This window comes from Mycobacterium sp. P7213, from assembly GCF_900604305.1.
In the GTDB taxonomy this organism is placed as follows: Bacteria; Actinomycetota; Actinomycetes; order Mycobacteriales; family Mycobacteriaceae; genus Mycobacterium.
Map to the genome: position 1 here is coordinate 1 of NZ_UWOA01000003.1, position 57,671 is coordinate 57,671.

Annotated in this window: 34 protein-coding genes and 1 pseudogene (1 of these 35 running past the window's edge); 20 read left to right on the forward strand and 15 right to left on the reverse strand. The window is 64.8% G+C overall.

Annotated elements, in window-relative coordinates; translation table 11 throughout:
- Positions 1–117: 117 nt before the first annotated feature.
- On the forward strand, positions 118–1,167 hold the full coding sequence (locus EJK91_RS23150) for an ADP-ribosylglycohydrolase family protein (protein WP_444850787.1): 1,050 nt from the start codon (positions 118–120) through the stop codon (positions 1,165–1,167).
- Between the two features lie 79 nt (positions 1,168–1,246).
- Positions 1,247–1,672, forward strand: a complete 426-nt coding sequence (locus EJK91_RS23090) for a hypothetical protein (protein ID WP_346773460.1) — start codon at positions 1,247–1,249, stop codon at positions 1,670–1,672.
- Here the strand turns inward: EJK91_RS23090 and EJK91_RS01900 are convergent.
- The 3 genes from EJK91_RS01900 to EJK91_RS01910 all read right to left on the reverse strand — a co-directional run bounded on the left by EJK91_RS01900 (position 1,669) and on the right by EJK91_RS01910 (position 9,039).
- Positions 1,669–3,510: a DUF262 domain-containing protein gene (locus EJK91_RS01900; protein WP_125078112.1), complete on the reverse strand. Its 1,842-nt coding sequence runs from the start codon at positions 3,508–3,510 to the stop codon at positions 1,669–1,671. The two genes, EJK91_RS23090 and EJK91_RS01900, sit on opposite strands and share 4 nt — an antisense overlap.
- Before the next feature lie 149 nt (positions 3,511–3,659).
- Entirely contained in the window at positions 3,660–5,267 is a 1,608-nt protein-coding gene (locus EJK91_RS01905; RefSeq protein WP_125078113.1) for a GTPase domain-containing protein, read from the reverse strand.
- The gene (locus EJK91_RS01910) at positions 5,260–9,039 is read right to left on the reverse strand and encodes a GTPase (protein WP_164517856.1); all 3,780 of its coding nucleotides are present in this window, start codon (positions 9,037–9,039) and stop codon (positions 5,260–5,262) included. Before EJK91_RS01910 ends, EJK91_RS01905 begins: the two co-directional genes overlap by 8 nt.
- Before the next feature lie 286 nt (positions 9,040–9,325).
- On the opposite strand from EJK91_RS01910, the gene EJK91_RS01915 reads away from it, so the two are divergent.
- The 7 genes from EJK91_RS01915 (at position 9,326) to EJK91_RS01945 (ending at position 34,881) form a co-directional block, all read left to right on the forward strand.
- A complete protein-coding gene (locus tag EJK91_RS01915; RefSeq protein WP_241178605.1) occupies positions 9,326–12,640 on the forward strand; it encodes a helicase-related protein in 3,315 nt (1,104 codons plus the stop codon).
- Positions 12,641–12,643: 3 nt separating this feature from the next.
- Positions 12,644–17,236: a class I SAM-dependent DNA methyltransferase gene (locus EJK91_RS01920; protein WP_125078115.1), complete on the forward strand. Its 4,593-nt coding sequence runs from the start codon at positions 12,644–12,646 to the stop codon at positions 17,234–17,236.
- Between the two features lie 119 nt (positions 17,237–17,355).
- The gene (locus EJK91_RS01925) at positions 17,356–18,000 is read left to right on the forward strand and encodes a hypothetical protein (RefSeq protein WP_125078116.1); all 645 of its coding nucleotides are present in this window, start codon (positions 17,356–17,358) and stop codon (positions 17,998–18,000) included.
- Entirely contained in the window at positions 18,000–24,272 is a 6,273-nt protein-coding gene (locus tag EJK91_RS01930; protein ID WP_125078117.1) for a DEAD/DEAH box helicase, read from the forward strand. The genes EJK91_RS01925 and EJK91_RS01930 overlap by 1 nt, the downstream gene beginning before the upstream one ends.
- Positions 24,273–26,477 carry a 3'-5' exonuclease gene (locus EJK91_RS01935; protein WP_125078118.1) on the forward strand — a complete coding sequence of 735 codons (2,205 nt, stop codon included), beginning with the start codon at positions 24,273–24,275 and terminating at the stop codon, positions 26,475–26,477. It abuts the gene before it with no gap.
- Between the two features lie 83 nt (positions 26,478–26,560).
- Complete coding sequence (locus tag EJK91_RS01940) at positions 26,561–29,959, forward strand: hypothetical protein (protein WP_125078119.1); 3,399 nt, start codon at positions 26,561–26,563, stop codon at positions 29,957–29,959.
- Positions 29,956–34,881 (forward strand): DEAD/DEAH box helicase, encoded by a 4,926-nt coding sequence (locus EJK91_RS01945; protein ID WP_125078120.1) that lies wholly within the window; start codon positions 29,956–29,958, stop codon positions 34,879–34,881. The genes EJK91_RS01940 and EJK91_RS01945 overlap by 4 nt, the downstream gene beginning before the upstream one ends.
- A gap of 393 nt (positions 34,882–35,274) precedes the next feature.
- On the opposite strand, the gene EJK91_RS01950 is transcribed toward EJK91_RS01945, so the two are convergent.
- Positions 35,275–36,099 carry an A1S_2505 family phage non-structural protein gene (locus EJK91_RS01950; protein ID WP_125078121.1) on the reverse strand — a complete coding sequence of 275 codons (825 nt, stop codon included), beginning with the start codon at positions 36,097–36,099 and terminating at the stop codon, positions 35,275–35,277.
- 113 nt (positions 36,100–36,212) lie between these two features.
- Here EJK91_RS01950 and EJK91_RS01955 point away from each other — a divergent pair, with 113 nt between their 5' ends.
- The 3 genes from EJK91_RS01955 to EJK91_RS01965 all read left to right on the forward strand — a co-directional run bounded on the left by EJK91_RS01955 (position 36,213) and on the right by EJK91_RS01965 (position 40,086).
- Complete coding sequence (locus tag EJK91_RS01955) at positions 36,213–37,151, forward strand: ARPP-1 family domain-containing protein (protein ID WP_125078122.1); 939 nt, start codon at positions 36,213–36,215, stop codon at positions 37,149–37,151.
- Positions 37,152–37,298: 147 nt separating this feature from the next.
- Positions 37,299–38,315: a hypothetical protein gene (locus tag EJK91_RS01960; protein ID WP_125078123.1), complete on the forward strand. Its 1,017-nt coding sequence runs from the start codon at positions 37,299–37,301 to the stop codon at positions 38,313–38,315.
- Positions 38,316–38,421: 106 nt separating this feature from the next.
- The gene (locus EJK91_RS01965; protein ID WP_125078124.1) at positions 38,422–40,086 is read left to right on the forward strand and encodes an ABC-F family ATP-binding cassette domain-containing protein; all 1,665 of its coding nucleotides are present in this window, start codon (positions 38,422–38,424) and stop codon (positions 40,084–40,086) included.
- A gap of 272 nt (positions 40,087–40,358) precedes the next feature.
- On the opposite strand, the gene EJK91_RS01970 is transcribed toward EJK91_RS01965, so the two are convergent.
- The 4 genes from EJK91_RS01970 to EJK91_RS01985 form a co-directional block, all read right to left on the reverse strand.
- The gene (locus EJK91_RS01970) at positions 40,359–40,832 is read right to left on the reverse strand and encodes a hypothetical protein (protein WP_125078125.1); all 474 of its coding nucleotides are present in this window, start codon (positions 40,830–40,832) and stop codon (positions 40,359–40,361) included.
- Between the two features lie 106 nt (positions 40,833–40,938).
- Positions 40,939–41,238 carry a permease gene (locus EJK91_RS01975; protein WP_125078126.1) on the reverse strand — a complete coding sequence of 100 codons (300 nt, stop codon included), beginning with the start codon at positions 41,236–41,238 and terminating at the stop codon, positions 40,939–40,941.
- A 36-nt stretch (positions 41,239–41,274) separates the two neighbouring features.
- On the reverse strand, positions 41,275–43,824 hold the full coding sequence (locus tag EJK91_RS01980; RefSeq protein ID WP_444850788.1) for an SEC-C metal-binding domain-containing protein: 2,550 nt from the start codon (positions 43,822–43,824) through the stop codon (positions 41,275–41,277).
- A 26-nt stretch (positions 43,825–43,850) separates the two neighbouring features.
- Positions 43,851–44,177, reverse strand: a complete 327-nt coding sequence (locus tag EJK91_RS01985; protein ID WP_024440942.1) for a hypothetical protein — start codon at positions 44,175–44,177, stop codon at positions 43,851–43,853.
- Between the two features lie 36 nt (positions 44,178–44,213).
- Here EJK91_RS01985 and EJK91_RS01990 point away from each other — a divergent pair.
- The 4 genes and pseudogenes from EJK91_RS01990 to EJK91_RS02000 all read left to right on the forward strand — a co-directional run.
- A pseudogene (locus EJK91_RS01990) lies at positions 44,214–44,489 on the forward strand (type II toxin-antitoxin system VapC family toxin); the annotation flags it as partial.
- A 201-nt stretch (positions 44,490–44,690) separates the two neighbouring features.
- Positions 44,691–44,825: a hypothetical protein gene (locus EJK91_RS22885; RefSeq protein ID WP_255341876.1), complete on the forward strand. Its 135-nt coding sequence runs from the start codon at positions 44,691–44,693 to the stop codon at positions 44,823–44,825.
- A 110-nt stretch (positions 44,826–44,935) separates the two neighbouring features.
- Positions 44,936–45,409 carry a nuclear transport factor 2 family protein gene (locus tag EJK91_RS01995; protein WP_125078127.1) on the forward strand — a complete coding sequence of 158 codons (474 nt, stop codon included), beginning with the start codon at positions 44,936–44,938 and terminating at the stop codon, positions 45,407–45,409.
- A 1-nt stretch (position 45,410) separates the two neighbouring features.
- Complete coding sequence (locus EJK91_RS02000; RefSeq protein WP_125078128.1) at positions 45,411–46,247, forward strand: SDR family NAD(P)-dependent oxidoreductase; 837 nt, start codon at positions 45,411–45,413, stop codon at positions 46,245–46,247.
- Between the two features lie 4 nt (positions 46,248–46,251).
- Here the strand turns inward: EJK91_RS02000 and EJK91_RS02005 are convergent, their stop codons facing one another.
- Entirely contained in the window at positions 46,252–47,670 is a 1,419-nt protein-coding gene (locus EJK91_RS02005) for an SDR family NAD(P)-dependent oxidoreductase (protein ID WP_125078129.1), read from the reverse strand.
- Positions 47,671–47,905: 235 nt separating this feature from the next.
- Between EJK91_RS02005 and EJK91_RS02010 the strand changes: the two genes are divergently transcribed.
- Genes EJK91_RS02010 through EJK91_RS02025 form a run of 4 tightly spaced genes read left to right on the forward strand, consistent with a single transcriptional unit; the run spans position 47,906 to position 53,464 of the window.
- The gene (locus EJK91_RS02010; RefSeq protein WP_046301525.1) at positions 47,906–48,337 is read left to right on the forward strand and encodes an MmpS family transport accessory protein; all 432 of its coding nucleotides are present in this window, start codon (positions 47,906–47,908) and stop codon (positions 48,335–48,337) included.
- The gene (locus EJK91_RS02015; protein WP_125078130.1) at positions 48,334–51,207 is read left to right on the forward strand and encodes an MMPL/RND family transporter; all 2,874 of its coding nucleotides are present in this window, start codon (positions 48,334–48,336) and stop codon (positions 51,205–51,207) included. The genes EJK91_RS02010 and EJK91_RS02015 overlap by 4 nt, the downstream gene beginning before the upstream one ends.
- 6 nt (positions 51,208–51,213) lie before the next feature.
- A complete protein-coding gene (locus tag EJK91_RS02020) occupies positions 51,214–51,834 on the forward strand; it encodes a TetR/AcrR family transcriptional regulator (RefSeq protein ID WP_024440950.1) in 621 nt (206 codons plus the stop codon).
- 37 nt (positions 51,835–51,871) lie between these two features.
- Positions 51,872–53,464 (forward strand): peptide chain release factor 3, encoded by a 1,593-nt coding sequence (locus EJK91_RS02025; protein WP_164517858.1) that lies wholly within the window; start codon positions 51,872–51,874, stop codon positions 53,462–53,464.
- 8 nt (positions 53,465–53,472) lie between these two features.
- Here the strand turns inward: EJK91_RS02025 and EJK91_RS02030 are convergent, their stop codons facing one another.
- The 6 genes from EJK91_RS02030 to recB form a co-directional block, all read right to left on the reverse strand.
- Positions 53,473–54,351, reverse strand: a complete 879-nt coding sequence (locus tag EJK91_RS02030) for an NYN domain-containing protein (protein WP_125078131.1) — start codon at positions 54,349–54,351, stop codon at positions 53,473–53,475.
- Positions 54,352–54,573: 222 nt separating this feature from the next.
- Positions 54,574–54,882: a hypothetical protein gene (locus EJK91_RS02035; protein WP_125078132.1), complete on the reverse strand. Its 309-nt coding sequence runs from the start codon at positions 54,880–54,882 to the stop codon at positions 54,574–54,576.
- A gap of 40 nt (positions 54,883–54,922) precedes the next feature.
- The gene (locus EJK91_RS02040; RefSeq protein ID WP_046301529.1) at positions 54,923–55,321 is read right to left on the reverse strand and encodes a type II toxin-antitoxin system VapC family toxin; all 399 of its coding nucleotides are present in this window, start codon (positions 55,319–55,321) and stop codon (positions 54,923–54,925) included.
- Positions 55,321–55,593 (reverse strand): type II toxin-antitoxin system Phd/YefM family antitoxin, encoded by a 273-nt coding sequence (locus tag EJK91_RS02045; protein WP_046301530.1) that lies wholly within the window; start codon positions 55,591–55,593, stop codon positions 55,321–55,323. Before EJK91_RS02045 ends, EJK91_RS02040 begins: the two co-directional genes overlap by 1 nt.
- 37 nt (positions 55,594–55,630) lie before the next feature.
- Positions 55,631–57,379: an exodeoxyribonuclease V subunit alpha gene (recD, locus tag EJK91_RS02050; RefSeq protein WP_125078133.1), complete on the reverse strand. Its 1,749-nt coding sequence runs from the start codon at positions 57,377–57,379 to the stop codon at positions 55,631–55,633.
- Positions 57,376–57,671, reverse strand: partial view of an exodeoxyribonuclease V subunit beta gene (gene recB, locus EJK91_RS02055; protein ID WP_125078134.1) — the final stretch only. The gene runs 3,007 nt beyond the window's last position; only the last 296 of its 3,303 coding nucleotides appear in the window; its start codon lies off the right edge, out of view; its stop codon occupies positions 57,376–57,378. Before recB ends, recD begins: the two co-directional genes overlap by 4 nt.

The following is a 57,671-nucleotide window of genomic DNA, read 5'->3' on the forward strand; positions in this document are numbered from 1 at the left end:
GGGTGAAACGGGGGGCCTCACGTTGACGTGCGCAGCCGCAACTCCCTCGTTAGAAGCAAATTCTGTTGGAGCCGGTCGATAGCCTGCCGGCAGTTTTCCAGCAGARAGGCGGATGCCATGCGGTTGGCAACGGCACAGCACGACCGTGCCTGCGGGACGCTGCTGGCCACCGCTGCCGGTGACGCGCTGGGCGCCGGATATGAATTCGACCCACCGCGCAAGCCTGACGAGCCGGTCGGCATGATCGGCGGCGGCCTGGGGCCGTTTCAGCCGGGTGAATGGACCGACGACACCTCGATGGCCATCGCGATCGCCGAGGTAGCTGCCACGGGTGCCGACCTGGAATCCGAGGTTGCGCTGGACGCGGTGGTCACGCGCTGGCATGAGTGGTTGAAGACCGCGAAGGACGTCGGCGTGCAGACCCGCGCGGTGCTCGCGGCGGCGGGCCGGCGTGGCATCGGCGCACACAGCGCCTTGCAGGAGTCCGCCGCGCTGCACCAGCGCAGTGGCCGGACCGCCGGCAACGGATCGCTGATGCGCACCGCGCCGGTGGAACTGGCCTACGTCGATGACGAGGTCGGGTTGGTCGCTGCCTCGCGCAAGGTCAGCCAACTGACCCACTACGACCTCGATGCCGGGGATGCCTGCGTGCCGTGGTGCACCGCAATCCGCCGCGCCGTGCTGACCGGGCAGCTCGATGCGTGGATTGGGTTGGGGCACCTCGACGCCGACCGTCGGGAGCTGTGGGACCGGCGACTGGCGGAGGCTGAAAGCGCTGCCCCGAGCGCTTTTCGCACAACAACGGCTGGGTGGTGGCCGCGCTGCAGGGAGCGTAGGCGGCGATCTCCACGACCGCAGCGCCCAACGATGCCCCGGCTGCGGGAGTCTTTCGCGCCGATCACCTGCGACTGGCATTGGAGGCCGCGGTGCGAGGTGGCGGGGACACCGACACCGTCGCCGCGATTGCCGGTGGACTGCTCGGCGCCGTCTACGGTGCTCGGCGGTGCCATCGCAGTGGCGGCTGCAACTCGGTGGCTGGCCGGTTCTGCGGACCCGCGGTTTGATTCAGCTGGTAGATGCGACCATCAACAAGGGCGCGCCCGACGAGTTCGACTACACCTACCGTGGTTACCCGGAGGCCCGCCCGATGGTGGCGCATCCGCATGACGACAAGGTGTGGATCGGCGGATTCGCTGGGTTGCGAAGGCTTCCCGCTGACGTGGACTCGGTGGTCTCGTTATGCCGGATGGCCGACGACGATCTGCCGGACGGGGTGCAGCGCCTTGATGTGCGGCTGATCGACGCGGTGGGGAAGAACCCGAACTTGGACTTCGTCCTGCACGACACGGTGCGGGCGGTCGAGCAGTTGCGAGCCGAGGCGCGCACCGTGTTCCTGTGCGTGCAGGCTGCCAGCCGCACTCCGCCTGTCGCGGCGCTCTACGGTGCTCGACGGCAGGGCATCGACATCGACAGGCGTTGGCCGATGTGTGTGCGGCGCTGCCGGGGGCCAGGCCGAATGGTGATTTTCGTGAGGCGTTGCGGCGGTTGGCTCCGGGGGTCGGTTGATCCAGACAGCATGCGAGCGACCGCAGATCGTCGATTCTCACGCGGCTACGAATCGTCTACCTTCGCCCGGTCCTCGGCAGTATCGGTATTCCCTGCGCCTTTCTAGCTTTCGGATCCGGTGGTTGAATCGGTAGGCCCGGGCCAAAGCTGAAGAATGGCCTCGACGAGTTGCGCGCCGCGGTGGTCGACGGCGTGTTCGTCGAAGACTTCCGAGTAGTCGCGTACCACGGTCGTGTTCAGTTTTAGCAGACTGTGCTGAACGAGACTGCGGCGTTTGTCTTTTGATCCGTGGGGGTCATGCCAAGGCAGGTTCGAGAGGCTTGAGTTGAGCGCGCCCGTGGTGAGGGTAAGGTTGCCGAGCCTGTGCAGGTGCATGGTGCGCCATGCGATCGGGTCGTCGTGGCCTTCATTGAGTGGCCAGTGCGCATCCCAGGCTTGCGGGATGATGTGTTCGAGCGTGAGTTTGCTCGGCGCTGGGAGCCCTTGTTCGCCTTTGTTGTCGGTAGCCTGCAGGTATTCCTCGATCCGCCAGAGCACCATCACGAGCCTGTCCTGCCGGCGTTGTCCATATAGGTCCTTGTTGAGAACAGCCTGGCGGAGCTCGTTGTCGCGTGGCCACCGGTTTGCAGGAGCGGTCTCCGCGGCAAGCCGGTTAGTAAGGACATCGTCAGCGTGCGTCAGGTCCTTCTTGATTTCAGCGACTAAGGCTGCCGCCAATCGGTTGTAGTTCTTGGTGGTCCAGCCGCACAGCATTCTTCGGACAAGGAAACTTTCAAGGACCCGGAAGGCGTTCGCGCGCCGCTCCGCGGAGATTTCATCTGAGCGAAGGAACAGCAGAACGACTGGCATGAACGTCGTCGTGTCAAGCAGTTCGAGGAGGTCAGAGAAGCGCCTATCGGGACTTCCTGCGGCGGCCTCTTGGAAACGCCGTAGGGCGGCCGCATCGCGGGTAAGGGCGGGAATGAGTTCAGCCATCGGTGGGCACGTCTGGGGTTGGAGAACTCGCGTACGAAACTTTTCGAACAATTCCGTAGCGGGTATGAGCTCAGCTAGCTCGGCGACCAACCAGTACTGCAGGAACAGATCGCCGTTCTTCGTGAACAAACGCCCCGCGCGGCGGTCCTTGCGCCAATACTCGCGATCAAGCTCGGGGAGCCAGTGCTCGCTGTAGAGATGGTCGCTGTCGACTGCTTCGCCAGCTGCCTTCAGGAATACCGCGTTCTTGAGTAGATCTAACGCGATCAAGGGTGTGCCGCGCCCGTTGAGCGTCTCGAAGATGACCTGCGGGTTGTCGCCGTCCTCCAGCCGGATGGCGACGAGCTTCAAAAGGTCGCTAAGGCTGACCCGAAGTGCTTTGAATGCCTTAGCGGCGAATTCAGGCCCATCATCTCCGGTGTCAGTAACCCACGACTGAATCTGGAGGCAGAAGAACGCATAGGCCTCTTGGATTTCGTTCCCCGGGTCATCAGGTGCCTCCTCTGGTGACCCGTCGGGGTTCATGACGGTTTCGAACGACGCTCTATTCGCGTTGGTCGGCCAAACCTTGAACAGCTCTTCACCCTTGGCCAGTAAGTGATTGTTCAGGGTAAGTCGCCGCAACAGTTCAGCTTCGTCGGGGCAGCCTGCCGCATCGGCGGTACGGGCGGCCGCCGCCAGCAAAATCTGAAGGGTCGTCAGGCGCTGCTGCCCATCAATAACGAGAAAACGCTGCGGCGAGCCAGGAAAGTTTTCCTGCTGCTCGATGACGATCGCCCCGAGAAAGTGCGACGGTGATTTTCCGCTCAACCCCTCGCCCAGAACGTGTTCGGCGACGGTCTTGATGTCATCCCACAAAGGTTCCCACTGCTGATCCTTGTTCCAGACGTAAGGCCGTTGATACAGGGGAATGACATATCGCACATCTAACTGAAATAGGTGCGTCAGAGTCTTTGTCTCAGCCTGCATTGGCGAAACATTACGCGAGCGCAGTACTGGCAGCTACGCCTTCCGAGCTATGAGCCCAGCACGGCCCTTGACGGCCATTTCGGCGGCCTCGGCACGCGCGGACCTGGAAGCTGGGAAACCAACGCAGGCCAGCCAAGAAAAGAGATAGTTCAGCTGACGAGAAGGGCCTCACCTGAGGTGATTAGGTCGCGTAGTTGATCGACCAGGCGATGCAAGCTGTCACGTAGTTCGGCCGGGCCGGCGGTGGCGTCCATGATCCGTTGTCTAGCGTCGTCGGTCAGGCGAGTGAGCGCGTCGAGCGCCAGTCCCTTGGCTTGATCACCGGCGTCGTCAAGGGCCGACTGCAGATTCTTGCGCTGCACTGCGGCTGCCTCGGCCGTGCGTTGCCGGTTGACATATTGAGCTGCGATACCGGCCAGGTCTGCAACAAGCTTTACGCCCGCGGTCGCCGCGGCAATCCGGTTCGCTCCTTGCGTCCCTCCGGTCGCAGCGGCTGTCGGAGCTGGTTGCTTCAACCCGCGATCCTGCTCGAAATAACGCAGGGCGTTCAGAACCGCGTCGCCAACTTCGCGGACTGCATTGGCATAGATGATCGCATCAGGCTGTGAGTCGTCGGGGGCGATTGGCTCACGACGCAACGTGGCGGCCAGAGTCTCGAACTGCTGCCAGTCGGGGCGTGCTCGGGCGGAAGCGATACTCTCGCTAACGTTGTGCAGCAGCTTGTCGATGTCACGTTCACACGCGTCGTACCACGCTCCGATGGATGCTTTCAGCGCCTCCGGAAACCGCTGCTCGGAATCTAAGCGATCGACCGCATCGCCGATGGCCGCAGATAACCTGCCCCGCAAACCAGCTTCGGCCGCGCGGCTCAGGGTATCCAGCTGTGCCAGCCAGGACGTACGCCGTTGCTCGCCTTCATCGCTGACGACGATGTTGTCGAGGTGCGTGGCGAGTTCTTCGTTCAGCTGCGACAGGGTTTGTTGTACGGCTCGACGCCAAAACCGTTGCGCCGCGGCATCCCGCAAATGGCCGAAGGGTGAAGCGCCAAGATCACGGACGGCCGCGAGTAGTCCCACGATCCCGTCCCATTCCCGGGAGTCGTCCCAGACGGCTGGATTCGGGTTCCGCTCGGCGCCGGCCATCTGTGCAAAGTCTTGGCACACCACGTGGACCGGTACCGTTTCGTCAAGGTCGAGTGCGGTTCGAAGTTCCAGGGCCTTTCGTTCGCCCAGTGCCCGGTAACCATCAAGGTCCTCGTCCGGCTCCACCCCAGCTTCATCGAATCGCGAAATCACCACCCAGAGCGAGCCAGGTATCCAATCCTGCTTTATTAGCTCACGTAAGACCGGGAACTCAGCGGTGGCCAACTGTGGGGGCACAGTTATGATAGCGACGTCGGTCGCGGCAATTGCTTCTGAGGCGATCGCCGAATTCTGCTCCGAGCGTGCATCAGATCCCTCGGGAACGAACCCCGGGGTATCGCGCAGGACGCATCCAGCAGCGCGAATTTCGTTGGCCTCAAAGGTCTCATGTCGCGCACTGACCGTTAGCCACGACGGTACTGCTTGCCCGGACTCAATAAGCAGTCGGCGCAGGAGTGAACTCTTGCCGGTGTCATAGGACCCGTAGAGTGTGACGACAGGCTCGTCGATCGCCGCGAGCCGCTGCCATCGTTGCTCGAACGTCGCGCCGATCTCGCCACCCGGAACGGCGTCCAGCCACATTTTTGCTGCTTCGACATCGATGCGTTCACTCATCACGCTCCGCTTTCCGTAATGCCTGTGCTGCAAGCACCAGTTCGTCGGTCACAACCAGACGTTGCTGCAATCGGTCAGCTTCTTGCTGCGCAGCAATCTGTTGATCTCGGTATTGGTCACGCAGGGTTCGGACTTGTGCGGTTCGTTCGTCCAGGTATGCCCACGGTCCCTCTGGTTCGACTATCAGCTGCTTAATCGCCTCGCGGCATTCCGTTTCAACCTGTTCAACGGCACTGTCCCGTATGGATTCCCAATCCCGTTTCGTTTGAACTTGTTTTACCCAAAGTGTTGCATCGATAGCGACAGCGGCGACCCCAAACACAACACCAACTCGTCCGACCGCTTTACCGGCCTTGATAGCGCCCCACGGCCTAAATTTGTGCCCGAAACGGTGTCCAATGTGTAGCGCGGCCTGGCGGTTGCCGAGCGCCCTACCTAGTTGAGCTCCGAGATTTGCTACCCAACCCGCCGCTCCGGCTACTTCCTTGACTGTATCAGCGGAGCCTCCAGCTGATACCTCAGCCGACAGGTTGAGGTTGGCGTTGAATCCGGCTGCGGCTTCCTCTCGGCTGATTGCCGAGAGGTGGGTAGCCGACCAGTCATTGACCTTGTCGGTAGCAGTTTGCATGAATCGTTCGATTTCGGCCTGGGATTCGGAGCTGCGCCAGGAATAAATCGCGTCGGCCAGGCCCTGGCCGTCGCCCACGCCAACTGCTCGAATACGGGCTATAGCCTGCGCTAGCGGCAGCGCAAGCACATCGGCCAGTTCATGCTCCAGCGACTGGTGCAGGGACATTGCGTCTTTTAGGCAGATGCCCATTGCTGCAAGCAGCGAGTCATGTTTGCTGGTCTCCTCGCGGTAGGTAACGACACTGCGGTAGGTGTACTCACGCAGCGTAAGTAATTGCGTTTCCGCGACGTCGAACGCCGCGAGGACCGTGGCGGGTTCCAGATCGTTCCTCGCCCAGCCGCGTAGTACGCCGACTAGCGCAGCGATTCCATCCCAAGCTCGGTGTGCGACGTAATCGGCTGCCGTAACCGAAGGCTGCGAACCGACTCCGACGAATGGGTCTGCAGCGACACCGTGAATATACGCCGGTGGTGCCGCAATGCCACGGGAGTGCAGTGCGGCGGCGAGTTCGGCCTGCTTGCGGTGTCGACGGTTAAAGTACTCTTCGGGCGAGTCGACTGGGTCGACGCCTAGCCCATCGCAACGGTTGATGATGAACAATATGCGGGGCCACTTGCCCACGGTGGTTGACGTGCCGTTGATGATTGCCTCTAGCGCTGCCGTGTCGCCGATGAGCAGGTTCACGTGCAGTACGACGATCACTAGTGCCGCGTCACGGACGCTGGTCAACGCCAATTCATCGTCGCCGGTTCGACGGCTCTGGAATCCCGGAGTGTCGACAATGTCGAAACACTCCAGAGGATAGCGACGTACTTGGTCGGTGCTGGGGCCAGCCCGGACGTGTAGTGAGTCGGGTGTGTTGCCGTCGAATTCAGCGATCAAGCGCTTGATGAATGACGATTTGCCGGTGCTGTAGTCCCCGGCCACAACAACCGCGGGGCGGGGGAGAGCAAGAGCCGCCGTGGCGATCGGTCTAAACGCCTCATCGGATTCAGCCGCCCGCGCAACGCGTTGTTGCCAGGAATATACAGCCGCAGCATTTGGACGGGAAAACATTTCCTGAAATATTCGGCGTAGGGCGGCTAGGTCGCGGTCATGGTGCGGTTGGCAGATGAGTTGCAAATCTGCAGCGCTGGAGCGGAGTTGGTAGTTATCGCCGTGGTCGCACCAGTCCTCACCGAGCAGAATCTCGCGGGAGCGGCGCTCACTGACATCGTCTTGGGCACTGCTCTGTAGCAGCTGGTCTGTCACATCCAGCAGGTGGAACGGTGTGGTCTGGGCAATCGCAGTTGCTTCGGTGCGCAGACCGTTGCGGAGAGCCTCAACGTCGACGCGCAGCGCCGCTAGGGTCACAAGTTCGATGAGGATTGGGCGAACTAGAGCAGCGGCAGCCGTCCATGCTGCTTCGGAAGCCTCGGCCGCGAATTGGGTCTCGATGGCGTTGAGCGTGTCGTGGACGGCCTTACGCCCTAGGTGAGCCGCCTTTGCGCGTGCCCGGGCTTTGTTGTGTGTAGCGGAGCGGTTTACTTTCTCCCCGACCCACTGCAAGGCGGTCGCGGCCGCGCCGATCCCGACCGCTACGGCGGCTGCAGCCCACCCTAGCGGGTTCGACATCAGAACAGGTACTGCGACGGCAGCGACTCCTCCTACCGCTCCGCCACCGCGCAGAATATTTGCGAAGCGGTTCGCCGTATCGCCGGCGCCGCCATCAAAGCTGACCTTCTCGAATTGGGTCGACTCGCTTCGACGCAACTCCACCGCGGCCAGGGACAGCTCCCTTTCCAGGAACTCCGAGGCTTCGGCACTCACTCGTTGGAGTGCGTCCGTGACCTCCGCGTCCCTGAACACCCGGCGCGGGAAGGTGTCAGCGTCGATCGTCTTACCTTTGTTGAACGCCTCATGCTCTAGATCCTTGAAGCGACGTAACGCCTTGCTACGGGCCTCGGCGAGATGCCGTTTCAGGAGGTTACGTACCTGCCGTACCAAGGTCCCGTCCTGCGGCGCGCGATAGGGCGCGCGTCGGGCACTCTCTGCCAGGTGAAGTAGATCCGCGTGCCAGACGTCGTCATGCAAGTAAGGCGTGCGAGCAGCAACTTCGAGGTAGCCGAGCACCTCCAGATACTGCCGGGTCACGCGATCGAGCTCATCAATACGCTCACCGAGGCGCGTATGTAGGTCATCAAGCGACGATGCTTCGTCGTGGAGACGCGTCCGCACACCTTCTCGCAGGGACTTCAGTCGAAGTTGAGCGCCACCGGCGGCAATGCAGGCCGATAGCACCTCCTCCAGGGCTGCGAAATTCGACCAGCGGGCCAGATAGTCGATTCCAAATTTGTCACGGTCGTCGTGGAAGTTCTGTTCGGCCGGTCCACGGTAGGGAGTTGCCGCCCGGGCGAACAACGCGCGCCGGCTAGAAATGGCGACCACTGGCACATCGTTAAGGTCGATATTGGCCAGCTCCGTGCGGATGTTCTCGGCATGCTGGGCGACGGGCTCGGACATGTTGTGTCGTGCGTTCTGACTGGGCACTCGTGCCGGGTGACGCCAGCGCGGGTTCCGTACATTAAGAACGGCAATGACGGGTTTGCCGAAGTGCTTCACCCAATCTGCGACCTTCGTGAACTCAGTCGCCTGCTGACTCTGGGTATCGAAGCACAGCAGCACGACGTCGGCGACCTCAACCGCCCGGCGGGCGGTGGCCTCCAGCTCGTCGCGGCTTCTACGGCCGCCCCAGCCGTTGATCCCGGGTGTGTCGTATAGGCGGCAGCTGCGCCACGGGATGGATTCGACCGTCGTCGTCCAGTCGGACTCGCCGGGTGATACTGCCGAACCGTCCAACTCGCCGAATGCTGATAGCAGCGTGCTTTTGCCTGCGCCGGTACGGCCGAAGAATACGATGTTGAACGATGACAGGACGTTGGACTGCTCGGTCAGATGACCAGTGACGCGGCCGGCGAAGCGTGACCTCATATTGGCAAACTCGGCGGACAGGTAATCCTGCTCACCGCCTCTGGCTAGCGTGGCGCCGGCAGTGCGATAGGCGTCGATTGCCCGCGCGGTTACTGATTCCAGTACTGCCAGCTCCCGCTGCCCCGCCTGCAAGGCATCAACTAGACATTCATCGAAGGATGCGCCGGGCAATCTGGTACTCGTCATTTGGTTGGCCCCGCCGTTCTCAAGCTCAGCAGCAATTGCTAGAAGGTTGTCTGCGCAATCGGGTCCTTAACGCCTCCATGATGGATTTTGCAGAGTGTAAGCAGGGCCGCCGACACCTGAGGTCACAACATCGATCTTTCAGCACGATAAGGCCCGATTGCCTGAAGTCACGCCTAGCATTGGCGCCGAAGCAGGCCGCGGATGTGATGGGGCGAAATGGGTACGGGCTGGATCGGCGGATCAGGCTGGCCGTCGGCCGGGTGGCGCTGCCATGCCTAGATACAGGTTCCGCTGGTCGAATCTGCCGCGGCAGGTACTCAGTGCACTGAGCCAGGCCCTGATCGCCGACGCGTATGCCTACGACCCCGCCGAGGCACTCCAAGACGTCTACGGCGCCCGGCCGAAGGACGATTTCGTCTGCGAGGCCTGGCCTACCCTCCGGGAGACGTGGCTCAAAGACGACAACTCATCGCGCGACTGGATTGTCACCATGCTGCGGCAGACTCGCCACGAGGACGGCACGCTGACCAAGCGCCGCGACCAGCTGGAGTATCTACGGGAACTGCGTAACGCCAAGAACTTGCGGGCTATCGTCCTGACAGCGTTCATTGCTGCAGGCGAGGTCGCGCCGACCGACACCGGACGCAAGCCGCTACCGGCGGCCCAGCAACCACCGCCCCCTGGAGAAGATGTGACCACAACGGCCGAGACGCCGACCGCCACGCCGAAAGAACAGCCCCTCAACGTCGCCCCCGGATCCATCGTGGTCATCCGCGACGAACAGTGGCTGGTCACCTCCGCCGAACAGGGCGCCGACGGCTGGCTGGTCCGAGTCCGCGGCCTGTCTGAACTGGTCGCCGATACCACCGCCGCCTTCTACTCAAGCCTCGACAAGATCGAGCCGCAGGACCCCAAGGAGGCGAGAGTTGTCGCCGACGGATCATCCGGATACCGCAACGCTCGGCTCTGGTTGGAAGCTCTGCTGCGTAAGACCCCGGTTCCGTACGGCGACCAGGCGATCACCGTTTCCACCCACATGCTCGTCGATACCCTCGAGTACCAGAAAGCAGCGATCACCGCCGCGCTGGATCCCGCCCACATCCGCCCGCGCATCCTGATCGCCGACGCCGTCGGCCTGGGTAAGACCATCGAGATCGGGATGATCCTCTCCGAGCTGGTGCGACGCGGCCGCGGCGAGCGCATCTTGATCGTCACCCCGAAGCATGTGCTCGAACAGATGCAGCACGAGCTGTGGTGCCGCTTTGCGCTGCCCTTCGTGCGGCTGGATTCGGCCGGCATCCAAAAGGTGCGCCAGAAGCTGCCGGCCACCCGCAACCCGTTCACCTACTACAAACGGGCCATCATCTCAATCGACACACTCAAAAGCCCCCGTTACAAGGCACACCTGGATCGTCAACTGTGGGATGCGGTGGTCATCGACGAATCGCACAATCTCACCAACGTCGGTGCCCAGCGCAACGAACTGGCTCGGGTCCTGGCACCCAACACCGAAGCCTTGATCTTGGCTTCGGCCACTCCGCACAACGGTCGAGACGAATCGTTCGCCGAGCTGCTCCGGTTGCTAGACCCGACCATCGTCAAACCTGACGGCTCGTTCACCAAGCAGGACGTGGAGTCGCTGCTGATCCGCCGGCACCGCTACAGCCCCGACGTCGCGAAAGAAGTCGGCGCCGACTGGGCCGAACGCCCCGAACCGGTACACCAGCTGGTCACCCCGTCGCCCGCCGAGGATGCGGTCGCCGAGGAGTTGTCCCGCACCTGGCTATACCCGCCCACCGGAAGCTCCCCCTACTCCGGGGACACCAAAGCCCTGTTCCCGTGGACGTTGGCCAAGGCGTTCCTGTCTTCGCCGGCGGCGCTGGCCGAATCGATCAAAGCCCGCCACAGCAAACTGAACAGCCAAGACCCCGCGCAGAACAGGGAACTCGAAGCACTCAATGCCCTCGACGAGCTCAACGCCAAGGCTCTGAGCACACCGGCTGGCAAGTTCACCGCGCTCACCGACCGGCTCCGAGAGATAGGCGTCGGCAAAGACAAGCCGATGCGGGCGGTTGTGTTTGCCGAACGGGTCGCCACCCTGACCTGGCTGCGCGACCACCTGCCCAAGGCGACCGGGCTCGAACCGGAGAACGTCGCGATGTTGCACGGCGGGCTCTCCGACGTCGAGCAGCAAGAGATCGTAGACAGATTCAAACTGGAGACCTCCCCGATCCGGGTGCTGGTCACAGGCGACGTGGCCTCCGAAGGGGTCAACCTGCATGCCCAGTGCCACCATCTGATCCACTACGACATCCCGTGGAGCCTGATCCGCATCGAGCAACGCAACGGCCGCATCGACCGTTACGGCCAGAAACATCCGCCGGTGATCTCCTCACTGATCCTAGCCCCCGCCGACGAGAAGTTCTCCGGTGATCTGAGGGTGCTGTCCCGGTTGCTGGAACGCGAAACCCAGGCGCACACCACCCTCGGCGATGTCGCTTCGCTGATGGGCAAGCACAGCGTCACCGAGGAAGAAAACGTCATCCGCGACGTGCTCGCTAAAGGCCGCAACATCGACGATGCAGTGCGCACCGCCCAGCAGGTCGCCGACGGCGACGACCTCGATGCGTTGTTCGCCCAATTCGACGGGGTCGACGACACTCCCGCACCGTTGCCCCAAGCCCCCCGGCAAAGCCTCTACGTCGACGATCTGACCTTCCTCAACGAAGCCCTACACGCCGCCTTCCATGACGTGCCACATACTCCACCCAACAACGGTGGAGTCGGCTGGAAGGTCAGCCCCGCCCACGGGATCGCGGAGCTAACCCCGCCGAAAGACCTGCGGCAGCGGCTCGGCCAGCTCCCGCAGAACTACCTACTGCATGGTCGCGTCCTGGAACGGCTCAAGCTAGCCACCACCACCGCTGTGGGGGAGGCGCACCTGCGCGCGGCCCGCGGCGGCAAGGGCGTCAACAACACCACCTGGCCTGAAGCGCTCTACCTGGGCCCGCTGCACCCGGTGCTGGACTGGGCCAGCGACCGCGCCCTGGCAGCACTCGGGCGCAACCAGGTGTTTGCCATCCGCGGCGACGTCGACGCGCCCACCGTGCTGCTAATGGGCACGTTGACCAACAAACGCGGGCAACTGATTTCACGAGTGTTCTCCACCGCCACCTTTCCCAACCCAGGCAACCCCAGCTTCTGCCTGGTCGAGGCGCTAGAAGACCTGACCTTCCTCACCGCCGACACCGGACTCAGGCCCGGCTCGTCTAACCCCGGCCCGATCACCGATGCCGAACGCTACCGGGCGCTGATCCCGATCGCGGTCGATAACGCCCACCGCGAGATGCGCCGGGTCCTCGATGCCCAAGAACAGGCCACCAACGCGCGACTCAAAGCGTGGCGGCAACGCGCCGCCCGCTGGCACGACGAAGTCGAAAAGTTGGAACTGTTCGGCGCGCAGCGTTCCCGGGTCACCAAACTGAGCCGACGCATCACCGAAGAACAACAGCTGGCGGATCTGCTGGCTCCCACCCAGCAGCTGGTGCGCCCGCTGCTGGTGATCGTTTCCGGAAAGGACCGATAGACCGTGGCCTCCTACGATTCGATCGTCGTCGGCGAGGACTGGATCAGCGAGCACTACTTCACCACCGACTCGACTCGGGAATCCTTCCAAGGCAAGGTGATCGAGCTGCGCAAGCAGTGGGATGCCGAAGCCAAGGAAGGCCGCGACACCATCCGCCACCGGCTGCTGGCTGCGACCCGCGATCTACAAACCGCCCTGTCGGCGCTGGCTGAGAACCCTGATGCCGCCCGCGACGCACACACCCTGGTGCGCTGCACCCTCGGCTACTCGAAGACCCTCGCTGAGTTCACTGGCGAACGCGCTGGAACCGAACTGCGGCTACCCAACGCCCAACCACCCGGCGTCACCAGTGTCCTGCTGCTGCAAGCCCACCCGGTCGCATCGATCGACGACCTGCTCGACCCACAAACCAGCCGGCTGCTGGAAGCCGGCGAAGAAGACGGCAAACCAATCGAGGCGGTCTCCAAGGCGATCTCGGCAGCATTCCGCGCCGACGAACCACCGGCGTTCGTGTTGGTGCAAGCGGGGCAATGGGTGCTGCTCGCCGAAGCCGAACGCTGGGCTGAAGGCCGCTACCTTGCGGTCGATCTGCTGGTGGTGGCCGAGCGGCGCGACGACACCAGGGGTGGTGAGATCGACCGGGTCGCCGCCATCCTCGGCAGCCAAGCCCTGTTGCCCGATGCCGACGGAAATATCTGGTGGGCAGGCGTTCTCGACGACTCGATCAAACACACCGTCGGAGTGTCGAAGGATCTGCGGGAAGGCATTCGGCTCTCGATTGAGATCATCGCCAACGACGTCGTCGCTCGGCGCGCCGAGCGTGGCTTGCCGCTGCACGACATCGATCCTCAACAGCTCGCCAAGCACGCGCTGCGGTTCCTCTATCGCATCCTGTTCCTACTGTATGCCGAAGCATCCCCCGAGCTGCGAGTACTGCCCTCGGGCGCTCCCGAATACGGCGAAGGCTACGGCCTGGACCGACTGCGGGAGCTGACGCTGACCGAACTGGTCTCGCCGGCGGCGAAATCCGGCACCCACCTGTATGAGTCGTTGGCGACGCTGTTTCGGCTGGTCGATTCCGGCCACACCCCACCCAAGACCCACCTCATCGACGATCCAGCCCCCGGGCTGGAGTTCAATGCGCTGCGCGCCGACCTGTTCGCCAAGGAAGCAACCGCGCTGATCGATCAGGTCGGGTTGAGTAACGAAGCCACCCAGCAGGTGCTGGAACATCTGCTGCTGTCTAAGGAATCCAAGGGCCGCAAGGGCGCCGACCGCGGCTTCATCTCCTACGCCGAACTCGGCATCAACCAGCTCGGCGCGGTGTATGAGGGCCTGATGTCCTATACCGGCTTCTTCGCCGACGAAGACCTCTACGAAGTTGCGAAGAACGGTGACCCGGAGAAAGGTTCCTGGGTGGTGCCGGTGTCCCGGTCGGATCACCTGGCGAAATCCGACTTCGTGATGACGACCGATGAAACCACCGGCGAATCGGTTCCGGTGTTGCATCCGGCCGAGACCTTCGTGTTCCGATTGGCGGGGCGGGAACGTCAGCAGTCGGCGTCGTACTACACGCCTGAGGTGCTGACGAAATTCGTGGTGTCCCAGGCACTGGCCGAGCTGCTCGATCAGGACGGGCAGCGCACCACGCCCGAGCAGATCCTGACACTGACCATCTGCGAGCCGGCACTGGGATCGGGCGCCTTCGCGATCGAAGCGGTGCGCCAGCTGGCCGCCGAGTACCTCAAACGCGCCCAGGAAGACCGCGGCGAAGTCATCGACGCCGACCAATACCAGGTCGAGCTACAGAAGGTGAAAGCCTATCTCGCACTGCACCAGGTCTACGGAGTGGACCTCAACGCGACTGCCGTCGAACTCGCCGAAATCTCGCTCTGGCTCGATACCATGGTCGCCGGGCTGGGTGCCCCATGGTTCGGCCTGCACCTGCGCCGCGGCAATTCGCTGATCGGAGCCCGCCGTGCGGTGTACCCACCAACATCGTTGGCCAAGAAGGCGTGGCTCAAAGAAGTACCCAAAGATGTGCCGCTGGGGAGGGAAATCGGTGGGGGCATCCACCACTTTCTGCTGCCCGCCCAAGGCTGGGGCGCGGTCATCGACACCCCGGAAGCCAAAACCTACGCACCCGACAATCGTGAAGAGCTGCGGCTGTGGCGCAACAGCATTCGCGGCACCCCGAGTGCCGGCATCAAGAAGCGGCTGGCCGCGTTGGCCCAGCGGGTGGAAACCCTGTGGGAGTTCACCCAGCGCCGGCTGACCATCGCCGAATCCGAAATTCGCCGCGACATCCATCTGTGGGGCCAGCCACCCCTCGACCAGCCGCAGGCCGTGGTCACCCGCGAACAGATCGAAGCCGTGCTGCACGACGACAACGGAGCCTACCGACGGCTGCGTCGAGTCATGGATTCCTGGTGCGCGCTGTGGTCCTGGTCGCTGACCACCGACATCGACCCACCGGACTGGGATCAGTGGATTGGCGGGCTGGAAGCGATCCTGGGAGTACCGCCCAAGGCAGGGAAGTTCGAGAAATACGGACAGACCAGCCTCGCCGGCGATCTGAGCTGGCAAGAGCTTGATTTAGCCGAAGACACCGATCGCACTTTCGCTCAAGCCCTGTCGATCGGCAAAGCGCTGGATGCGTTCCCCTGGCTGCGGGTGTGCGACAGCATCGCCCAGATGCAAGGCTTCTTCCACTGGGAGTTGGACTTCGCGCCGGTGTTCGCTCGTGGTGGCTTCGACCTGCAAGTGGGTAACCCGCCCTGGGTGCGGCCAGACTGGGACGAAGCCGGGGTGCTTGCGGAGTTCGACCCGTGGTGGGCGCTGACCGATAAGCCCGCCGAGACGGTCAAGGTTAGTAAGCGGCAGGAAATGCTGGCGCAGCCGGCGGCACTTGGCGAGTTTCTCGATGAGCGTGCGGAACAGGCTGGGGCAAACGAACACCTCGGATCGAGGGTTGATCGACCGGTGCTGGGTGGACTTCGAACGGATCTGTACCGCTGCTTTATGGAACGCGCGTGGCGATCGATGGCGCCGGACGGGATTGTCGGGCTGATCCATCCAGAAAGTCACTTCACGGAGTTGCGAGCGAAAGGCCTACGGCGAGTCGCTTACCGGCGTCTGCGTCGGCACTTTAAGTTCCACAACAACACCTACCAGTTCCCGGAGATAGGCCACAAGAAGACGTTCGGCATACACATATACGGACGCACCGACGCCGTGGGGTTCCTGCAGGCGTCATGGATCTTCGCGCCGGCCGTTATCGAGCGTTCCTTGGTGCACGATGGATCAGGGCCAGCGCCAGGCATGAAGGACATGGACGATAACTGGGATCTGAGACCACATCGCGAGCGCATCGTCCGCGTCGATGAATCAGTATTGGCAGGTTGGGCCGCTCTGATTGACGAACCCGGCACACCGCCGGAAGAAGCCCGGATGTTGTACCCGGTGAACCGCGCCAGCGCTGAAGTCCTCGACAAGATCGCGGATGCACCTCGCCTCGGCGACATCGGTTTCGAGTGGACGTTCGGCTGGAATGAGACGACCGACCGCAAGCTGGGGTTCTTCGAGTCCGAGTCCGCGGTCCCCGAGCGGTGGGAGGACGCGATCCTCCAAGGGCCGCACCTGACTGTCGCGACACCGCTGTTTAAGCAGCCAAATCCCACTGCCAAGCATCAGCAGGATTACACGGAGTTGGACCTGGATTCGATCGACGTAAATTTTGTCCCCCGTACTAACTACCAGGTCGCGAAGCCGTACACGGAGTACATCGCCGCTTACCCGAAGTGGCACGGCGAACCTAGCTCAAGCTACTTCCGACTGGCGTGGCGACGTATGGCGGACTCGGCCACCGTTCGTACCCTGCACTCCGCGATCGTTCCGCCGGGGCCATGTCACGTTCATCCTGTTCTGTCAGCAACAACAACCGACAACGTGGACATCGCAGTAGCAGCCGGGATTTGGGCATCGTTGCCAGTGGACTTCCTTGTCAAAACTTCGGGGGCAGCCGAGCTGAGTCAGAATGTTATCCGGCGTTTCCCGCATATTCGCAACCACCTCTTCGAATCTCAACTCCTGCTGCGTACGCTCCGCCTGAACTGTCTTGTCCAACCGTACGAGCTACTTTGGGAAGAGCTCTACGACAAGGCGTGGCAACAAGATTCGTGGGTGCCGCACGTCGGCGTGGACTATGCCGGACGTGCTGCACTGGGTGATGTTGGACCGAACTGGGAGTGGGCAACCCCGCTGCGCCGCGCCGCCGATCGTCGGCAAGCGCTGGTGGAGATCGACGCAATCGTCGCAATCATGCTCGGCATCACCGCCGAGGAGCTGACCACGATCTACCGCACCCAGTTCCCGGTGCTGCAGAAATACGAGCGCGACGCCCTCTACGACGCCACCGGGCGCCAACTGCCCGGCAAACTCGCGGCGCAGTACCGCAAGAACGGCGCACTGAAGGCCGACGATTTGACCGTCGACGGTGTCACCTACGTCGAACCCTTCGTCGGAGTCGACCGCGAACGCGATATGGAACTGGCGCACAAGCACTTCACCGCTATCGCGAACCAGCACGACAAGTGACGGAGGAAGGTTCTGACGATATGGACCCTATGGCACACCTAAATCCGGCGACCCTGAACCGTCTCGCGGACGCTGTCGTCGCGCTCGACCCACAGCCACGCGAGAGACGGTGGACCAGCTTGAGCCTGTGCATCGTCGATGCGGTGTGGAGTATCGGCGCCGACTACGACAGTGTGGTTGTCCCCGTGGTGCGCACACTGGCCGGCAAGCTCGGCGTTGGCCAGCCGACTGTTCCCGCCACTGAGCCCATTGGCGCTGACCCGCTACCGGTAACCCGGATCGCCGAAGTCAGCGTCGATGAGATGACTGCGCTCACCAACCGGCAACGGACCTCCACCCGCAATGGGATTCTGAAATCTGATGCAGTGCTGCGTCATGCGCGCATATTCGCTGAGCATCAAGTCGGCACGATGGCCGAGGCGGTCGCTCTGTTCGCGGATGCTGCCCGATTCGACACGCTCGACGCGGCGCTACGTCCGATCCCCGGCGAAGGCGGCGACGGCATCCGCCGAGGGTATCTGTGGATGCTGATCGGGCAGGACGATCTGATCAAGCCCGACAGGATGGTGCTGCGGTGGCTAGACCACGTCGGCGTGAGCGTCGATCCCGAAGGGGCTCGAAATATCATCACGCAGCTCATTCCGGTGCTCGCTGCGCGACTTGGCCGTGACGTCACGGCGTGGGAAGTCGACCACGCGATGTGGAAAGCGGGCCGAGCGTTGGGACGCGGCCGAGGCCGACGGTTTGCCAAGGGCGACATCTGATGGGTGCGCTGCTCCCGAGCCTGCAAGCCGAGCACCTGCGCGAGGGCCTGACCGACTACCTGGCCACCACCTTCGCGCTGACCGATCCGGACGCCCAGGCCGCGCTCACCGACTTCATCAGCAACCCCGCCACCGGCATGTTCAAAGGCCCCTACGTTCGGTTGCGGCTGCCATTCGCCCCCGCCGGTGATGACTGGAGCGATCACCTGGACTGGTGGCCCGCCAGCTTCACGCCCTACGGCCATCAAGCGGCTGCGTTCGAGCGGCTATCCACCAAGTATCAGGGCCGTCCGCAGCCCACGTTGGTCACCACTGGCACCGGCTCGGGTAAGACCGAGGCGTTTCTGATTCCCATTCTCGACCATGTGCTGCGCGCCAAGAAGGCCGGCGTCACCGGGATGAAGGCGCTGATCCTGTACCCGATGAACGCGCTGGCCAACGACCAGGAGCAGCGCCTGGCCAAACTGATCACCGGGGACCCGCGACTGGGAGCGGTCACCGCAGGGCTCTACACCGGTGAACAGGCCAGCGGTGGGCGCACCCAGGTCTCGGAGCACGGGCTGATCACCGATCGGGCGCTTATGCACGACGCACCGCCGGATATCTTGCTGACCAACTACAAGATGCTCGATCACCTGCTGCTGCACCCGGGCCGCGCCGAGATGTGGCGGCGCTCCGCGGACTCACTGTGCTACCTGGTGCTCGATGAATTCCACACCTACGACGGCGCGCAGGGCACCGACGTGGCGATGCTGCTGCGTCGCCTCGGCCTCACCCTCAAAGCTCACTGGACTTCCGCGTCGAAGGTGACCGAAGCTGACCGGCGCCGCCCACTGGGCAAGATCACCCCGGTCGCTACCTCCGCGACGCTAGGCTCGGGGGGCGCGCCGACCGCGATGGTCGACTTCGCCCACACCGTGTTCGGCGAGAAATTCGGTGATGACGCGGTGATCGGGGAGACCCGCCTGGACGCTGACGAATGGCTTTCTGCCCGAACCGGGATGCGTGACAACGAGTTCACTCCGCTGACCCCGGTGCTGCCCGAAGCCCTGGAACCGATAGAACAGGCTCGGGCGGCCAGCGGCGACAACGCCGATATCGCCGAAGCGGTGTTTGCCGTGCTGTTCGGTTCAACTGGGGTAGCGGTCGGTACCGCCGAAATGCTCGATCAGATCAAACGCCACGAGCTCATCAAGGCTGTTCTGCGCAATGCTGTCGATGCGGTCTCGATCGCGGATCTGGCCGCACGGGTGTTTCCGCCGGGGGTCGGTGGAGTTGATGTGGCGCGTATCCAAGCTGCTCGGGTGCGGCTCTTGCAGTACGTACTCGCGCTGCTGTCCCACATCCGCGCCGAAGTCGGTCGCACCGCACTTGGTGTTGACGTGCACCTGTGGATTCGGGAACTTAGCCGTGTTGACCGTGCTGTGCGAGCCACTGCTGCCTATCGCTGGTCCGACGATGGCACCGCCGCAGAGGAATCTGAGCTGTATCTGCCGGCGGTGTTCTGTCGGCACTGCGGACGCTCGGGCTGGGGAGCCCGCCTGGCACCGACCGGTAACGCCCTCGACGTCACCGACGAAGCCATCCGCTCCGACCACGCCGCCGGTGCATCCCGGTTCCGTGCGCTGATCTCCGCGCCCGCCGAAGCTCATATTGCCGAGCCAGTGGAGGGACTGGTCTGGTTTCATCTTGATCACCGCGAACTGCAGACTGCCGCACCTGATCCCGACGATCCCGACCGGGTCAACGGCCGAGTCCTGCCGGTGCTCACGCTGGTCGGCCCAGATGCTGACGACGAATCGATTAAAGACGTTTGCCCGGCGTGCAGAGGTGTCGACGGCATCCGCTTCCTCGGCAGCGCGGTTGCCACCCAACTGTCGGTCACACTGTCCAACCTATTCGGCGACAAGAACCTCGACAACGCCGAAAAAAAGGCGTTGATGTTCACCGATAGCGTTCAAGACGCCGCACACCGGGCTGGGTTCGTGCAGGCACGCTCGCACAGCTTGAGCTTGCGTACCGCGCTACGCGGCGCACTCGGGAACGGAGAGCTCAACCTCACCGAACTTGCTCAAGCTGTGGTGGGCCGTGCAGGTGCGGACCCGGTGCTGCGGTACCAACTGCTGCCGCCCGACATCGTCGATCAGGAAGCGTTCGTAGCGTTCTGGCAGGCCGGTTCCCATCCCAACACGCGCCGTGCCGCGGAGAACCGGGCCAAGCAGCGGCTGCAGTTCGACATCGACCTGGAATTCGGGCTGCAATCCCGCATCGGCCGCACCCTGGAGCTCACCGGCAGCGTCGCTGCCGAGGTCTACTTGGGCGCTCCCGGGCGGGCGGCTCTGATCGGCAACCGCGCAGTCGAAAGCGTCGCCGTTCAGATTTCGTTGACCGGCGTCGATGATGCGGCCCTGGCCCGCTGGGTGCGCGGGACCGTAGAACGTATCCGCACCCAAGGCGGCATCCACCACGACTGGCTGCGTCGCTACGTCGAGAAGAACGCCAACCGCTACCACATCTGGGGTGGCCGCCCCCGCGGGAAGGGCATGCCCGCCTTCCCGAAAGGCCGCCCCGCCCCGGCATTCCCAGCAGTCAAATCCGGCAACCAGGCCCTGCCTGAAGGCTTCGACGCGATCACCCCAACCACATCGTGGTACGCGAAATGGGCGTCGCAATGCCTGGGCGTCAGCCCCCACGATGGAGCCTTCCTAACCAAAGCCCTGTTCAATGAACTGGCCAGCGAGCTGGTGCTCAGCACCATCACCACCGAGACCGGCACCGTCGCCTACGGTTTGGCGCCGACCACCATCATGGTGAGCGCACCGACCCTCGATGCGCTACGCGCCGGCCAGCACCTGCTGAGCTGCGATGTCTGCCAAACCCCGGTGCCGGGCAGCACCACCACCATCGACGAACTCGACGGTGCACCCTGCCTGCTGGTCCGCTGCCCCGGCCACGTGCACCGCGCCGAGCGGTCCGACAACTTCTACCGGCGGCTCTACAACGCCGGCGAAATGAAACGCGTGGTGGCCCGCGAACACACCTCCCTGCTCGACCCTAAGATCCGCCTCGGCTACGAAAAGGCGTTCAAAACCGGTGGCACCGATCCGCAGGCGCCCAACGTCCTGGTCGCCACCCCGACCTTGGAGATGGGGATCGACATCGGTGACCTGTCCACGGTGATGCTCGGATCGCTGCCCCGCTCCGTGGCGTCGTATCTGCAGCGCGTCGGTCGAGCCGGGCGACGCACCGGCAACTCGTTGGCGCTGGCCTACGTGCGCGGCCGCGGCGAGCACCTGCCGAAGCTCTTCGAACCGCTCTCGGTGATCCAGGGCGATGTGCGCCCACCGGCGACCCTGCTCAACGCCGAGGAGATTTTGCAGCGCCAATACATCGCCCACATCATCGACCGGCTGGCACGCGACCCGAACACCGTCGTACCCAAGGACGCACGTGCTGTATTCGGGGACACCAGCGCCGACGGATGGCTAGCCCAACTCCTCGAACTTGCTGCCACTCAGGCTGACTCGCTGCTTGATGAGTTTCTGCGGCAATTCGGCGACCAGATCTCCGATGCTGCTGCCGGCGGATTACGATCCTGGGCCAGCCCACCACCGCAAGGCGGGGTCAGTGGACTCACTCAGCACCTCACCGCCGCTGCTCACCAGTGGCGGATCGACCTCGGCGAACTCTCCAAACGGTTGAAGTCGGTAGAAGATGAGCTGCCGGAGTTCGAGCGGCGCGCCGCAGCACCGACGGCCACCGATGACGACCGTCGGGCACTACGGATTGCCAAATGCTCCCGCAAGCTGCTCGGTAAGCAGATCACGTCCATCACCACCGACTATTGGATCGCGGTGTTGGAACGTTACGCCGTACTGCCCAACTACACGCTGCTCGATGATTCGGTGACCCTCGACGTCGGCGTCACCTGGATGGACCCGGATACCGGTGCCTACCAGGGGGAGTCGCTGAGTTACCAGCGCGGATCACGAGTTGCACTGACCGAGCTCGCGCCTGGGGCGACGTTCTACGCCCAGGGTTTGGCGGTCACTATCGACGCCGTGGATTTGGGTACCGGCGAGTCCAACATCCATTCGTGGCAGCTGTGCCCGCAATGCGGTTGGGCGGGGATCAGCCCGTCGAAAATTGCTGCGCAGCCGGTGTCGAGTTGTCCCCGTTGCCATAACAGCGCTATCTCCGATGTTAGCCAACACTTGCCAGTCGTCGAGTTGACCCGAGTCTCGGCGGAGGTGCGCCGCGACGAGGCCACCATTAACGACAACCGCGACGACCGCAAACGTGAACCCTTCACCGTGGTCACCGCCGCCGACATCGACCCGACCCACGTCGGCCACACCTGGTTTCGGCCCGAAGCTGAATTCGGAGCGCAATACCTGCGCCGCGTCGACATCCGCTGGCTCAACCTGGGTAAGCGAACCTCGCAAGGCAAGCCGCGAACTATTGCCGGACAAGAATCGGCGTCCGGGCTGTTCCGAGTCTGCGCGTCGTGCGGCCAACTCGACACCCTGGCCGGCCGCAACAACCGCTACGAGCACCGGCCTTGGTGCCGGCTTCGCGACTCGCCGACCGAAGACGTCCGCGAGGTTGCCCTGGCGCGCACTCTGCGCACCCAGGCGGTGCTGTTGCATCTGCCGCCGAAGCTGGAATACGACAGCTTCGCCTATGCCAGCCTGGCTGCCGCGCTCCTGCTGGGGCTGCGACAGGTGATTGGCGGTTCACCGGAACACTTGGCCGTTGCCGTGATCCCCGATGCGTTACGCGCACCCGACCGGCGGGCCCTGCTGCTGCATGACACCGTGCCCGGCGGTACCGGTTATCTCGCCGAATTCGCCGACCACACCAAGATCTGGGCGGCGCTGGCCGCAGCGCGGGCTGTTGTCGCGGATTGCCCATGCCAGCGTGAGGACCGGTTAGCTTGTCACCGCTGTCTGCTACCTTTTGCCTCACCGCATGAGCTGGACAAGGTGGCGCGGGCGACCGCGTTGAAGCTGCTCGACGAGATCCTCGGCGTGTCCGAAGGCGGAAGCCCGAATCTGGCTGATTGGACTGCTGGCATCACCGAAACCGCGCCGCCACCGCCGGCGACCAGCGATGAATCGTTCTTGGAACGCGAGTTCTACGCGATGTTCCTAGAGCGGCTCAAGGGTATCGGCGCCACCGTCGTCGAAAAGCCTGGCGTGTACGGGCCGGCGGCAACGATCACCGTGCCAGGCGTAAAACCGCGGAAATGGTCACTGCGACCGCAAGTAGCGCTCGGTTTCGTCCAACCCGACTTCGAGCTGCAGACCGCCGACCCCGACGTGCCGAAGATCGCGATCTTCACCGATGGGCGGTCCTTCCATGCGTTGCCGGGCTGCAACCGAATTGCCGATGATGCCGAGAAGCGCGAAAAGCTACGTGCCGGTGGCTATCTGGTGTGGTCGCTTGGGCACGACGACCTACAGCGGTTCAAGGCTGGCGAGTCGGTCGATCCCGTGTGGTTCGACCAGAAGGCCGCCAGCATCGTCACCGGTCAGTTCAACGTGCAACCCGGGCTGATTCGGTTGCTGTCGAAAGATCCGGTTTCGCAGTTGCTGGAATTTATGCTCGACCCGGATTTCGACGCCTGGGAGCATTTCAGCACGTGGCTGCCGTATCTGTTCGTGCGCGGCGACAACCGCGCGAAATCTGTTCTGGAGACGGTGGGGGCGGCTGCTGTTGCGGTGCTCGATGGTGGTACGCCATTTGTTGAGTCGGGTGTCGATGTGTGCTGGAGCTTCGGAGATGGTGGTGTGGCCGTCACTGCCGGCGTCCGTACTGCCGCGGACGTCCCTCGTGCGGTGCTCGCTGTCGATGACCGGGACGATCGGTTGGAAGTCCACGACGGAAAGGCTTGGAAGATTTGGCTGCGACTGTCGAACTGGCTGGGCATCTGCGGCCAGCATCGCATCAGCACCCGCAGCCTGCTGGCCGCGGCGCCAGTTGAAGCGGTTTCGGCGGTGGCGAGCGAACTTCCCGCGGACTGGAAGGTCCTCTACGACGATGCGGTCAGCGACGCCGAACGTGACTTGATCCGCGCCCTTGCCGACGCGGGTGCGGCGGTACCGGTCTTGGGTTATGAAACTGACAGCGGCGAAGTGCTCGACTTTGCTTGGAGCGGTGTCCATATCGGGGTCGTTTTCGAACCTGGAGCTGATCTACCGGGTTGGACGCTTTGTCCGCCCGACGCCGGCGAAATTATCGCCGCGTTGAAAACGAATGGAGTGATGTAGGTGGCGAACCTGGTCATCGCGTCGAACAGCAAGGCGATGTCCAAGCTGGACGGCTCGGTCAAGAACAAGGTGTACGACTTCTTCGAGAAGCTCACCGCCGACGACACCGCACCGGGCCTGCACATCGAACCGCTGCGGCTGGCCATCGACCCGCGGGTGCGAACCGGCCGGGTCGACCAGAACTACCGGGCGGTGCTGTTCCGTATCGACGACAAATCCAACGAGCGCACCTACATCTACATGGGCACCTGGGCCCACGACGAAGCCAACAAACTTGCAGAGCGAGCCACCCTGCGAGTCAACCCGATCAACGGCACATTGGAGGGGCTGATCGGAGAGGCGCCCGAACCGGCCACCGGAACCGCCCTGCCGGCGACTCCTGTTGTAGAGCCGGACCTTTCGTATCTGGCAACCGTCGGCTACACCCTGCGCGATCTCACCGACCGATTGGGTCTGGGTGCTGTTGTTGCCGCCCGAGCCATGGCCGCACCCGATGAGGTGGCGTTGCTGGATGCCGCCGAGGGCGGGCTGGATTGGGAAGCTAGCGCGCTGCTGGATTTGGCCACCGGCATCGACATCGACACCATTCGAGAAAAGCACGGGTTCACCGAACAGCCTGTCGACGCCAGCATCGACGAGGACCAGCAGATCATCGAGGCGTTGGATCGCCCGGCCTCGAAGATGCAGTTCGCGTTCATCGAGGGTAACGATGAACTACGCCGCGTCATCGAAGGCGGTGACTTCGCCGCATGGCGCACCTTCCTGCACCCCGAACAGCGCAGGTATGTCGAGCAAGACTACAACGGTGCGTTCCGGCTCTCCGGTGGCGCTGGTACTGGCAAGACAGTGGTCGCCATCCACCGTGCGCGCCGGCTCGCCCGCCACAATCCTGACGCCCGGATCATCCTCACCACCTTCAATGCCACTCTCGCCCAAGGAATGCGGGCCGACCTGACGGTGCTCGACCCCGACATCCCCATCGCCGACAAACCCGGTGACCGGGGTGTCTACGTAGGCGGCCTCGACGCACTCGGCAAGGCGGTACTCGACCGGGCGGGGGAGACGGCAGCGCTTGCCGGAGAACGGATCTTCGGGCGGCGAGTGGACTTCGGTCACAAGCGCACCGCCTCTGATGCATTGTGGCGCGAGGTTACTGGCGCAGTTGATGCCGGTCTGGATGACAAGCTGGCCAGCCCGTCGTTCCTGGAAGGCGAGTACGTGGCGGTAGTGCTGGCCAACCGCATCACTAACTTGGAGCAGTACGCGAAGGTGGCCCGGGCCGGGCGCGGGGTGCGGTTGAGCCGGCCACAACGCATCGCCGTTTGGAAGCTGGTCGAAGCGTTCCGGCGGCAAAGCCAGATGGACGAAACCATCAGCTTCCCCGAAGTGCTGGCGTTGGCCGCCGATGCGCTGTGCATCCAGACCGAGAAGACCGGGCAGTATCTCGCCGACCACGTCATCGTTGATGAAGCCCAGGACCTGCACGCCACGCACTGGGCGCTACTGCGCGCTCTTGTGGCTGAAGGCCCGAACGATTTGTTTATTGCCGAGGATTCGCACCAGCGGATCTATGGCAGCCCAGTCGTACTGAGCCGCTTCGGCATCAAAATCGTCGGCCGCTCCCGCCGGTTGACGCTGAACTACCGCACTACCGCTCAGAACCTGCACTTCGCGGTCGGGGTGCTCTCCGGCGCCGAATACACCGATCTGGAACAGGGTGCCGAGGACACTAGCGAATATCGCTCGGCACGCACCGGCCCCGCTCCGGAATTGATCGCGTGCGACAACCAAACCGAGGAATTGGAGAAGGTCGCAGACAAGATCAAGTCCTGGTTGACCGACGACGACATCCAACCGGAGAACGTCGCCGTGCTCGTCCGCAGCCAGGATGACCGGGACCGGTTCGTTCGCGGACTCGGCGAGCGCGGTGTCTCGGCGCGTGCCCTAGACAAGACAGTCGCCGGACCTGGGTATCCGCTGGTGCTGACCATGCACCGGGCCAAGGGCATGGAGTTCTCCCGAGTCATCTTGTGCGGGGTCGACGACAAACACGTCCCGCTACCCGCGGCGGTGCGTTCGATCCCCGATGAAGAACGCGACGAAGCCTTGCTGCGGGAACGATCCCTGCTCTATGTGGCCAGCAGCCGAGCTCGCGATGCGCTGGTGGTCACGTGGAGCGGAAAGCGGTCAGAACTGCTGGGGTAGGAGTTGCGCCACTTGTCGGGACTGTGCCTTAAGTTCACTTATGGCGGCAACGGTGCCGCGAAAGGTGGACGTAGGAGCTTCTGATGGTGGCTGATCAGCGATCGCTATCCGAGTGGATGAGCGACGAGGAACATCGTCTTCGGCAGGCACTCGAACCGGTGTCGCTGGTGGTGGAGACGAACTTTGCCGCCGACGAGATCAGCCGAATCCAGTACCACTACGGCCAGACGGCAACGGCGCTGCTCGGGCGGGGTTATTCCCCTCGGGACGTCATCAAGAAATACCCGGCCCTGACATTGACCGCCCTGGTCGGCCACGCCGCCCTTGCCTACGACCACGGCGCGTACTGGGACGAGTTCTTCGCTGAACTTGGCCGCCCGCGCGATCTGAGCTTCGAGAACGCACTGCGGCACGCGATGGTCGGGCTGCTCGACAAATTCAAGCTGGCCCGCTTCCCCGCCCTGGAGGATCAGCGCCAGTACGTCATGACGTTCGCGATGCACGCCGGCATCCCGGTGCACTGCTTGGCCGACCTGCTGCGCGTCGTCGACGATCACCTGACCCAGGGCCGCGATGCCAGCGGCGCCGCGCTGATCGAATGGCTCGACGAACCCGGTAAGGAATACCGCACGTTCTCCCTCGACGTGCCGGTGCGCAACTTCATCCACTACGGCGGCACGTTCGCCATCGACATCCTCGACCGGATCATCGAAGTCGTTGAGGCCACGCTGACCAACCCAGCCCTGCTGGACAGCGGCTTAGATTCGTCGACCACCGGGTTGCCTGATGTCATCGTCGACGAACTGGTCCAACAGCTGCGCGATAACCCGCTGGGCTGGCAGGGGCGGCGCGTGACCCCGGGCGGTGCGCAACGCCGGCCAATGCTGCATTACGCGGTAGATGACGACCAGCTATTGGTCGCCATTCCCTATCCGCGGAGCAGCCCGGACTCGCCGTGGCGGGTGTCGTTCGATGGCAAGGTCCGGCAGGTCCATGCCCAACGCGGCTGGGGCGTCACCTCTGAGGACCAACCGCCCACCTTGGTGCCGATCCCCGAGCCGGTGCGCGAGATCCTGCTGTGGCATTCGGGCAGCGAGCAAAGCTTCACGCTGTCGACGGTCGACAAAGCCGACCCATTGCTGGTTTTCAGCGCCGACGGCGCCTGGATCCCCAAGCGCGAGTTGCTGAAACGCGGCACCGTGTGGGCGATCTATCCCTCGTCTAGCGAACTGGTCGACCCGCGCTCCGGTGAACCTGTGGCCTCGGCGGTGATTGGAACTCCGACCGGTTGGCGGGGCTGGCGCAGCGCACTAGTCGACCTGGAAACCGTCGATTCGATTCAGCTGCGCCGGGCCGGTGAGTTCGTCGGCAAGGCTCGGTCGGTTCGCCGGGACACCACCCCCACGTTTGAGCTCGGCGAGCTGATCGCGGGCTGCCTCACTGTCGACGGCCGCAAGGTGTACTCGAGTCGGCCGTGGGTCATGCTGCCGGCAGACCCGTCGCCACAGCCAGCATCCTGGCGGATTCGGACCCGCCGATTCGACAGCACCGACTGGATCGTGGATGACTCGTGGGATTCCGCCGGGGAGACCACCTGCGTTGATCCGTTCGACGAATCAGCCGACACCCAGCTTGGCCTGTTCGAGATTGTCGTCTCTGGACCGTTGGGCGCTGACATCCGCGCAGTGGTGTTCGTCGCGGAGGGTTTAACAGTCGACTTCGACAATCCGCCGCGGTTCCCGGTGGCCGGCGGACTCTCACCGAGTGCCGCGATGATCGCCTCCGCGTTTGAACTGACGGTCTCGGACTCCTGGCTGGAGTTCGATCGTGGTGACCGCAACCGCACCATCACCGTCAGTGACGGGGCCGATTCCGTCGAGCTGGTGGTTCAGCCACCGAGCGTCGACATCCGCACCGGCCTAGTGGGCCAGCCGGCAGCTTGGCGCAGCAGCGCCGAGGCCTACACCCCTAATGCGCTTGGTGAAGACCGATTCGTTGCAATCCGCGCCCCCGGGGTCGCCTCCGTGCAATTCGTGTTTGTGAACGCCGTCGGCTTGCTTACCCAAACCGAAACCCAACCGCGCCGCAAATCCGGCGACGCGTACGAGGTGTCGACGAGGCGCTTCGTTGATACCGCACGCAACGCCGGCACTGGGCGCATCATCGCTCGCATCATCAACGACGAAGGCAAACAGGTCGACGTCACGGTTATTGCGGTCCGGCCGCCCACATTCTGCTCGGGGGCGCACTTGGCTGGCGGTGAACTCGTTTTCCATAACCTGCTAACCGTCGACGATCTGGCCGTCAACATCTGGTGCAGCACCGCGCCGTGGCTGGAGCCGAGGGTCATCCCGCTGGACGGCGAACGCGCGGTGCTACCAGCCGAGCTCATCGAGGCCGGCCCTCTGCTGTGCGAAGTGTTCGTCGACGACCCGTGGACCGCGGTTGAACCACCCCGCTGGCCTGGCCCCAGCGCGGTCCGTGTCGACCAGCCCGGCTGGGTATCGGCGGGCGCATCAGCCAAGCTTTCCCGGTTCCTGGCCGGTGAGGGCCCAGCTCCCGACGCGGTAAGTGCCATGCCCGAAGTCTGGTCGGCGCTGTGTTTCCCGGCCGCCGACGAGGTGAGCAGCCAGCGCATCTCCTCTGCGTTGACAAGAATCTTGCGCATGGAGCCGCGTGCGGCGTTGGAAGCGCTGGGCAACAGCACCATTGCGTTGGAAGACAAGATGGCGCTGCTGGTCCGCACCGAACTGGTCAACTGCTCGTTTGCTGCTGATTTCACCTTGAACGAACTGCATGCAGACCCGTGGTTTGGCTGCATGGTGGAACTCTCCGATCTGGCTGCGCTGCACCATGCGCGGGACCACAAACGTGCTGAGCGCGCTGAGACGTTGGCCTACCTGAAAGACAAGGGCGGCAAGCGACTGATCGAAAGCCTGCGGGTCGGCAAGTTCGACTACGTCCGCGAAGGCAGCTTTGCTCGGAACGTGATAGCGATGGACGGTATGTCGGCCGACCAGGTCGACGCAATCATTGACGAGCTGCGGCTGGTGCCTGGCGCCCTGCTGGGATCAGGTAGCCGGATGGCGGCCGCCGTCGAGGCGTTCCGCCACCGTGCCGACTGGGTGGCGTCTGGTTGGTCGGATAGTTTCGCCGCCCAGCTCTCCCATGTGATGACCCCGATCCGGCGCGCCTGCCCGCTGGCCTCGGACGTAATCGGACTGCGCAGCGCCATGCTCGACGGCCTTGATATCGAGCACCTTCCGTGGATGCTGCTGACGCTGCAATCACTGACCCTGGCAGTTCTGGCCCGGCTGGAGGCCCACAACCGCATCGCCGGGCAGTATCTGAATTCCGGGATGCTGGCGACCTGGGCTCGGCTAGCTGAGCTTGCGCCACGATTAGTCGCCACCGATCTGCTGATCGCCGAAGCACTGGTCGTCCACTACTGCCATGGCGACCTCATTGGAGACGAATCGTGACCAAACCCCTTGATGCGCTTGCCGTTGGCCGGCAGATCGAAGACACCTACAAGCGCTATCTCAAAACCCTGCTCTCACCGCGCGACCCGGCGCTTGCCCGGGCCTTCGATGCCGAGGTCGATGACTCGCAGCTGCTGACCAAGGGGCCGCTGCTGGAGCTGACGCCGCCGTACGCCCGCGGATCATCGATCAACCAGCTGATCGACGAGAAGTTGCTGCATCCTGGGCTACGGCGGATCAACTTTCCTGAAGACCAGCCGCTATACGTCCACCAGGAAACCGCGATCCGCAAGGTCTTGTCGGGGCGAAATCTGGTGGTCAGCACTGGCACTGGATCCGGCAAGACCGAAAGTTTCTTGCTGCCGATCCTGAACTCACTGACCGCTGAGGCGGCTGCCGGAACCTTGCGTCCGGGCGTGCGGGCGCTGCTGCTGTACCCGATGAACGCGCTGGCCAACGACCAACTCAAGCGTCTGCGTTCAGTCCTGTCGTCTACCCCGGAGATCACCTTCGGCCGGTACACCGGCGAGACCAAGGAAACCGACGCGTTAGCCCTCGCGGAGTTCCACGCCACCAACCGCGGCCAGCAGCGGCTGCCTAACGAACTGATCAGCCGCGAAGAGATGCGCCGGACGCCACCGCACATCCTGCTGACCAACTACGCCATGCTGGAATACTTGCTGCTGCGCCCGGCTGACATTGACCTGTTCGGCGGACCGCACTCCGGAACGTGGCGCTTCCTGGTGCTGGATGAGGCCCACGTCTACGACGGGGCGCAAGGCTCCGAAGTGGCGATGCTGCTTCGGCGACTGCGCCAACGAGTGGCCAGCGGGAAAACACTGCAGTACATCGCTACATCGGCGTCGTTGACCGGTACGTCGTCGGAGAACGCGCCGGCGGAGGCGATGAAGTTCGCCCAGGATCTGTTTGATGCGCCGTTCGAATTCGAATCCACTGACCCGAACCGCCAAGACCTGGTGACCGCCACCCGCGAGCCTCGTCGGTCGAAGCCGACTTGGGCGCTCAGTGGTGAGCAGCTGCTGCGGCTTGGGGGTGAGGATTCCTCGGAACTGAGGGCCCTGGCTGGGGTTGATAATGAAGCGGAGGCGCTGCATGCCGAGAAGTTCACGGCGGATCTGAAGGCCGCACTTGCTGGCGGACCAGTCGGAGTACGCAAGCTCCAATCCAAGCTGTGGCCGGAGGACCCGCAATCGGCGGAGAAACTAGCTGCACTTGTCGCAATCGGCAGCCGGGTGTGTGACGCGGCAGGCAACCCAGTGCTTTCGGCCCGTTACCACATGTTCGTGCGGGCCACCGAAGGTGCATTTGTCAGCTTCGCTGACGATGGGCCACGAATCTTTCTGGGGCGCCACGAAATTGACCCTGAAACCGGTCGGGCAGTATTCGAGTTCGGCACCTGCCAACGCTGCGGTGCAGTGCACTTGGCGGGTGAGGTCAAGGAGGATAAGGGATGCCAATACTTCCGCCCCTCCACCAAGAGCGAAGGTTCGGTGAAATGGCTGGTTCTCGTCGACGGTACCGGTGACACCGTCACCGATGAGGATGAAGCCACCTTAGGTGACAATCGTGTCGAAGCCGATCCCACCCTGCGCCGGCTCTGCGAGGGCTGCGGTTATCTGACCAAGCCCGGGGAAACTGCCTGCTCCGGGCCAAAGTGTCCCGGTGGGCCGATGAAGCTCGTCCGCGAACACCGGCGCACCACCCGAGTGATGAGCAAGTGCACGGAATGTGGTGCGCTGGGGCGCCAGGTCATTCGGCGGCTGCGCACCGACACCAACGCCGCACCCGCCGTCATCACAACTGCGCTGTATCAGGAGCTCCCCGAAGCGATCGGCGAATCAGCGGAACACGTTGGCGACGGGCGAAAACTGCTGATGTTCTCCGACTCTCGGCAGGCTGCCGCGTTCGCTGCGCCCTACCTGAACCGCACCTACGGCAGGCTGCTGGAGCGCAGATATCTGACTCAGGTGCTCCAAGATCCGAAATACGCCGACGATGACCTGACGGTCGAAGACCTGGCTATCGTTGTGCGCAAGAAAGCCCGGGCGGCTGGGCACTTCCCTGAAGGAACGGGTCGGGTCGCCGAGGAAAAAGCCGCCAATGAATGGGTCATCGGCGAGCTGCTGACCATGGACACCCGCCAATCCCTCGAAGGCCTTGGCCTGATGCGGGTCGCGCTGAAACGCGGGTCGGAAGAATCGTTGCCGAGGGGATTCTCGTCGCTGGGGCTCACCGACGATGAGCGCTGGGCGTTGTTCGATGAGCTGGTGAAGTCAGCCCGGATTCAGGGCACGATGACCCTGCTCGACGAAGTCGACATCAAGTCCGAACGATTCGAGCCCCGCAATGTGACAGTCCGTATCCGGTCCGACAGTTCGGACCCGGCCAAGAGGGTGCTCAGTTGGCTGCCCAGCGGCCGGCCAGGAACGACAAATCGCCGAATGACGTTCGTAAAGAAAGTGTTGGCTGCGGTTTCGTCCGATGCAGATCCACTGAAGGTCCTTAGTGCATGTTGGGACTTCCTCCTTGGTCAGCGCTTCATGACCGTGGTGCCCGACAAGACATCCAGCGACGTCTACCAAGTTGACCACGGAAAGTTGATGGTGCGCAACGGCTTGGACTGCGACTGGTACCGCTGCGATGTGTGCCGGCGCATTACGGCGTTCTCGGTGCGCGGCGTCTGCCCCAACGGTTCGTGCGAGGGGAAACTTGTCGGGTGGACAATCCCCGACGTTACATCTGATACCAACCACTACCGGGTGATTTACCAGACGATGACCACCGCGCCGCTGTCTGCGCGCGAACACACCGCGCAGTGGGGAGCCCGGGAAGCGGCCGCCATCCAGGATGCGTTCATTCGGGGCAAGGTGAATGTGCTGTCCTGCTCAACAACCTTCGAGCTCGGTGTTGACGTCGGTGAGCTCCAATCAGTGGTCATGCGCAATATGCCGCCCAAGACCGCCAACTACATTCAGCGCGCAGGCCGAGCTGGCCGACGGGCAACTTCGGCGGCGCTGGTATTGACCTATGCCAAACGTGCCTCGCATGACCTGGCCAAATACCAGAACCCCGAGTCGATGATAAACGGCCAGATGCGGGTGCCGTGGGTGCCGATCGACAACGTTCGAATTGCACGGCGCCATGCGCATTCGATTGCGTTGGCGGCATTCTTTCGGGATGCGTTTGAGCCCAAGGAGTCGTATTGGAAGGTCGCGGGCGGGTTCTTTGCTCCCGGGCCAAATGGGGAAGGGGCACCCGCGTCGCGGGTCCGTGCCTACCTGACACCCGTCCCACCGGAGATCAAAGCGGCGCTACACGACGCCCTGCCAAAATCGATTGCCGACACATTGGGTGTCGATGATGACACCTGGGTCACCGACCTATGCGACCAATTGGACAAGGTCCAGCAGATGATCTGCGATGACATCAGAACCTTCACTACTGCGATCGAAGAAGCAGCCGCAGCAAAGAACTTCAGGCAGGGGGAACGGCTTCAGAAAACCCTCAACACCATCGTGAAGCGGCAGCTGCTCGGCTTCCTGGCAAACCGGAATATTCTGCCGAAGTATGGGTTTCCGGTCGACACCGTCGAGCTGCGTACCGTGCACTGCGCCGACCGGTCTGGAGCACAGCTCGAACTTGACCGGGACCTGAGCCTGGCGATTTACGAATATGCACCGGGTAACGAAGTGGTCGCCGGCGGGAAGATCTGGACGTCGCGCGGCTTGCGTCAGATGCCGGGACGCAAGCTTGAAGAATTCCAGTACCGGGTGTGTCAGGCATGCAAGCGGTTTCAGACCGACCGGATACTGGACTCCGGCGAATCCTGCCCGGGCTGCGGTCAAGCATTCGGGCCGATTCGAACGTATGTCATCCCGGAGTTCGGCTTCGTCGCCGACCCGCAGGCCGACGACGTAGGTACCGCACCGCCGGCGCGTAAGTGGTCCGGTGCCAGCTACGTCGTCGACGTTGGTGATGAAGTCAAGACCAAGATCCTCCAAGCGCCATCGGGTATCGAAGTCGCCGCCCGCGCGGGTAAGAGCGCCACGATGGCCGTCATCTCCGATGGTGGTGGCGGCGGCTTCCACGTCTGCGATTGGTGCGGCTGGGCCGACGTTTACGAACTATCCAAGACTCGCCGCAAACACAATAATCCGACGACCGGCCAAGAATGCACCGGCACGCCCTCGGTGCTCTCCCTGGGGCATCGATACCAAACCGACGTCGCCGAATTCACCTTCAAAGGCCCGCGTTTCCTCGGCGTCTCGGAAGAGAGCTGGCTCTCCACGCTGTACGCACTGCTCGGCGGCGCTTCCGAGGCGTTGGAGATCAGCCGTGACGACATCGATGGGGCGCTTGCTTGGAGCAGTGAAGGACTGCGCAGCCTAGTTCTTTTCGACACCGTTCCGGGTGGGGCCGGCGCCGCCTTGAAGATCGCCAAGCAGGTCGAACTGGTTTTGAACACGGCACTCGACCGAGTGAACAGCTGCGACTGCGGGCCGGAAACGTCCTGCTATGGCTGCCTGCGGTCCTACCGGAACGGGCGATACCACGACAATCTGTCGCGGTCGGGCGCCCTGCAGGTTCTGGAACCCCTTGGCATCGCTGGGCTGCGCAGCGGCATGAGTGATGAGTGGGGAGTCGCTCTCGACCTCGCGCCGGGTCTCCTGGAAGCCTTGCTCTCGGAACTGGCGACTCAAGACCTGCCGGAGCCCGAGGTCGGCGTCGAACTGGGTGAGCACTACTGGCCGATCGAAGCGGTGTGGCGGCAGCAGAAGGTCGTCGTCGTCGATGGGGTGGATGCCGAACGTGACACCTCGCTGTCTAGGGAGGGGTTCGCGGTGTTGCAACTGGGCGATAGCAATGCTGATGACCTGGCAGCAGTTTTGAAGGATTCGTAGCGCGTGGGAGCAGATCCGGGTCACGGCCCATTTGATTAACATTGCCGCATGGCAAGGGTGCGCAAACTGGAAGGCGGGACGCAAGCTGTAAGACCGCACAGCTCTGAGGTCGATTGCTACTTCCAGGTTGTGGAGGATGTGGACGGGCGTCAGCTACTTCACCTGAGCACGTTCGGCTCAGACCACCGGGCATCGATGCCGAAGAGCAGTCAGTCGATCCAGATCGATGAAGAGATGGCTCGCCAACTAGTTGCGCTCTTAGTCGAGACGTTCCCGAGGGCGCGGCCGGGAGCACCGCGGGGAGAGGGCTAGGTAGCTTCAAAGGGCGCGGGCGGGGGAGCCTGAGCCCCAACCGGATTCCCGTCGAACTCGCCGCTCAGTCCGTGACAGACGTCAGGTCTGATCGTCCAGCCAGGTAGTGAATTCCACAGGCAGCACCACGTTCTCGGGTCTGTCGACAAACAGTGGTGCGATCTCGTCGACGCGGTAACCGGCGATGCCGGTGCCAATCGGGGTGACTTGGAAGCGCAACTCGGGGTGGGCGCGTGCATAGGCGAGGAAGGTGTCGACTTCGGCGGCGAGGGTGTCGAAGCCGCTCATGGTGTCGATCGCATAGGACTGACCGTGGTGGCCGTGGCCCTCGCCCCAGACGGCGCCGAACTTCTGGAAGGCGTCGCGGGCGGCACCGCCGTCATGCAATCCGTGCGCATTAGAGCCGAAGACGAACACCTCGTTTGGCGCCAGCCGCTCGATACGGCTGCTGGTCAGGGAATCCACGACGCGGCGCTGGATCTGATTGAGCGCATCCAGGCGCACACTGCGTGGCAAATACTCGATCGCGTTCACGGCGACGGCGACGACCTCGCTGAGCGTCGGCCGCGCCGACGGGGACAGGCCGGGTGCAGGGGTCGGCCGATCGTCTCCTGTTTCCGGCTGGCTGATCGATAACGAGACACGCAGCTCCTCGGTGGCGAACAGGTCATCGAGGCCGACGCCGAGCGCCCTGGCGATAGCGAGCTGCTTGGGGTGCGAGGCGTTGCGGTATCCGGTCTCGAGCTGCGACAGGTAGGGGTAGGAGATGCCGGCCGCCTCGGCGAGCGCGTTGCGGTCCATGCCGAGTTCCTCGCGTCGACGCTTGATCCTCTCGCCGACTCCCGCGTCGCCCCGGCGGGAGGAGGTCCCTCCGCGGGGGGCTTCTGGCCGGGTCTGTTCCGTCATGGCGCCAAACTACCAAGAGCTATGCCATTGGCAAAAGTGTTAGTACGCAAATTGCTCCAACGGTGCTATGCTGTCCGCACTGACTAGATAATGCACAGAGCATAGGAGGCGTCATGGCTACAACCAGCAATCCCGCCCTTCCCGTTCTCCACGTCGGCCGGGGCGCCCAGTACGGCGCCTTGACCCTCTTTCCCGTGTGGGCCGACGGGGGCGCCGCGACCGGTCTCGAGTGGGACCTGGGAACCCTGGACATCGGTGAGCGCGACGGTGGTGGACAGGTGAACTCCCTGACCGCGGTCAACGCCGGCGACAAGCCGGTCGTTCTGCTCGAAGGCGACCTGCTCGAAGGTGGTTGGCAGACAAGGATGATTGCCCGCTCGACCATCCTCGGCCCGCACCAGACCGCCAATCTTGCGGCGCTCTGTGTAGAGCAGGGCCGGTGGGAGCAAGGCGGCAACCGTGGCCACCGCGCCGGCGGCCGCCGTGTCTCCACCTCGCTTCGGGCGGCCCGAGACCGCGCCTATCGCCACGGCGAGGACGCCCAGCACGCGGTCTGGAACGGGATCGCCTCCCGCTACGAAACAACCGCGCGGACGGCTTCGCACTCCTTCGCCGACCACCTCGACCGCGTCGCCCGCGAGCGCAGCCGGCGCAGGGAGCGGCCGCTTCCGGCCAAGCCGCTGGCAGGTCAGCGGGGGGTCATCATCGGTATCGGCGGCCGGGTGCTCGGTATGGAGCTGTTGGCAACGCCCGCCGCACTCGCCACACGCTGGGCCGGCATCCTCGAGGCGGCCCGCTTCGACGCCGACGGTGCTCCAGAGGGCGGGACTCCCGGTCAGCGGGCCCGTGACTTCGCCGTCAATGTGGAGTGTGCGCACGTCAAGGTGGCCGGTGACTCGCCGGCCACGGTGAACCTGACGGCCGACCAGCGCTCGCTGCACCTCAGCGGGATCGCGCTGCCGGAACCGGAACGCTCAATCGACGGCGACTTCTGGCGCATCGTGCACCTCGCCGCTTACGACCAGGCGCATCCGCTGCTCGCGGGCGCATAGGTCTTGAGCCCCGTGGGTGGGCTCCGCTGGGATGAAAAGACCCTCGAAGAGCGGGCGTCGCGGGCAGGGTCGTCTACGTGCATCGACCACGAGTCCGTGGGCCGGCGACGCCCTTCGGCGACGCACCGCACGGCAGGAGGAGTGAGGATGACTTCCCGTGACTGGTTCTTCGACCTGATGGGATTTCGGGAGGACAGCTATGAGTCCACCCGGGGCCGCCTGGCGTTGGACGGCGATGAGCTGATCTCGACAGTCAACGGAAAGCGCTACGGCATCGGTGAATTGACCCGGCCGACACTGGCTGAGCTGCGGTCGCGGGTGAATCCCATCGGCCGGTCTCGCAGCACGGTCACCTCTGTGGTCGGTGACGCCCGGGCGCTGCATGCCGAACCCGATTTAGCCGGAGCCTTGTTTCAGGTCGCCTCACAGTTCAACGTCCTGGAGATGGTCAACGAACACGTGACGCCCGAAAAGGGCGTGACCGGTTATGCCTACGACCGGACCCAGGGGCCGGCCTGCGCGATAGCCGCGGGGGCAGCCACCATCTACCGCAACTACCTGGTGCAGGTCGGCGATCAGACCGGGCAAAACAGCGGTCGTCAACTCGATACCTTGGCCCCCTTGGGCCAGGCGTTCTCGGCGGCGTTGCGCCGGCCCGTACGTGACCTGTGGAGTATGCAGAACGGCTACGCATTGTGTAGCACCGACGGACTGAGGGCGATCACCGATTTGCTGGCTGGTGCCTCCGACGAACTGCGGGACAGCCTGCGCGGGCAGTTGGCAATCGGGTTGCACCGCAACGTTCAGGTCACCGATGTGGTTGGCAGGCCCGGCCAGGCCGTGTCGCAGGCGTTCTGTTCGGCTCTACCGGTTGCCTACTCGCGACTGCCGGCACCCGACTGGGAGTTGTTCGCCCGCCTGGTGTTAGAGGCCGCCTACGAGGCGACGTTGCTCGCCGGCGCCGAACAGGCGGGCTTCGGCGGATCTAACGTCGTGCTGCTGACCCGACTCGGTGGCGGTGCATTTGGCAACGACGCCGCGTGGATTGATGATGCGATCGAGCGTGCGCTGGCGATCGTGGAGTATGCGGGGCTCGACATCCGCCTCGTCAGCTACGGCCACGTCGACCCCTCGTCACGAGGAGTCGCCGACCGCTGGGCCTGACGACACGGACCCAGCGCGGGCACGGGGGAGCCCTTGGACGCGCACTGCCGATAGCTGTCGGCCCTGCAGGCGAGTCCCCGCATCCTGCCCCTGCGACCATGTACCCATGACCGCAACACTCGTCGCCAAGGACGTCGCCGGCGGCTTCGCGCACCGCACGCTGTTCGAGGGCGTGGACCTGACCGTCGCACCGGGCGACGTCGTCGGCGTCGTGGGTGCCAACGGCGCCGGCAAGAGCACCCTGTTGCGGATCCTGGCCGGCGATCTGGAGCCGCTCGAGGGTGCGGTCAACATCGCCCCGGCCGATGCGTTCGTCGGGTGGCTGCCGCAGGAGCACGAGCGGGTGGAAGGGGAGACCGTCGGCGCCTACATCGCGCGCCGGACCGGCTGCGCACACGCGGCGCAGGCCATGGACGCCGCGGCCGCCGCCCTGGCAGATCCGGATCAGGCTCCCGCGCACACCGATCCGGCCGATACCTACTCCATCGCGCTGGACCACTGGCTGGTCACCGGCGCGGCGGACCTCGAGGACCGGGTGCCGGCGGTGCTGGCCGACCTCGGACTGGACGCCGAGGCGGTGCGGCCCGAGTCGACGCTGATGACCGGATTGTCGGGTGGGCAGGCCGCCCGGGTGGGTCTGGCCGCGCTGATGCTGTCGCGGTTCGACATCGTCCTGCTCGATGAGCCGACCAACGATCTCGACCTGGACGGGCTGGCCCGCCTGGAGCAGTTCGTGCGTGATCTTCGCGGCGGAGTGGTGCTGGTCAGCCACGATCGGGAGTTCTTGGCCCGCAGCGTCACTCGTGTCCTGGAATTGGATCTGGCGCAGAACACCACAACCGTCTTCGGCGGCGGATACGACAGCTATCTCGAGGAACGCGAGATCAACCGCCGGCACCGGCGTGAGCAATACGAGGAGTTCGCCGAGAAGAAGGCCGACCTGGTCGCTCGCGCCCGGGTGCAGCGGGAATGGTCGAGCCAGGGCGTTCGCAACGCCATACGTAAGGCCCCCGACAACGACAAGATCCGCCGCCGCGCCGCCACCGAGTCCAGTGAGAAGCAGGCGCAGAAGGTGCGTCAGATGGAGAGCCGGATCGCGCGCCTGGAGGAGGTCGTCGAACCCCGCAAGGAATGGACCCTGCAATTCAGCATCGGGGCCGCGCCACGGTCGAGTTCAGTGGTTGCGACACTCGACAACGCCATAGTGCGGCACGGCGAATTCGTCCTCGGACCGGTGTCGCTCCAGGTGGATGCCGGCGAGCGGATCGGCATCGTGGGCCCCAACGGGGCGGGAAAGTCGACGTTGCTGCGCCTGCTGCTCGGCCGTCAGCAGCCCGATGCGGGCCGCGCAAGCCTGGGCGCCAACGTCGCGATCGGTGAAATCGACCAGGCGCGCGCCGATTTCACCGGCCCCGCCCGTCTGGTCGATCGCTTCGAGCAGCGGGTGCCGGACTGGTCGACCGCCGACGTGCGAACCCTGCTGGCGAAGTTCGGGCTGACCGCCGACCATGTGGAGCGCGCGGTCGACGACCTTTCGCCCGGGGAGCGCACCCGCGCCGGCCTGGCGCTGCTGCAGGCCTGCGGCACGAACGTGTTGGTCCTCGACGAACCGACCAACCATCTCGATCTGCCCGCCATCGAACAGCTTGAACAGGCGCTGGAAACCTACGACGGTGCGCTGCTGTTGGTGACCCATGACCGCCGGATGCTGCAGAACGTCCGGTTGGATCGCACCTGGCGGGTCGAGGCCGGAAGCGTCACCGAGTTGTAGGCCGAAGGGCTCTAGGTGGCTCAGCCTCCTGAACTGCGCATACGTAGACGGGCGGCGTGCGGTGCCATGTCCCGTCGCTCGGGGCGCCGAACTCCGCTAAATCGCGCACCGCGGCGGGTTACTGCCGGTGGATTTGAGGACTTCGGTGTGTGCTTCGGCGAGCAATTCCTCATTCTGGATGTCCGGGTCTGCTGCATGAATAGGTGACTGTCAGCTATCCGTGCAGCAGACCCCTTCCAAGAACTGGTTGCTCAGTGCTCCGAGCGAGGACGTTATGCGACACCACGTCGCCGAACGGAAGTTCCCCCGTCACCGCTGAGCTGCGCCACACCGCCTCTGTCGACCGCCCACGTCGGAATCTCCAACTGGCCCTGCAGATGATCATCGCCGGGCATCACGTAGTGGACCGTGGACCCGTCGACCAGTCGTTGATACGGGGCACTGTCGCAGAGTGCGGCGATCGGGGCCAGATCCGGGGTGATGTGGAGTAGGTCGAAGCTCACCTCCGGCTCGGTGACCCGGCGCGTGAACACCCGGCCGCCCAGCACGCCGGGCAGCCATGCCCAGCGCCCGTCGGTCAATTGACCTACCGGAATGTTGATTTCGAGGTGCAGTCGCCGCAGGACGCGGGCGGGGTCGGCCACGCCGGCGTCCCGCAGATAATCGGCGATGTCGCCTTCACCCAGCGGGCCGTGCTTAGTGAGAATCTTCGACAGTGCCCCAAGGGGATCCAACGGTTCGTTCATGGCGGTGAGGCTAGGGACGCGGCCGTTGAGCCGCACTTCACCTGATCGGCCGGTGGGGAGAACCGCCGCGACATGACGTCCGTTGTCGCTCAGAGGCGGTCAACGATCACATATGTCCGACGACTGGTTCCTCGATTGGCGCTGGTTGGGCGGTGCCGCCCTGTCCGTCGATCACCTGCTGAATCAGCCCGGCAATGCGCTCTTGACCGGCCGCGGTGAGGGCGAACTTGGATCGCATCTCCTGGCGCATGTCGGTGATGTCGCGCCGCATGTCGACCATGTCCGTCCGCAACGTATTGACGCTTGCGACGGTCGCCCGACGGAAACCCCGCATCTCACTGACGTCGCGGTCGACCGCCCTGGCCAGCTCGCGAACAGCAGCCACACCGAGGTTGTCGGGCTGCATGGGTGGCAGCGTACGCCGCAGCCATGGGTAGGCAAGTCACGCCAATCCCAGCGCCGCCCGCAGTCGATCGGCGTCCATGCCGCGCCCCGCGGCGGCCCCGGACGGGAACGTGTCCAGCAGCTTGATCAGATCCCCTCGGCGGGTCGGGTCGTCGACGGCCTGACGCGGCGTGGCCCCGTCCAGGGCCGGGATCGACTCGTCGAGCCACCGTTCTTCGTGCTCGCGGATCATCTTCTCCATCAACGCGAGCAGCTCCGGGTCGTCCGGCTCGGGAAGGGCCGCCGTGGCGCCCATTGCCGCGGCCTGCCGTAGGTCACTCATCGGGGTGCGGGTCTCCTCGAGAACTTCCAGTGCCGGATCGATCCCGTGCAGCACCCCCAGCACGCGGTCCATCCGGGCTTCGCTGTTGGTCTCCACGGTCGCCGTGTCGCCGTCGAGCCCCAGGCCGGCCCGAACCCGCTGTTGGCCATCGGTGGTGACGAATTCGATCCAGCGCGGCGGGTCGTCTTCGGTGCGCTCGTAGCACTCGTCGAGCTCGGCGGCCACCGCAATAGGGGTACTGACGCGCACCCGAGCTTCGCAGAGCACCATTGGGTCGCCCTCGGTGTTGACCAGCGTGGGCGGGGCGAACCGGCGAGTCAGGAACGCCACCAGCTCCACCGGGTCGGGCTCGGAGTCCAGCAACTCGATCAGCGGCCCGCGTTGGTGCAGGGCGACCGGTTCGATCCCGCCGAAGAACTCCACCACGTCGTCGTCGGTCGGTACCACCCGCGCGCAGATCAGCTGTCCGGGCTGCAGCATCCGGCTGGCGGTGCGTTCGATGACCTCATGCACGTCGCCGGTGCGCACATCACGCACCGTGATGCTGTGGCCGGGCTGCACCTGCTCGACGTCGAACACCGACCGCCGCACCAACAACCACTGCTGGGCCAGCAGCCGCTCGTCGTCGGGCAACAGCTCCCCGCGTAACTCCAGGAAGTCCTCGAACGCCGTGCCCTCGAACAGCACTGCATCGACCGCCAGCGGATCGGCTAGCGCGGCGGCCAACAGATCGTCACGCTCCTGTTCGTCGTAACGGGACCGTTCGTAGCCCACCGCCGCCAGCAGGCCGCGCCACTCGCCCAGCACCACGTGCTGTTGAGCCTTGGCGTAGAGCCAGCCCACCCGCTCGGTCAGCGCGAGCTGCTCGTTGCCCAGGTGGCACTTCTTGTACTTGCGGCCGGACCCGCACCAGCACGGCTCGTTGCGCCCGACGTCGTTGCGTGGCTGGGCCCGGTGCTGTTCGAGCAGGTGCACCAGCGGGTGATCGGAGTCCGCACCGGCCCGACGCAGCAGGTCCAGGCCGGTTTCGGCGTCCCCGCGGTCGGAGGCGATCCGGGCCAGGTCGAACAGCGGTAGCGGCCAGTCCGGGTCCATCGCCTCGGCGGCCAGCAGCTCGTGTTCGGACCCGGCGATGTCGCCGAGCCGTTCGCATGCCACCGCGCGCAGCCAGCGGGTCGCCACCCGTGCCGCCCTCGGCACCTTCGGCTCCACGGTCTCGGCGAACAAGCCCAGCGCGGCGGCCCCCTGCCTGCCGCTTCGGGTGGTCTCCTCCATCAGGATCTCGGCCAGCAGGGGATGGGCCAGGACGGCACCGAGTTCGCCGAGGATCTCCGCGTACGTGCCGCCTGGCTGGTCGACCGATTCGCCATCGGTAACTGCGCTGTCGTCGGGCGCGGTGTTGTCATCTGCGGCGTCCAGCGCTCGCGCCATTAGGCCGTGCACCTCGATCAGCGTGGTCAACGCGAACGCGTCGTCGTCTTCCAAACCGTAGCGTGCGGCCAGCCGCATACACCTGCCTTCGAAATGCCAACGGGCAAAATCGAATCCCTCTGGTGCGAGCTGCTCCCCATCGCGTGACAGGCCCTGCCGGTCGGCGATCTCGCCCAGCGGGGCCACCGGCATGGTGAACAACGTCGGATCCGCAGCGCACACCGCCCACACCGCGGAGTTGAGGTAGGTCGGTTCGTCGGCGTCCAGGACAGCGGCCAGTCGGGAACCCGCGGTCGTGTCCGTCGTCGCCGAGACGGGTTCCAGCGCAAGCCCGTCATCGCTCAACCGCAGCCCGACCAGGTCGCCGGCGGTGACCCCCAACCCCGTCAGCGTGCCTGGCGGCAGCAGCAGCGCGCCGGAATCGTCGATCACGTCTTCCGGGATGCCACGCTGCTCCAGCAGTACCCAGTCGAAATCCGGCAGCACGCTCTGCACCGGCGCGCCGTCGCTGAGCTGCTGGTACTGGCTGTGCTGGCATAACTCGGTCACCGGATCCAGATCCGGGGTGACGTGCAGCAGATCGTGGGTGATCTCCGCGGCGGTCAGTCGGTGGGTGAAGACCCGACCGGCCAGCAGCGTCGGCAGCCACACCCAGCGGCCATCGGGCAATTCAGCAACCGGGCAACTGTATTCGTCGAGTAGGTCCTCGATAACGGAGTCCGGATCGGTGACCCCAGCCACGCGTAGGTGCTCTGCGATGTCCCCATCGGCGAGCGGGCCGTGCTCGGTCAGGATCGTCACGAGGGCCGCGATCATCTCGGGGGCATCTTCCACAGTCGACACTCTAGAGTCGGCGGGCTTCAGGCCGGGGCGGCGCCGCCCTGTGTGTCGATGACGGTTTGAATCAGCTCCACGATGTGCTGCTGGCCGGCCGCGGTCACGTCGAACTTGCCGCGCATCTCTGCAAAGCCGTCGACCATGTCCCGGCGCATTGCATTGAAGCTGGCGGTAGTGGCTTTGCGGAAATCGCGGAGTTCTTCTCCGAGTTCGCCGACATCGCGGTCAGCCCCGCCGGCAAGCACCCGGGCCGCGGCGGCGTCCCGTTCGCTGGCAGCGACCCGGCGGCGCAAGTCCTGCACCTGGCCCTCCAGCGCCCTGACTCGTGGCTCAAGGTCTTCCGGCGGCATGCTGGCAGCGTACGCCGGGGCGGCGGCTTGGGCGGTGGGATCGTCCTGGACTCCCAGCGTGACCCGATCATCAGCAGGGCGCTGGATGAATTTCTCGACGAAGCCGGCTTTGTCATCGAGCCGGTCACCGAGCGGCAGGCCCGGCTGGCTCGTCAGGCCTACGCGGATTTCGGCAAGGACAGCGGTCATCCTGCAGGGTTGAACTTCGGGGACTGCCTCTCCTACGCACTGGCCGCCGACGTTCGCGAACCGCTGTTGTGGAAGGGCGACGATTTCGGGCACACCGGAATCAGTACCGCCTTCGACGCGTAAACCATTTGACCAGCACAGATTTTCTAAGAGTCGCCGACGGCCCGGTAGCCTGCGACGTCCTGATCGCGCATATCGGCGAGCTCAGCTGACCCCGCTGCCTTTCCGGTGAATGGGATAGGACTGGCATTTCCCTTAGAGATATGATGTGGTGTAGACCACGTTGGAATCGTCGATGTGACGCACACCACAGGAGATGGGGCAATGACCACTTTTCTGAGCGGTCTCGGCATCACCGCTGCCACCGCGACCGTCGGCGCCAGCATGATGGGGCAGACGACGGTGGCGTTGTGCGTCGCTCTGGTATCGGCGGCGTTCTTCGCCGGCCGAATCTGCTGATTCGCGCGATGAGCGCGTTTTCCCGCGCATGACCTCCCGGCAGCCATAGGTCGCCGGCATATTTCCCGTGCCCCGCGGTGCTGCGAGGTCCCGACAACTATCGTCGAGCGATGACACCCGAGGAGCGGCTGACCGCGCTCGAACAGATCGAGGCGATCAAAGCCCTCAAGCACCGCTACTTCCGGGCGTGTGACGCCAAAGACCCCGAGACCTTCCGGGCCTGCTTCATCAATCGTGGGGCCGATATTCATTACGGACCGCTGGGCGGGTTCGACGACGCCGATCAGATCGCGGAGGTCTTCACCCGGATCGCGCTGCACAAGGTGGACGGCAAACCGGTGATCCTGGACATGCACCACGGTATGCACCCCGATATCACCATCACCGGCCCCGGCACGGCCACCGGACGATGGACGCTGAAATTCCGCCAGCTCAACATGATTGAGCGCACCGAACGCCTGCTCACCGGCGAGTACGACGACGACTACGTGATCGAGGACGGAGCCTGGAAAATGGCCCGCAGCCATTTCCGCCAGCTCTGGGTGATCGCCCGACCACTCGGCGACGCGATCGTGGAGGCCTGACATGAGCACCCGAATCGCCTTGGTCACCGGTGCCAGTCGCAGCGTCGGCAAGGGCATCGCACTGGCTCTCGGCTCGCACGGCTGGACCGTCTACGTCACCGCGCGCGGCGAAGTCGGCGCCGACGGGCCACTGGATCAGACCGCGGCCGAAGTCACCGAGCGCGGCGGACACGGCATACCCGTGCAATGCGATCACCGCGACGACGAGCAGATCGCCGCGCTGTTCGCCCGCATCGCCGACGAGTGCGACGGCCGGCTGGATCTGCTGGTCAACAACGTCTGGGCCGCACCCAAGGGGTTCGCCGGGTTCACCGAGAAGTTCTGGCAGCGCCCACTGACCGATTGGGACACCCTGATCGGGGTGGGCCTGCGCGCCCACTACGTCGCCTCGGTGCACGCCGCGCAGCTGATGGTCCCGCGCGGCGCCGGTCTGATCGCCAACATCTCCTCGTTCGGGGCCCGCGGGCATCTGCACTCGGTGCTCTACGGCATGTCCAAGGCCGGGCTGGACAAGATGGCCGCCGACATGGCCGTCGAGCTGACCGGGACCGGGGTGAGCGCGGTATCGGTGTGGCCAGGCCTGGTGAAAAACGAAGTCATGCAAGGCTTCATGGCCCGTGGCCTGGACAACTTCCAAGGCTTCCCGCTGGCCAACGCCGAAACTCCGGAGTTCATCGGCCGCGTCGTCGCGGCCCTGGCCGATGACCCCGACCTTGCTGCCCGCAGCGGGCACACCCTGATCACCGCCGAGACCGCGCAGGACTACGACGTCACCGACATCGAGGGAAACCAGCCGGATTCGCACCGCGAACTGTTCGGTGGCGGCCCACTGTATTGACCGGCTACCAGTTGCTGGGCGCGTAGTCCTTGAGGAAGCACCCGTACAGATCTTCGCCGGCTTCCCCGCGCACGATCGGATCGTAGACCCGGGCGGCGCCGTCGACCAGATCCAACGGGGCGTGAAAGCCCTCCTCGGCCAGGCGCAGCTTGGTGGGATGCGGGCGCTCATCAGTGATCCAGCCGGTGTCCACCGCAGTCATCAGGATGCCGTCGTTCTCCAACATTTCGGCGGCACTGGTGCGGGTCAGCATGTTCAGCGCGGCCTTGGCCATGTTGGTGTGCGGGTGGCCCGGGCCCTTGTAGCGACGGCTGAACTGTCCCTCCATCGCCGACACATTCACCACGTACTTACGGCGGGCGGGAGCCGCCGCCATGGCGGACCGAAGCCGGCTCACCAGGATGAACGGCGCGGTCTGGTTGCACAGCTGCACCTCGAGCAGCTCCAGCGCGTCGACCTCGTGCACCCGCTGGGTCCAGCTGTTGACCGCGGCGGTGTCGGGCAACAGCCCACCCGCGTCGATCGCGGTACCGGCGGCGATCCGCTCCGGGGACGCACTGCGCGCGGTCAGGGCCAATTCGGTCAGCGCATGCGGTGTCTGGTGCTCGGCGAGGCTGCCGGCCAGCGCCGCCGGGTGGGCGTCGCTGACATGGTCGAAGGTGATCACATCCACCAGCTCGCCCGCGGGGGTGCGCTCGGCTTCGACCAGGGCGGCATACGAGCCGGGTGCGCGCCGCACCGTCTGCGCCGCGTTGTTGATCAGGATGTCCAATGGGCCCTGGCCGGCCACCGTGTCCGCCAGCGCGACGACCTGAGCCGGATCACGCAGGTCGATCCCCACCACCTGCAGTCGATGCAGCCAGTCGGCGCTATCGGGCATAGCCGCGAACCGGCGCACGGCATCGTTGGGGAACCGGGTGGTGATGGTGGTGTGCGCGCCGTCGCGCAGCAGCCGCAGCGCGATATACATGCCGATCTTGGCCCGCCCGCCGGTCAGCAGGGCCCGTCGTCCGGACAGGTCGGTGCGCGCATCCCGCTTGGCCCGGCTCATGGCGGCACACCCCGGGCAGAGCTGGTGATAGAACGCGTCCACCTGGGTGTAGTGGGTCTTGCAGATGTAGCAGGCCCGCGAGCGCAGCAGCGTGCCCGCCGACGCCCCGACCGCGGCTGAGACCAGCGGAATGCCCTGCGTCTCGTCGTCGATGCGGCCCGGTGCCCCGGTGGCGGTGGCGGCGATGACGGCCTGGTCGGCGGCGGCCACCGCATCGCGTCGGGCGGTCCGGCGGGCCTTCTTGACCGCCTTGAACATGCGGGCGGTGGCCCGGCGCACGGCCACGGCGTCCGGGTGCTCCGGTGGCAGCGAGTCGATCTCGGCGAGCACCTGTAGGCAGGTGGCGAGCCTTTCCGGGTCGATGACGGTCACGCCTGGTAAGGGTACGGGCCCGTAACGACCGGCAGAAACACGACGGACCCGCGATTGGGGCCAAGGCCGTTCCACGCGGTCAGATCATCAGGTAATCTAAGCATCGCTCTACGCGCGGAACTCGGGTTCCGTATCGGTTGGCAGCAGGGTTTCTTCGCCTGTAGTGGGCGTCGCGCGAGCCGGGTTGCCCCCGTCTGGATCTGATCGACCCGAACGACCGAGAGGCCTGCACCCGGTGTTCCGACTGATGAAGCGGTTCTGGATTCCGCTACTGCTGGTGGTCGTCGTGGCACTGGGCGGGTACGCCATTTCCCGGATTCGCCAATCCGTGGGCCACCAGGGCCCGAATCTGGCGGAGGGGTCGGCAATCACCGAGAACTTCAACCCGAAGCACATCACCTACGAGATCACCGGGACCGGCGGGACCGCGAACCTCAACTACCTCGATGAGAACGGGCAACCCAATCTCATCGAAAACGTATCGTTGCCCTGGTCGTTCACGATCGTGACGACACTGCCGTCGATGTCGGCCAACATCATGGCTCAGGGCGACCGCAACACCCGCGACCTTCGATGCCGGGTGACCGTCGACGACGAAGTGCGCGATGAGCGGGCCAGCGACGACACCATCAAACCGTTCATCTACTGCTTGGTGAAATCCGTATGAGCCGGCCGCAGACCCACCGCTCCTTCTTGGCGCGGATGGTCCGGGTCTTCTCGCTGCCGATCATCTTGTTCTGGGTGCTGCTCGTGATCGTCCTGGGGGCGGTAATCCCTTCACTGGGCGAGGTCGCGGCCACCCGGTCGGTTCCGATCAGCCCCACCGGCGCCCCCTCGTATGCGGCGATGCTCAATATCGGCAAGGTGTTTCAGCAGTACGACTCGGACTCCACGGCGATGGTCGTGCTCGAGAGCGACGAGCCGGTCGGGGAGGCCGCGCACGCCTTCTACGACCAGATCGTCGCCAAACTCGAGGCCGATCACGAGCACGTGCAGAACGTTCAGGACTTCTGGAGTGATCCGCTGACCGCGGCGGGTTCACAGAGCGTGGACGGCAAGTCCGCCTATGTGCAGATCTTCCTCAATGGCTCACAGGGCACCACCGAAAGCCACGAGTCGGTGGCGGCGGTGCGCGACATCGTCGCGTCGGTGCCCCCGCCGCCGGGTATCAAGGCCCATGTCGCGGGTAACACGGTCCTCAATGCCGACACCAGTGTCGCCGGGCATCAAAGCATGCATCGGCTGGAGTTTGTGTCGGTCGCCATCATCATCGTGATGCTGCTCGCCATCTACCGCTCGGTGGTGACCATGCTGATCTCCATGGTCGCCATCGGCCTGGGACTGTTTGCCGCAATGAGCGTTACGGCCGCCGTCGGCAACCTGAACATCATCGGCCTGACCCCGTATGCGGTGAGCATGGTGACGATGCTGTCCATCGCGGCGATCACCGACTACCTGATCTTTCTCCTCGGCCGATATCACGAAGAGAGAGCCAACGGCCTCGATCCCGAAGAGGCCTTCTATGTCTCCTACAGCGGCGTCTCGCACGTCATCCTGGGTTCGGGGTTGACCATCGTCGGCGCCTTGATGTGCCTGAGCATGACCACGCTGCCCTACTTCCAGACCATGGGTCCGCCCTGCGCGATCGCGATCCTGGTGGTCATCGCCGCATCCCTGACACTGGCCCCGGCGATCCTCACCGTGGCTTCGAAATTCGGGCTGCTCGACCCCAAACAGAAACTCTCGACGCGGAACTGGCGCAAGGTCGGAACCATCACCGTCCGCTGGCCCGTCCCGGTCATCTTGATGAGCGGCGCGCTGGCCGTCGTGGGTTTCATCAGCTTGCTGACGTATGTGCCGCAGTACAACGACCAGAAGTTCACTCCCGCCGACATGCCGGCCAACCTGGCCATGGCGGTCGCGGACCGGCACTTCTCCCAAGCCCGGATGAACCCCGAACTGCTGATGCTCGAAACCGATCATGACCTGCGCACCCCAGCAGACATGCTGGTGATCGAGAAGGTCGCCAAGAGCGTCTTTCGGATGCGTGGCATCGACCGGGTGCAGACCATCACCCGCCCACTGGGCGCGCCGATCGAGCACAGCTCGATCCCATTCCTGCTCGGCGCGCAGAACGCCGGCACCCTGCAGGCCGCGAAGTTCAACAACGACAACTCGGCTCAGATGCTCGAACAGGCCGACGAGATGAGCAAGACCGTCGCCAACATGGAGCGCATGTACGCCATCACCAAGGAGATGACCGAAGTCACCCACAGCATGGTCGCCCGGACCCACGACATGGCCGACACCACCGATCAATTGCGAGACCATATAGCCGATTTCGACGATTTCTTCCGGGTGTTCCGCAACTACTTCTACTGGGAACCGCACTGCTTCGACATCCCGATCTGCAACGCACTGCGATCGATCTTCGACACCGTGGACGGCATCGACCAACTCGACGAACAGATCCAGAACCTCACCGTCGACATGGACCGTCTGGATAAAGTGCTGCCGCAGATGCTGCCCGTCCTGCAGAACACCATCGACTCGATGACGACGATGCGCGACTTCATGCTCGCGACCCACAGCACCATGGCCGGAACCCAGGCCCAGCAACAGGAATTGGCCAAAGGTGAGACGGAGATAGGCCTGTACTTCGATCAGGCCAAGAACGACGATTTCTTCTACATGCCGCCGGATGTGTTCGACAATCCTGACTTCAAACGCGGCATCAAGATGTTCATGTCGCCCGACCACAAGTCGGTCCGGATGATCATCACCCACCAGGGCGACCCGGCCTCGGTGCAGGGCATCGCTCATGTCCGGGACCTCAAAGACGTTGTCGCCGACGCCCTCAAGGGCACCCCGCTGGCCAGCGCCAAGGTCTCGCTCGCCGGTACCGCATCGCTGTACGCCGACATGCAGGACGGCGTCGTCATCGACCTGATGATCGTGCTCATCGCGTCGCTGATCCTGATCTTCGCGATCATGCTGATCATCACCCGCAGCGTGGTGGCCGCCCTGGTGATCGTCGGCACCGTGGCCGCATCCCTGGGTATCGCGTGCGGATTGTCGGTTCTGCTCTGGCAGGACATCCTGGGCCTGGGCGTGCAGTGGATCGTGATCCCGCTGTCGATGGTGATCCTGCTGGCGGTGGGCTCGGACTACAACCTCCTGGTGGTCTCGCGCCTGCGGGAAGAGATCAGCGCCGGGCTCAACACCGGCATCATCCGCGGGGTGGGGGCCACCGGGCGGGTGGTCACCGCGGCGGGCCTGGTGTTCGCCTTCACCATGATGGCGATGATCGTCAGTGACCTGCGCGTGGTCGGTCAGCTCGGTACGACTATCGGTATCGGCCTGATCATCGACACGTTGATCGTCCGGGCATTTATGACACCATCGATCGCCGCGGCGCTGGGCCGCTGGTTCTGGTGGCCGCTCAACACTTTTGAGATCACGCGGCCGGACCGCAGCGGACCCGGACCGCAGCCGGCCCGAGACGACACCGCGCCCATTCGGACCGCGAGCGGGTGAGTGACGGTGACGGCGGACACGGAATCGAAATTGCGCAGGCGCACCGATGGGCGCCTCGATCGGTCGCGTGATCCCGCGATCCTCGATGCCGCGTTGGCCGCCTTGGCCGAGAACGGCTACGACGACACCAACATGAACGACATCGCAGCACGAGCCGGCGTCGGCAAGGCCGCCATCTACCGCCGCTGGTCGTCGAAGGCGGCGCTGATCGCCGATGCGCTGGTGTACTGGCGACCCGACCTGATGGACGACGACGTCGCCGACACCGGCAGCCTGGCCGGCGATTTCGACGCGTTGGTGGGACGGATGGCGCGCACCGACGACGCGCTGATCCCCAACGACGTGGTGCTGCGGGTCGCGGCCGAGGCCGCCCACGACCCACACCTGGCCTCGGCGCTCGACGACATGCTGCTGCTCAAGGGCAGACGGGTGGTGACGACCATCCTTCAGCGGGCCGCCGACCGCGGCGAGGTGGCACCCGGCCGGGACTGGTCGCTGATCGCCGATGTGCTTGCCGGGGTGGGTCTGATCCGGGTCATGAGTGGCCAGAGTTTCGATGCGAAGTTCGCCCGGCAGGTCATCGACACGCTGGTGCTTCCCGCTGTCCTGGCGGCGAGCGCCGATTAGTGATTCGCGCGAGGTCGCAAATACAATCGCTGGCGCAATGACCGACATCTCCACCGAGGCAGGCCGACGCCGCACCTTCGCCGTGATCAGCCACCCCGACGCCGGCAAATCCACCTTGACCGAAGCGCTGGTGCTGCACGCCAAGGCCATCACCGAGGCCGGCGCGGTGCACGGCAAATCCGGTCGCCGTGCCACGGTGTCGGACTGGATGGAGATGGAGAAGGCCCGCGGCATCTCCATCACCTCGACGGCCCTGCAGTTCCCCTACCGCACCCCCAAGGGGCAGGACTGCGTCATCAACCTGCTCGACACTCCCGGCCACGCCGACTTCTCCGAAGACACCTACCGGGTGCTGACCGCCGTCGACTCCGCGGTCATGCTCATCGACGCCGCGAAAGGCCTGGAACCGCAGACCCTCAAGCTGTTCCAGGTGTGCCGGCATCGTCGGATCCCGATCATCACGGTGATCAACAAATGGGACCGTCCCGGCCGGCATGCCCTGGAATTGATGGACGAGATCCACACCCGTATCGGGCTGCGTCCCACCCCGCTGACCTGGCCGGTCGGCATCGCCGGCGAATTCGATGGGGTGCTCGACCGCCGGTCCGGCAACTTCATCCGGTTCACCCGTACCGCCGGGGGTGCGACCGCGGCGCCCGAGGAGCACATCGCCGCGGCCGATGCGCATGCCGCGGCCGGCGCCGACTGGGATACCGCCGTCGAAGAGTGCGAGCTGCTGTCGGCCGACGGATCCGACTTCGACCGCGAGGCGTTCCTGGACTGCACGGCGACACCGGTGCTGTTCACCTCGGCGGCATTGAACTTCGGCGTGAATCAGCTGCTCGACGTGCTCACCGAGTTGGCACCGGCGCCCAGCGGGGCGCTCGACGTCGACGGCGGCCGGCGCGCCACCGACGCACCGTTCAGCGCCTTCGTATTCAAGGTGCAGGCCGGAATGGACTCCGCCCACCGCGACCGCATCGCTTTCGCGCGGGTGTACTCGGGCACCTTCGAACGTGGCGACGTGCTCACCCACGCCGCGAGCGGCAAGCCGTTTGTCACCAAGTACGCCCAGTCGGTGTTCGGCCAGCAGCGCTCCACCTTGGACACCGCCTGGCCCGGCGATGTGATCGGGCTGGCCAACGCTGCCGCCCTGCGTCCCGGCGACACGCTGTATTGCGATGTGCCCGTGCAGTATCCGCCGATCCCGAGCTTCTCGCCCGAGCACTTCTCGGTGGCACGCAACGTCGACCCCAGCAAACACAAGCAGTTTCGTCGCGGTATCGAGCAGTTGGACCAAGAAGGCGTGGTGCAGGTGCTGGTCTCCGATCGCCGCGGTGAGCAGGCGCCGGTGCTTGCCGCGGTCGGCCCGATGCAGTTCGAGGTGGCCGCACACCGCATGGCCAGCGAGATGGGCGCGCCGATCACGCTGGAGCCGCTGCCGTATCAGGTCGCGCGGATCGTGGACGCCGACGACGTCGACTTCGTGAACAAACAGTCGTTGGCGGAAGTCTTGACCCGCACCGACGGCGTGCACCTGGTCTTGTTCTCCAACGCGTGGCGCCTGCAGGGTTTCCAGCGCGACAACCCCGACGTGCAGCTGCGATCCCTGGTGGCCGCGGAAGGCTAGTTCGGCCGCTAGTTGCGCAGCCGCACCATGCGCGTCGTCGAACTCTCGTCGAGCTCCACCAGGTCCGAGTAAGACCGCAGGAAATCGCTGAATGACTTGTAGCCCAGCGCTTTCTCGCTGAAGGACGGATCCATGCGCTTCATCTGCGCCTTGACTGCGGAGTTGTGCAGCCATTCGACGTCGTCTTTCTCCAGACCGATCCGCAGCGCGCGCGTCAGCAGGCCAGTCGCGGTGTCCACCGGATCCGGTGCGGGCTCTTCGGGCTCCTCTTTGGGCTGGCGGGTGCGCCGCTTCGGTTCGGCCTCGGCCTCTGCGGTGACCGGCGCGGGCTCGAACACCGGCACCCCGGGCAGCGCGTCGTAGCTGACGAAGTCGTCGCAGGCCGCGGCCAAGGCGCGGCTGGTCGAGCCGGCCACGCCGATCCCGACGACATAGCGGCCCAACCGCTTACAGCGCTGCGCCAGCGGGATGTAGTCGGAGTCGCCGGCCACGATCACCACATGGGTCAGATCCGGCAGCCGGAACATGTCCTCGACCGCGTCGACCGCCAAGCGGATGTCGGCGCCGTTCTTGCCGTAGGCCGCGGCCGGGAACAACTGCACCAGATCGACCGCGCGCCCCACCAGCTGCGCGCGGTAGCCGGTGTTGACCTCCGCCGACCAATCCGCGTAGGCGCGGGTGAGCACCAGCGTCCCGAACGACGAGGCGAAATCGATGATCGCCCCGACATCGACGGTGGCCCGGGCGAGGCGTTCCGGATTCTTGGACAGGCCCTTGGACTTGTCCTTCTGAAACGAACTGCGGCCGTTGACCTGGTCGTAGCGGGAGATCACGATGTTGTCGAAGTCGAGGTAGACCGCGACACGGGTGTCGCCGGATTCCGTCATGGTCCCAGTGTGGCGCACCAGCGGCCCCATCCATAACGGCTTGGCGGGGATAGGGGAGATGCCCGCCTTTGAGCGACAACCGTGCGGGCGGCGCGGGGTAGGTGCGATGTGTCGCTCAGAGGCGGGCAACGGTGCACATGGTCCGGCCGCGTGATGCGCCCCAGCGGCCCGGCGACGTGCCCCACCGGCCCGGCGACGTGCCCTACCGGTCCGGCGACGCGCCTAACCGGCGCGGTACCAGCGCGGAATCAGCTCCGGGTCCGGCAGCGGGTACTGCCCGAAGAACCCGTGCGGGTCCCCGCGCAACACCTGGGCGTTCTGAACGTCGGCGCGCTGGCGGATCTCGCGCAGCCGGTTCAGTTCGGTGGCGCGGTGCGCGGCGTAGCTGCGCACCAGCCATCGCGTGACGAACACGGCCAGGGTGATCACGGTGCCGGCCAGAATCAGCCAGCGCAGCCACCACAGCAGGGCGAGGACAAAGAGGACGGCGAAGGCCGATCCGCCGCTGGCCGACTGCTTACGATTCCCCATGGCCGCGACGGTAATCCGCGGGTCTGACAGCTCGAGGCGGCTAGCGTCCCGGAGAAACGGTCGGCAGGCCGAGAGCGCCGGCGGCGTCGAGCAAGCGTCGGTCGTAGGCGACAAACGCCGTCAACCGGGTGCCGAACACCGCGTGACCGGTCGCTAGATGGATGGCGTCTAGGGATCGCAGCGCCGGGTCGGAATAGGCCGCAGCGGCGGCCCGAACCACCTCATCCACCTGGTAGCGGGAGACTCGCGATACCAGTGCGGGTACATCGGGCAGGCGGGCGGGGTCCAGCCGCCGAATAGCGCGAGGCAGTTCGACCTCGATCAACGTTGACGACACCCACGGCGCGGACTGCTGCGCGTCGAGCCAATCGGCGAGCGCGTCGGTCTCCGGTTCACGGCGGATCAGCTTCACCAGCGCCGACGTGTCCAGATACAACATCAGTAGCGCTCGTCATCCCGCATTTCGCGAAGCGCTTTGCCGGCCTCATGATCGGTGCGGATCGGGCCCGAGGGACGCGGCGCCGGCCCGTTGACGGTCGCAGGGTGAAGTCGCCCGGCCTTGATCATCTCGGCCAACGGATCCGCCTCGGCCGGGACCAGGCGAGCGATCACCGTGCCGCGTTCGGTGATCTCAAGTTGTTCGCCCCGTTTGACGCGGGCGAGCACACCGGCGGTGTTCTGATTCAGCTCGCGTACCGGCACCTCGGACATAGAAAAATGGTACTACGAATTTGTAGTACACCGCTGGTCACGTTTCTCGCAGCCGCAGCGCCAGCCCGGAGGCCCGCACCACCCGGCGGCCCAGCGCCGCCCGCACCGAAGCCTCCGACCCCACCACCCGGACCTTCGTCTTGGCCCGGGTCACCGCGGTGTAGAACAGCTCCCGGGTCAACAGCCGCGACTCGACGGGCGGCATCAGCACGGTCACCTCGCCGGCCTGGCTGCCCTGGCTCTTGTGGATCGTCATCGCATACATGGTCTCGACCTCGGCGAGCCGGCTGGTGGCGAACTCCAGTGGCCCGGACGCCGTGGAGATCACCGCGCGCAGGCCCTCATTGCGGACCACCACGGCCCCGGTGTCGCCGTTGCGCAGCCCTAACCCGTAGTCATTGGCGGTCACCAGCAACGGGCGCCCGGCATACCACTCGGTCCACATCGGGTCACCGGTCTGCTCGGCCACCCACCGGCGGATCTGCTGGTTCCAGTGCCGCACCCCGTGCACGCCCTCCCGGTGCGCACACAGCAACCGGTGCTCGTCCAGCGTCGCCGCCGCTGCGGTGGCGTCACCGAACAGCGCCGCCTGGCGCACCGCCAACGCGTGGGGCACCACCAGCGCCGCCAACCGCTGCGCCACGTCGGCCGTGTGGTCGGTGTCGATCCACTCCACGTGCTCGCCGCCGGCGGCCAGCAGCGCGATCGCGGTATCGGCATCACCGTCGCGGATCGCCACCGCCAGCGCCCCGATCGACTCGCCGAAGCGGTGCGACGTCCGCAGCGTGGCCACCCGGGTGTCCGGCCGCGCCGCCAGCCCGTCCACCAGATCGGCCAGCACCGCACCGGCTTCCACCGACGCCAGCTGGTCGGCGTCGCCCACCAGAATCAGCCGGGCATCCGGGCGCATCGCCTCCAGCAGCCGGGCCATCAACGTCAGCGACACCATCGACGTCTCGTCGACGACGATCACATCGTGCGGCAGCCGGTTGACCCGATCGTGGCGGAACCGCACCGAGCTGTCCGGCCGCGACCCCAACAGCGTGTGCAACGTGGTGGCGCCCAATCCGGCCAGTCGCGCCTGATCCACCGGATCCAACGCGGCCACCTCCACGGCGACCGCCTCGGTCAGCCGGGCCGCGGCCTTACCGGTCGGGGCGGCCAACGCGATCCGCAGCCCGGGCGTCCCCGACCGTTCGGCGTGCTCGGCCAACAGCGCCAACAGTCGTGCCACCGTGGTGGTCTTGCCGGTGCCCGGCCCGCCGGTGAGCACCGTAACCGGCTGCGACAGCGCGATTTCAGCGGCCGCACGCTGCTCATCGAACTTGCCGGGCGGAAAAAGCCGCTCGAAGGCGGGCAGCTCCGCCGGCACCGTCCCGGGCGCCGACAACGCCAACAGGTCCGCGCAGACCTGCTGCTCCTCGCGCCAATACCGGTCGAGGTAGAGCAGCCCGCCAGCAGGGATGTCATAGACCCTCAGTACCTGCTCCTGCACCAGCCGGCTGCCCCGCACCGCCGCCAGCCAAGCACCCGGCGCCGGCCAGGACACGTCCGCGCCGTCGGTGTCGGCGGCCACCGATGACAGATCCAGGCACACCGATCCGTGACGCAGCGCCCGCACGGTCAGCGCCAGCGCCAAGGCGACCGTCTCGTCGGGTTCGCCGGCCAATGCGGTGATGCGTTGGGCCGCATGCACATCGGCGGCATCCAATACGCCTGCCTGATTGAAGTCCCGAAGCAGTCCGGTGGCTCGGGAGGCCACTCGCCACTCCAACAGCTCGCTCATGCCGCCCGCCTTGCGTGCAACAGGTCCGACAACGCGACCACCAGCGCCGTCGGCGGCCGCCAGTCGAACACCCCGGCACGGTGCCCGTCGATGACCGGGGTCTCCGGCCCGCACATGCCGCGCACGAACAGATACAGCACCCCGCCCAGATGCTGCTCGGGGTCGTAACCGGGCAGCCGCCAGCGCAGGAAGCGGTGCAGCACCGCGGTATACAACAGCGCCTGCAACGGGTAATCCGAATGCAGCATCGCCGCGGTGAGCCGGTCGAACCCGTAGTCCGCGGCGGTGTCGC

Bases quoted from the DNA above. Each gene is read 5' to 3' on its own strand.
- EJK91_RS23150 (WP_444850787.1), top strand. From the start codon at position 118: ATGCGGTTGGCAACGGCACAGCACGACCGTGCCTGCGGGACGCTGCTG.
- EJK91_RS23090 (WP_346773460.1), top strand. From the start codon at position 1,247: ATGGCCGACGACGATCTGCCGGACGGGGTGCAGCGCCTTGATGTGCGG.
- EJK91_RS01900 (WP_125078112.1), bottom strand. From the start codon at position 3,510: ATGCAGGCTGAGACAAAGACTCTGACGCACCTATTTCAGTTAGATGTG.
- EJK91_RS01905 (WP_125078113.1), bottom strand. From the start codon at position 5,267: ATGAGTGAACGCATCGATGTCGAAGCAGCAAAAATGTGGCTGGACGCC.
- EJK91_RS01915 (WP_241178605.1), top strand. From the start codon at position 9,326: ATGCCTAGATACAGGTTCCGCTGGTCGAATCTGCCGCGGCAGGTACTC.
- EJK91_RS01930 (WP_125078117.1), top strand. From the start codon at position 18,000: ATGGGTGCGCTGCTCCCGAGCCTGCAAGCCGAGCACCTGCGCGAGGGC.
- EJK91_RS01940 (WP_125078119.1), top strand. From the start codon at position 26,561: ATGGTGGCTGATCAGCGATCGCTATCCGAGTGGATGAGCGACGAGGAA.
- EJK91_RS01950 (WP_125078121.1), bottom strand. From the start codon at position 36,099: ATGACGGAACAGACCCGGCCAGAAGCCCCCCGCGGAGGGACCTCCTCC.
- EJK91_RS01955 (WP_125078122.1), top strand. From the start codon at position 36,213: ATGGCTACAACCAGCAATCCCGCCCTTCCCGTTCTCCACGTCGGCCGG.
- EJK91_RS01960 (WP_125078123.1), top strand. From the start codon at position 37,299: ATGACTTCCCGTGACTGGTTCTTCGACCTGATGGGATTTCGGGAGGAC.
- EJK91_RS01965 (WP_125078124.1), top strand. From the start codon at position 38,422: ATGACCGCAACACTCGTCGCCAAGGACGTCGCCGGCGGCTTCGCGCAC.
- EJK91_RS01970 (WP_125078125.1), bottom strand. From the start codon at position 40,832: ATGAACGAACCGTTGGATCCCCTTGGGGCACTGTCGAAGATTCTCACT.
- EJK91_RS01975 (WP_125078126.1), bottom strand. From the start codon at position 41,238: ATGCAGCCCGACAACCTCGGTGTGGCTGCTGTTCGCGAGCTGGCCAGG.
- EJK91_RS01985 (WP_024440942.1), bottom strand. From the start codon at position 44,177: ATGCCGCCGGAAGACCTTGAGCCACGAGTCAGGGCGCTGGAGGGCCAG.
- EJK91_RS22885 (WP_255341876.1), top strand. From the start codon at position 44,691: ATGACCACTTTTCTGAGCGGTCTCGGCATCACCGCTGCCACCGCGACC.
- EJK91_RS01995 (WP_125078127.1), top strand. From the start codon at position 44,936: ATGACACCCGAGGAGCGGCTGACCGCGCTCGAACAGATCGAGGCGATC.
- EJK91_RS02000 (WP_125078128.1), top strand. From the start codon at position 45,411: ATGAGCACCCGAATCGCCTTGGTCACCGGTGCCAGTCGCAGCGTCGGC.
- EJK91_RS02015 (WP_125078130.1), top strand. From the start codon at position 48,334: ATGAGCCGGCCGCAGACCCACCGCTCCTTCTTGGCGCGGATGGTCCGG.
- EJK91_RS02025 (WP_164517858.1), top strand. From the start codon at position 51,872: ATGACCGACATCTCCACCGAGGCAGGCCGACGCCGCACCTTCGCCGTG.
- EJK91_RS02030 (WP_125078131.1), bottom strand. From the start codon at position 54,351: ATGACGGAATCCGGCGACACCCGTGTCGCGGTCTACCTCGACTTCGAC.
- EJK91_RS02035 (WP_125078132.1), bottom strand. From the start codon at position 54,882: ATGGGGAATCGTAAGCAGTCGGCCAGCGGCGGATCGGCCTTCGCCGTC.
- EJK91_RS02040 (WP_046301529.1), bottom strand. From the start codon at position 55,321: ATGTTGTATCTGGACACGTCGGCGCTGGTGAAGCTGATCCGCCGTGAA.
- EJK91_RS02045 (WP_046301530.1), bottom strand. From the start codon at position 55,593: ATGTCCGAGGTGCCGGTACGCGAGCTGAATCAGAACACCGCCGGTGTG.
- recD (WP_125078133.1), bottom strand. From the start codon at position 57,379: ATGAGCGAGCTGTTGGAGTGGCGAGTGGCCTCCCGAGCCACCGGACTG.